At 68.9% G+C, this 50,857-nt stretch carries 45 protein-coding genes; 26 read left to right on the top strand and 19 right to left on the bottom strand.

Annotated elements, in window-relative coordinates:
• Nucleotides 1–320 precede the first annotated feature (320 nt).
• From sufB to CSC71_RS12930, 3 genes are all read right to left on the bottom strand, one after another.
• Nucleotides 321–1,793, bottom strand: a complete 1,473-nt coding sequence (sufB, locus tag CSC71_RS12940) for a Fe-S cluster assembly protein SufB (RefSeq protein ID WP_162374791.1) — start codon at nt 1,791–1,793, stop codon at nt 321–323.
• 36 nt (nt 1,794–1,829) lie between these two features.
• The gene (locus CSC71_RS12935; protein ID WP_162374790.1) at nt 1,830–2,279 is read right to left on the bottom strand and encodes an SUF system Fe-S cluster assembly regulator; all 450 of its coding nucleotides are present in this window, start codon (nt 2,277–2,279) and stop codon (nt 1,830–1,832) included.
• An 80-nt stretch (nt 2,280–2,359) separates the two neighbouring features.
• Nucleotides 2,360–2,911 (bottom strand): cytochrome C, encoded by a 552-nt coding sequence (locus CSC71_RS12930; RefSeq protein WP_211368027.1) that lies wholly within the window; start codon nt 2,909–2,911, stop codon nt 2,360–2,362.
• A gap of 158 nt (nt 2,912–3,069) precedes the next feature.
• Here CSC71_RS12930 and CSC71_RS12925 point away from each other — a divergent pair, with 158 nt between their 5' ends.
• The 4 genes from CSC71_RS12925 (at nt 3,070) to CSC71_RS12910 (ending at nt 8,480) form a co-directional block, all read left to right on the top strand.
• Nucleotides 3,070–3,540: an SET domain-containing protein gene (locus CSC71_RS12925; protein ID WP_162374789.1), complete on the top strand. Its 471-nt coding sequence runs from the start codon at nt 3,070–3,072 to the stop codon at nt 3,538–3,540.
• A 367-nt stretch (nt 3,541–3,907) separates the two neighbouring features.
• Entirely contained in the window at nt 3,908–4,696 is a 789-nt protein-coding gene (locus CSC71_RS12920; protein WP_162374788.1) for a 3-hydroxybutyrate dehydrogenase, read from the top strand.
• A gap of 214 nt (nt 4,697–4,910) precedes the next feature.
• The gene (locus CSC71_RS12915; RefSeq protein ID WP_162374787.1) at nt 4,911–6,089 is read left to right on the top strand and encodes a DUF3734 domain-containing protein; all 1,179 of its coding nucleotides are present in this window, start codon (nt 4,911–4,913) and stop codon (nt 6,087–6,089) included.
• 141 nt (nt 6,090–6,230) lie between these two features.
• On the top strand, nt 6,231–8,480 hold the full coding sequence (locus tag CSC71_RS12910; RefSeq protein WP_211368025.1) for a DUF5916 domain-containing protein: 2,250 nt from the start codon (nt 6,231–6,233) through the stop codon (nt 8,478–8,480).
• A gap of 34 nt (nt 8,481–8,514) precedes the next feature.
• Here CSC71_RS12910 and CSC71_RS12905 read toward each other — a convergent pair whose 3' ends face one another.
• The 6 genes from CSC71_RS12905 to fusA form a co-directional block, all read right to left on the bottom strand.
• A complete protein-coding gene (locus CSC71_RS12905) occupies nt 8,515–9,057 on the bottom strand; it encodes a hypothetical protein (RefSeq protein WP_162374786.1) in 543 nt (180 codons plus the stop codon).
• The gene (locus CSC71_RS12900) at nt 9,047–9,619 is read right to left on the bottom strand and encodes a YceB family lipoprotein (RefSeq protein WP_162374785.1); all 573 of its coding nucleotides are present in this window, start codon (nt 9,617–9,619) and stop codon (nt 9,047–9,049) included. The genes CSC71_RS12905 and CSC71_RS12900 overlap by 11 nt, the downstream gene beginning before the upstream one ends.
• Nucleotides 9,620–9,676: 57 nt before the next feature.
• Nucleotides 9,677–9,961, bottom strand: coding sequence for a helix-hairpin-helix domain-containing protein (locus CSC71_RS12895; protein ID WP_162374784.1), 285 nt, complete (start codon nt 9,959–9,961; stop codon nt 9,677–9,679).
• A gap of 34 nt (nt 9,962–9,995) precedes the next feature.
• Nucleotides 9,996–10,286: a DUF3861 domain-containing protein gene (locus CSC71_RS12890; protein ID WP_162374783.1), complete on the bottom strand. Its 291-nt coding sequence runs from the start codon at nt 10,284–10,286 to the stop codon at nt 9,996–9,998.
• 207 nt (nt 10,287–10,493) lie between these two features.
• On the bottom strand, nt 10,494–10,871 hold the full coding sequence (locus tag CSC71_RS12885; protein ID WP_162374782.1) for an HU family DNA-binding protein: 378 nt from the start codon (nt 10,869–10,871) through the stop codon (nt 10,494–10,496).
• A 232-nt stretch (nt 10,872–11,103) separates the two neighbouring features.
• Nucleotides 11,104–13,167: an elongation factor G gene (gene fusA / locus CSC71_RS12880; RefSeq protein WP_162374781.1), complete on the bottom strand. Its 2,064-nt coding sequence runs from the start codon at nt 13,165–13,167 to the stop codon at nt 11,104–11,106.
• Nucleotides 13,168–13,548: 381 nt separating this feature from the next.
• Between fusA and CSC71_RS12875 the strand changes: the two genes are divergently transcribed.
• On the top strand, nt 13,549–13,986 hold the full coding sequence (locus CSC71_RS12875; RefSeq protein WP_162374780.1) for an OsmC family protein: 438 nt from the start codon (nt 13,549–13,551) through the stop codon (nt 13,984–13,986).
• A 22-nt stretch (nt 13,987–14,008) separates the two neighbouring features.
• On the opposite strand, the gene CSC71_RS12870 is transcribed toward CSC71_RS12875, so the two are convergent.
• Nucleotides 14,009–15,334 carry an aminotransferase class V-fold PLP-dependent enzyme gene (locus CSC71_RS12870; RefSeq protein WP_162374779.1) on the bottom strand — a complete coding sequence of 442 codons (1,326 nt, stop codon included), beginning with the start codon at nt 15,332–15,334 and terminating at the stop codon, nt 14,009–14,011.
• Nucleotides 15,335–15,532: 198 nt separating this feature from the next.
• On the opposite strand from CSC71_RS12870, the gene CSC71_RS12865 reads away from it, so the two are divergent.
• The 7 genes from CSC71_RS12865 (at nt 15,533) to CSC71_RS12835 (ending at nt 26,288) form a co-directional block, all read left to right on the top strand.
• A complete protein-coding gene (locus CSC71_RS12865) occupies nt 15,533–16,195 on the top strand; it encodes a glycine zipper 2TM domain-containing protein (RefSeq protein WP_162374778.1) in 663 nt (220 codons plus the stop codon).
• Nucleotides 16,196–16,309: 114 nt separating this feature from the next.
• Nucleotides 16,310–17,983, top strand: coding sequence for an amidohydrolase (locus tag CSC71_RS12860; RefSeq protein WP_162374777.1), 1,674 nt, complete (start codon nt 16,310–16,312; stop codon nt 17,981–17,983).
• Between the two features lie 265 nt (nt 17,984–18,248).
• On the top strand, nt 18,249–20,567 hold the full coding sequence (locus CSC71_RS12855) for an ATP-binding protein (RefSeq protein WP_162374776.1): 2,319 nt from the start codon (nt 18,249–18,251) through the stop codon (nt 20,565–20,567).
• A 229-nt stretch (nt 20,568–20,796) separates the two neighbouring features.
• Nucleotides 20,797–21,204 (top strand): DUF2946 family protein, encoded by a 408-nt coding sequence (locus CSC71_RS12850; protein ID WP_162374775.1) that lies wholly within the window; start codon nt 20,797–20,799, stop codon nt 21,202–21,204.
• 54 nt (nt 21,205–21,258) lie between these two features.
• Nucleotides 21,259–23,343, top strand: coding sequence for a TonB-dependent copper receptor (locus CSC71_RS12845; protein WP_162374774.1), 2,085 nt, complete (start codon nt 21,259–21,261; stop codon nt 23,341–23,343).
• A 251-nt stretch (nt 23,344–23,594) separates the two neighbouring features.
• The gene (locus CSC71_RS12840; RefSeq protein WP_162374773.1) at nt 23,595–23,906 is read left to right on the top strand and encodes a hypothetical protein; all 312 of its coding nucleotides are present in this window, start codon (nt 23,595–23,597) and stop codon (nt 23,904–23,906) included.
• Between the two features lie 147 nt (nt 23,907–24,053).
• Complete coding sequence (locus tag CSC71_RS12835; protein ID WP_211368024.1) at nt 24,054–26,288, top strand: beta-glucosidase; 2,235 nt, start codon at nt 24,054–24,056, stop codon at nt 26,286–26,288.
• Between the two features lie 39 nt (nt 26,289–26,327).
• On the opposite strand, the gene CSC71_RS12830 is transcribed toward CSC71_RS12835, so the two are convergent.
• From CSC71_RS12830 to CSC71_RS12820, 3 genes are all read right to left on the bottom strand, one after another.
• Nucleotides 26,328–27,221: a PhzF family phenazine biosynthesis protein gene (locus CSC71_RS12830; RefSeq protein ID WP_162374772.1), complete on the bottom strand. Its 894-nt coding sequence runs from the start codon at nt 27,219–27,221 to the stop codon at nt 26,328–26,330.
• Nucleotides 27,222–27,308: 87 nt separating this feature from the next.
• Nucleotides 27,309–27,578, bottom strand: coding sequence for a hypothetical protein (locus tag CSC71_RS12825; protein ID WP_162374771.1), 270 nt, complete (start codon nt 27,576–27,578; stop codon nt 27,309–27,311).
• A 23-nt stretch (nt 27,579–27,601) separates the two neighbouring features.
• On the bottom strand, nt 27,602–28,471 hold the full coding sequence (locus CSC71_RS12820) for a PhzF family phenazine biosynthesis protein (RefSeq protein ID WP_162374770.1): 870 nt from the start codon (nt 28,469–28,471) through the stop codon (nt 27,602–27,604).
• A gap of 77 nt (nt 28,472–28,548) precedes the next feature.
• On the opposite strand from CSC71_RS12820, the gene CSC71_RS12815 reads away from it, so the two are divergent.
• The 3 genes from CSC71_RS12815 to murD are packed head-to-tail and all read left to right on the top strand — an operon-like array spanning nt 28,549 to nt 33,896.
• Nucleotides 28,549–31,155: a bifunctional aspartate kinase/diaminopimelate decarboxylase gene (locus CSC71_RS12815; RefSeq protein WP_162374769.1), complete on the top strand. Its 2,607-nt coding sequence runs from the start codon at nt 28,549–28,551 to the stop codon at nt 31,153–31,155.
• The gene (murL, locus tag CSC71_RS12810; protein ID WP_162374768.1) at nt 31,148–32,512 is read left to right on the top strand and encodes a UDP-N-acetyl-alpha-D-muramoyl-L-alanyl-L-glutamate epimerase; all 1,365 of its coding nucleotides are present in this window, start codon (nt 31,148–31,150) and stop codon (nt 32,510–32,512) included. Before CSC71_RS12815 ends, murL begins: the two co-directional genes overlap by 8 nt.
• Nucleotides 32,493–33,896, top strand: a complete 1,404-nt coding sequence (gene murD / locus CSC71_RS12805) for a UDP-N-acetylmuramoyl-L-alanine--D-glutamate ligase (RefSeq protein ID WP_162374767.1) — start codon at nt 32,493–32,495, stop codon at nt 33,894–33,896. The genes murL and murD overlap by 20 nt, the downstream gene beginning before the upstream one ends.
• A 22-nt stretch (nt 33,897–33,918) precedes the next feature.
• Here the strand turns inward: murD and CSC71_RS12800 are convergent, their stop codons facing one another.
• From CSC71_RS12800 to CSC71_RS12785, 4 genes are read right to left on the bottom strand one after another with little or no spacing between them, the layout of a single operon-like run.
• Entirely contained in the window at nt 33,919–37,164 is a 3,246-nt protein-coding gene (locus CSC71_RS12800) for an efflux RND transporter permease subunit (RefSeq protein ID WP_162374766.1), read from the bottom strand.
• Between the two features lies 1 nt (nt 37,165).
• Nucleotides 37,166–38,251, bottom strand: coding sequence for an efflux RND transporter periplasmic adaptor subunit (locus tag CSC71_RS12795; protein WP_246192211.1), 1,086 nt, complete (start codon nt 38,249–38,251; stop codon nt 37,166–37,168).
• 21 nt (nt 38,252–38,272) lie between these two features.
• On the bottom strand, nt 38,273–38,476 hold the full coding sequence (locus CSC71_RS12790) for a YgaP family membrane protein (RefSeq protein WP_162374765.1): 204 nt from the start codon (nt 38,474–38,476) through the stop codon (nt 38,273–38,275).
• Nucleotides 38,477–38,501: 25 nt separating this feature from the next.
• Complete coding sequence (locus CSC71_RS12785) at nt 38,502–39,773, bottom strand: NAD(P)/FAD-dependent oxidoreductase (protein ID WP_162374764.1); 1,272 nt, start codon at nt 39,771–39,773, stop codon at nt 38,502–38,504.
• A 161-nt stretch (nt 39,774–39,934) separates the two neighbouring features.
• Here CSC71_RS12785 and CSC71_RS12780 point away from each other — a divergent pair, with 161 nt between their 5' ends.
• The 7 genes from CSC71_RS12780 (at nt 39,935) to CSC71_RS12750 (ending at nt 46,492) form a co-directional block, all read left to right on the top strand.
• The gene (locus tag CSC71_RS12780; RefSeq protein WP_162374763.1) at nt 39,935–40,330 is read left to right on the top strand and encodes a rhodanese-like domain-containing protein; all 396 of its coding nucleotides are present in this window, start codon (nt 39,935–39,937) and stop codon (nt 40,328–40,330) included.
• Nucleotides 40,331–40,334: 4 nt separating this feature from the next.
• A complete protein-coding gene (locus tag CSC71_RS12775) occupies nt 40,335–40,682 on the top strand; it encodes an ArsR/SmtB family transcription factor (protein WP_211368022.1) in 348 nt (115 codons plus the stop codon).
• Between the two features lie 113 nt (nt 40,683–40,795).
• Complete coding sequence (locus tag CSC71_RS12770; protein ID WP_162374762.1) at nt 40,796–41,497, top strand: response regulator transcription factor; 702 nt, start codon at nt 40,796–40,798, stop codon at nt 41,495–41,497.
• A gap of 65 nt (nt 41,498–41,562) precedes the next feature.
• On the top strand, nt 41,563–42,834 hold the full coding sequence (locus tag CSC71_RS12765) for a sensor histidine kinase (RefSeq protein ID WP_162374761.1): 1,272 nt from the start codon (nt 41,563–41,565) through the stop codon (nt 42,832–42,834).
• Nucleotides 42,835–43,005: 171 nt separating this feature from the next.
• Entirely contained in the window at nt 43,006–44,541 is a 1,536-nt protein-coding gene (locus CSC71_RS12760) for an efflux RND transporter periplasmic adaptor subunit (protein WP_162374760.1), read from the top strand.
• Nucleotides 44,538–45,260 carry an ABC transporter ATP-binding protein gene (locus CSC71_RS12755; RefSeq protein ID WP_162374759.1) on the top strand — a complete coding sequence of 241 codons (723 nt, stop codon included), beginning with the start codon at nt 44,538–44,540 and terminating at the stop codon, nt 45,258–45,260. The genes CSC71_RS12760 and CSC71_RS12755 overlap by 4 nt, the downstream gene beginning before the upstream one ends.
• Nucleotides 45,257–46,492: an ABC transporter permease gene (locus CSC71_RS12750; protein WP_162374758.1), complete on the top strand. Its 1,236-nt coding sequence runs from the start codon at nt 45,257–45,259 to the stop codon at nt 46,490–46,492. Before CSC71_RS12755 ends, CSC71_RS12750 begins: the two co-directional genes overlap by 4 nt.
• 88 nt (nt 46,493–46,580) lie before the next feature.
• Here CSC71_RS12750 and CSC71_RS12745 read toward each other — a convergent pair whose 3' ends face one another.
• Nucleotides 46,581–47,066: a VOC family protein gene (locus CSC71_RS12745; RefSeq protein WP_162374757.1), complete on the bottom strand. Its 486-nt coding sequence runs from the start codon at nt 47,064–47,066 to the stop codon at nt 46,581–46,583.
• Nucleotides 47,067–47,148: 82 nt separating this feature from the next.
• The gene (locus CSC71_RS12740; protein ID WP_162374756.1) at nt 47,149–47,856 is read right to left on the bottom strand and encodes an SGNH/GDSL hydrolase family protein; all 708 of its coding nucleotides are present in this window, start codon (nt 47,854–47,856) and stop codon (nt 47,149–47,151) included.
• A gap of 283 nt (nt 47,857–48,139) precedes the next feature.
• Between CSC71_RS12740 and CSC71_RS12735 the strand changes: the two genes are divergently transcribed.
• From CSC71_RS12735 to CSC71_RS12720, 4 genes are all read left to right on the top strand, one after another.
• Complete coding sequence (locus tag CSC71_RS12735) at nt 48,140–48,520, top strand: diacylglycerol kinase (protein WP_162374755.1); 381 nt, start codon at nt 48,140–48,142, stop codon at nt 48,518–48,520.
• 41 nt (nt 48,521–48,561) lie between these two features.
• Complete coding sequence (locus CSC71_RS12730) at nt 48,562–49,305, top strand: TerC family protein (protein WP_162374754.1); 744 nt, start codon at nt 48,562–48,564, stop codon at nt 49,303–49,305.
• A gap of 87 nt (nt 49,306–49,392) precedes the next feature.
• On the top strand, nt 49,393–50,022 hold the full coding sequence (locus tag CSC71_RS12725; RefSeq protein WP_162374753.1) for a LemA family protein: 630 nt from the start codon (nt 49,393–49,395) through the stop codon (nt 50,020–50,022).
• Between the two features lie 13 nt (nt 50,023–50,035).
• A partial coding sequence (locus CSC71_RS12720; RefSeq protein ID WP_162374752.1) for a TPM domain-containing protein occupies nt 50,036–50,857 on the top strand: 822 nt, incomplete at its 3' end.

Genomic DNA, 50,857 nt, shown 5'->3' with positions numbered 1-50,857 from the left:
CAGCAACGGGACGATTTCGCCGAGCCAGCTCGCCGCATCGGCGCGCCGCGTCGGCACGCGCGTGCCGCGCCGCCACGACACGCCCAGCGCCAGCAGCGGCTGGGCGACGAAGGCGCACGCCGCCGCGACGCTGCCGCCGAAGCCGGCCAGCGCGGCCAGCAGCACGCCCAGCGCCAGGGCCGCCGCGGCCCGGCGTTTTTCGCGCAGGCCGGGCCGCGGGCTCGGCGCGCCCCCCCGGCGGCGCCCGCGGGCCTGGCCCTCCCCCCGCGCGTGCCTGGCCGGCCCCCCCCCGCGCGGCCGGGCCCGCCCCCCCCGCCGCCTCAGCCGACGCTGCCTTCCAGCGACACTTCCAGCAGTTTCTTCGCTTCCACCGCGAACTCCATCGGCAGTTCCTTGAACACCTGCTTGCAGAAGCCGTCGACGATCAGGCTTACCGCGTCTTCCTCGGAAATGCCGCGCGAGCGGCAGTAGAACAGCTGGTCGTCGGAGATCTTCGACGTGGTCGCCTCGTGCTCGACCGTCGCGCCGGGGTTCTTGACCTCGATGTACGGGAAGGTATGCGCGCCGCACTTCTTGCCGATCAGCAGGCTGTCGCACTGGGTGTAGTTGCGCGCGCCGTCCGCGCCGGCACCGACCCGGACCAGGCCGCGGTAGGTGTTCTGGCCACGGCCCGCGCTGATGCCCTTGCTGACGATCTTCGACTTGGTGCGCTTGCCGACGTGGACCATCTTGGTACCGGTGTCGGCCTGCTGGCGGTGGTGGGTCAGCGCGACCGAGTGGAACTCGCCGACCGAGTCGTCGCCCAGCAGCACGCAGCTCGGGTACTTCCAGGTGACCGCCGAGCCGGTCTCGACCTGCGTCCACGTCACCTTGCTGCGCGCGCCGCGGCATTCGGCGCGCTTGGTCACGAAGTTGTAGATGCCGCCGCGGCCTTCCTCGTCGCCCGGGTACCAGTTCTGCACGGTCGAATACTTGATCTCGGCGTCTTCCAGCGCGACCAGCTCCACCACCGCCGCGTGCAGCTGGTTCTCGTCGCGCATCGGCGCGGTGCAGCCTTCCAGGTAGCTGACGTAGGCCTTGTCCTCGCAAATGATCAGGGTGCGTTCGAACTGGCCGGTATGGCCGGCGTTGATGCGGAAGTAGGTGCTCAGCTCCATCGGGCAACGCACGCCTTTGGGAATGAACACGAAGCTGCCGTCGGAGAACACCGCCGAGTTCAGCGCGGCGAAGTAGTTGTCGCCGGTCGGCACCACCGAGCCCAGGTACTGCTTCACCAGTTCGGGGTGCTCGCGGATCGCCTCGGACATCGAGCAGAAGATGATGCCCTTCTCGGCCAGTTCCTTGCGGAAGGTGGTGCCGACGCTGACCGAGTCGAACACCGCATCCACCGCGACGCCGGCCAGCTTGGCGCGCTCGTGCAGCGGCACGCCGAGCCGGTCGTAGGTGTCGATCAGTTCCTGGGGTACTTCGTCCAGCGACTTGTACTTGGCCTTCGGCGCCGAGTAGTAGCTGATCGCCTGGAAGTCGATCGGCGCGATCTTCAGCTTGGCCCAGTGCGGCACCGGCATGGTCAGCCAGTGTTTGTACGCGGCCACGCGCCATTCGGTCATCCATTCGGGCTCGCCCTTCTTCGCCGAGAGCGCGCGCACGGTGGCCTCGTCCAGGCCCGGCGGCAGCGAGTCGGATTCGATGTCGGTGACGAAACCGGCGGCGTAGCGCCGACCCAGCTGTTCGAGGATCTCGGCGTTGGGCGGGGTTTCGATGGTGTCGGTGGAAGTGATTTCGGTGGCCATCCGGCTGCCTACGTGTTTCGATTCAGATCGGTTCGTTCAAGCGGTGGCGACGCGCACCGCGATCGGGCGCCGCCGGGGGTCGTGGGGCGGGTGCAGCATCTGCTGCAGGGTCACGCCGCGCAGTGCGTCGGCGACCACGTCGTTGATCAGCCGCCAGTTCGCGCGCGCGCCGCACTGGTGGGCGATGCCGCAATGGCTGTCGGTCTGGCTGCATTCGGTCATCGCCAGCGGGCCTTCCATCGCCTCCACGATTTCGATCAGGCTGACCTGTTCGGCGGGGCGGCTGAGCCGGTAGCCGCCGTGCACGCCGCGCCGGCCTTCGACCAGGCCGGCCTGGGCCAGCGGCTTCAGCACCTTGGCCACGGTGGGCGCTTCCAGGCCGGAGTGTTCGGCCAGGTCGGTGGCGCTGAGCACCTCGCCCGGCCGCGCGGCGAGCACGGTCAGGACGACGGTGGCGTAGTCGGTGAGCTTGGTGACGCGGAGCATGGCAAAGGGCGGGATTCAAAACGTACCGAAATTGTACGCTTTTGGTCCCGTCCCTGCCAGTCCGGAGGGTCGGCCGCGGCTTACGGTGCCTGGGCGGCTGCGCCTGCCGGCGGTTCGGGCAGGACCAGGGCCAGGTAGGGCGGCGGCGGTTGCTGGCCGGGCGGCAGGGCTTGCGGCGCGGGCACGCCGGCCGGGCCGAGCGAGCGGACGAACCGGTAGATGGCGCGGCGGTCCGCCTCCGACATGTTGCGGAGGGTGAAATCGGGCATCAGCGGGCGCGTGCGCAGGGTGGCGCTGTAGGTCAGCCAGTCCTGCTCGCTGAGCTTGTCGATGGACAGGCGCAGGTTGGTCGGATAGGCCGTTCCCCACGGGCCGTAATGGCCCAGCGGCGACCCCTGCAGCCATTCCGACGTGGGGGTCCGGCCGCCGCTCTCGGCGTAGCCGGGCGTGTGGCAGTCGTTGCAGCCGCCGACGCGCACCAGGTATTCGCCGCGCGCGACGAGGTCGGCTTCGGCGTCCGGCGTGGCGGCGACGGCGGACGGGACCGCCGACGATTGCGGCTGGCAGGCGGCGAGGACGAGCAGCAGCGGCGCCAGTGGCAGGCCGATCGGGGCGATGTTCGGACGGGACATGGTCGTGTTCCAGAATGGGTTGTCGATGAAACGCGGGCCGGCATCGCATCAGGACAGTTTTCCCGCCCCGCCTGCCATCGGTCATGGGTACCTTCGTCATGCCCAGTGCCCGGGCATGCGACAATCGACGCCGTCCTTCCCTTTCCGTCACGTTACGAATGGCCAACAAGAAGATCGAAGCCCGCAAGTCCGACATCCACGGCAATGGCGTGTTCGCCATCGCCCCGATCAAGAAGGGCGAATTCATCATCGAATACAAGGGCAAGCGCCGCACCCACGCCGAAGTCGACGAGGACGACGCCGGCGACGTCGAGTCGGGCCACACCTTCCTGTTCACCCTCAACGACGAATACGTCATCGACGCCAACTACAAGGGCAACCGCGCGCGCTGGATCAACCACAGCTGCGCCCCGAACTGCGAAGCGGTGATCGACGAGCACGAAGGCAAGAACCGCAAGAAGGACCGCGTCTACATCGAGGCGATCCGCAACATCAAGCCGGGCGAGGAGCTGACCTACAACTACGGCATCACCCTGGACGAGCCGCACACCGCGCGGCTGAAGAAGATCTGGGCGTGCAAGTGCGGCTCGAAGAAGTGCACCGGCACGATGCTGCAGCCGAAGAAATGACGAACACCCTGCGGCCATCTCCACCGTAGGAGCGGTGTAAGCCGCGAACCCTTCTCGCCGCGCGCTTCTCGCGGGGAGAAGGGGCCCGAAGGGCGGATGAGGGGCGCTCTTCGACCTTGATTTTGCCGTTGCTTCATGAGGGGCAACCGCAAAAGCAGCCGTTCGCTGCGTTCGCGGCCCCCATCCGCCCTTCGGGCACTCCCGACCAAAGCTTTCGAGGGCAGGCTCTTTCCCCGCATGCGGGGAAGGGGTCGCGGCTTACGCCGCTCCTGCAAGGGAAGGAGCAACCGCATTGGACTTTGGAACGATGCGGTAACATCCCGGCTGCGACACTATGTCGGCTTCCCACCCCACAGGAGTCGAGTCCATGGCCTCATCACTGACTGGCAAGGTCGCGGTCGTCACCGGCGCGGCCAGCGGCATCGGCAAGGAGATCGCGCTGAACCTGGCCAAGGCCGGTGCGCACATCGCCATCGCCGACCTCAACGCCGCCGGCGCGCAGGCCGTCGCCGAGGAAATCAATTCGGCCGGCGGCAAGGCCATCGGCATCGCGATGGACGTGACCAGCGAGGACGCGGTCAAGGCCGGCATCGCCGAGGTCAAGGAAAAGCTCGGCCCGGTCTACATCCTCGTTTCCAACGCCGGCATCCAGATCGTCAACCCGATCGAGAATTTCGCCTATTCCGATTGGAAGAAGATGCTGGCGATCCACCTGGACGGCGCGTTCCTGACCACCAAGGCGGTGTTGCCGCACATGTACGAGGACGACCGCGGTGGCGTCGTCATCTACATGGGCTCGGTGCACTCGCACCTGGCCTCGCCGCTGAAGTCGGCCTACGTGACCGCCAAGCACGGCCTGCTGGGCCTGGCGCGCACGCTGGCGAAGGAAGGGGCGAAGCACGGCGTCCGCAGCAACGTGGTGTGCCCGGGCTTCGTGCGCACGCCGCTGGTGGAGAAGCAGATTCCCGAACAGGCCAAGGAATTCGGCATCAGCGAGGAAGAGGTGGTGAAGAAGATCATGCTCGGCGGCACCGTCGACGGCATCTTCACCACGCTGGACGACGTGGCCGAGACGGTCAGGTTCCTGTGCGAATTCCCGAGTGCCGCGCTGACGGGGCAGAGCATCACCGTCAGCCATGGTTGGCATATGCAGTAGCCGGCCAATTGATGATGGCAAGGCGCTTCGTCAGCTGGAAAACCTGCGGTCGGGATTACGAAATCATCGAGTACGACGCGAGTACCGCTCCGTGGCGTGAGGTCCGCAGGTTCAAGGGGCTGGAAGTAAGTGCCAGTGGATTGGTTTGGGGCGCTGAGGCGCCGAAGGGTTTGTATCCCGGTTCGATTCAGTCCTAGAAAAGGAACCAACTGCGATGGCTACTCGCAAGAATGCGGTTGTTGCCAAGCGCAAGTCGAGCACGCCTAAAACCAAGCCCGAAACCATCGCCCTCGTCCTCCAGGGCGGCGGCGCGCTCGGCGCCTATCAGGCCGGCGTCTACCAGGGCCTGCACGAAGCCGGCATCGTGCCGAACTGGCTGGCCGGCATCTCCATCGGCGCATTCAATACCGCGCTGATCGCCGGCAACGCGCCGGAGAAGCGCCTCGATGCGCTGCGCGAATTCTGGGGCACCGTATCGCAGCCGTACTGGCTGCCGGCGACCACGCTGGGGCAGGAGGCGCACCTGGAAGGACTCGACGGCGATGCGCGCAACTGGCTCGATGCCTGGGAAGCGTGGCGCGCGCTGGTCGAAGGCCAGCGCGGCTTCTACCTGCCGCGCATGTGGTTCGATCCGTTCTTCTCGCACGGTCCCGGTGCGGCCAGCTGGTACGACACCCGGCCGATGCTGCAGACGCTGGAAAGGCTGGTCGACTTCGACCGCCTCAACGACGGCGGCATCCGCGTCAGCGTCGGCGCGGTCGACGTGGCCAGCGGCAACTTCGAATACTTCGACAACGCGCACATGCGCCTGGACGCGCGCCACGTCATGGCCTCGGGCGCGCTGCCGCCGGCGTTCCCCGCGGTCGAGATCGACGGCCGCTGGTACTGGGACGGCGGGCTGGTGTCGAACACGCCGCTGTCGCAGATCTTCGCCGCGCAGCCGCGCCGCGATTCGCTGGTGTTCCAGGTCGACCTGTGGAGCGCGCGCGGCGACGTGCCGGACAACCTGCTCGACGTGGCCGAGCGCGAAAAGGAAATCCAGTACTCCAGCCGTACCCGCACCATCACCGACGCGCAGCGCATCGTCCAGCACTACCGTCGCCTGTTGCGCGAACTGCTCGAGGAACTCCCCGCCGGGGTGCGCGAGACCAACCCCTGGGCGCAGCGCGCCGCCGAGCTGGCCTGCGACCGGCGCTACAGCGTGATCCACCTGATCTACCGCGACCGCGCGCGGCTGGGCCACTTCAAGGACTACCAGTTCGGCCGCGTGGCGATGCGCGAACACTGGCAGTCGGGCCTGGCCGACGTGAGCCGCGCGCTGGCGCACCCGGAATGGCTGGAACTGCCGCAGGGCGAGAACAGTTTCGTCACCCACGACGCGACGGCGCCCTGAGTCCGCTTCCGCGTATTCCGTGAAGGCGGCTTTCACACGCAGGGATGCGCGACTCGCGTAAAAGGTTGCAATGACTCTCGACAGGCGCGCGGGTCGGCGCTGGTCCCTATTCTGCGCGCATCTTGGGAGCGGGGTGCACGGATGAAAGCGAAGATCGTGGGCGGCAGCCTGGCCTGCCTGGGCATGGCGATGCCGGCGATGGCGGCGGAAAGCGGCCCGTCGGTCGCCATCGACGGCCGCATCGACCCGGCCGAATGGGCCGGCGCGCAGCACATCACCGACTTCCGCCAGGTGATGCCGTTCTCCGGCGCGCCGGGCTCGCTGCAGACCGAGGCGTGGATCCTGGCCACGCCGGACGGTCTCGCCGTGGCGTTCCGCAACGTGCAGCCGGCGTCGGTGCCGCGCACCCGGCAGAAGGTGCGGCGCGATTTCGAGGAGCAGGTCGACCGGGTCAACGTGAACATCGATTTCGATGGCGACGCGCGTACCGGCTACAACTTCTGCGTGTCGTCGACCAACGGCATCGGCGACGGCCTGTTCACCAACGAGAACGCCTTCAGCGCCGACTGGGACGGCAACTGGCAGCACGCGGTCGGCGAGGACGGCGACGCGTGGACGGTGGAGATGCTGATCCCGTGGCACATCGCGACGATGCAGAAGGCGAACGGCGACGTGCGCACGATCAAGGTCTACGTGGACCGGGTGATCGGCTCCACCGGCGAACGCGCGGCGTGGCCGGCGGCCAGCTTCGAGCGGCCGAAGTTCCTGTCCGAGTTCGCGCCGATCCAGGTGCGCAAGTACAGCCAGTCGCTGCTGGCGGTGACGCCGTACGCGTCGGGCCTGTACGACAACGTGCGCGGCGGCAGCGACTTCGACGGCGGCGTCGACGTGTTCTGGAAGCCGAACGGCCAGTTCCAGCTGTCGGCGACGGTCAACCCGGACTTCGGCCAGGTCGAGAGCGACGACCTGGTGGTCAACTTCAGCGCCACCGAGACCTTCGTCGGCGAGAAGCGCCCGTTCTTCACCGAGAACCAGGGCCTGTTCGAATACACCACGCCGTCGGACTTCAGCCAACTGCTGTACACGCGGCGCGTCGGCGCGCCGGCCGACGACGGCAGCGGCGCCGGCGACATCGCCGCGGCGCTCAAGCTCAACGGCAGTTTCGGCGCGACCAAGTACGGCGTGTTCTCGGCCGAGGAGGACGGCGACGCCGGGCGCTCGTTCAACGCGCTGCGCGTGGTCCGCGACTTCGAGAACCAGAACCTCGGCGCGATGTGGGTGCGCACCGAGCGGCCGTTCCTCGAGCGCACGGCCGATGTCGCCGGCATCGACCACAACTGGCGGCCGAACGCGCGCTGGAACGTGCGCACGCGGGTGTTCGGCAGCAGGATCGAGGACGACGGCCGGATCGTGCGCGACAGCGGCGCGACGGTGTGGGCCGACTACCAGATGGACCACGGCTGGCGCCAGCAGTGGATCGCGATGCATTTCGGCGACGAGCTGCAGCTCAACGACGCCGGCTACCTGTCGCGCGCGGACCTGAACTACCTGCACTGGGAATTCCGCAGGCGCTTCGACGAGCTCCCGCCGGAATCGCGCTATGCGTCGAAGGAGTGGCGCTGGCGCGCCAGCTACGTCGGCAACGACCACGGCCAGAAGCTCAACGACCAGTTCCGCATCAGCCGCCAGTCGCGGCTGCGGAACGGCAGCGAGGAATACCTGCAGGCCAACATCAACAGCGCCGGCCTGACCGACGACCTGACCCGCGGCAACGGCGTGCTGCGCCAGCCGGCCAACTTCAACGCGGTTTACGAATACACCCGCCCGCGCAAGGGGCGCTGGGCGCAAGAGCTCGAGGCGCAATTGATGTCCGGCGGACTGGCCGGCAATGCGAAGATCGGCTACGCCGTGCAGTACAAGCCGATCTTCTTCGTCAACGACGCCTTCAGCATCACCCTGGGCGCGTACACCGACCACACGCCGGACTGGCTGGTGTGGCAGCACGACAACCTGATCGGCAGCTTCGATGGCCGCGAGACGCATCTGGAAGCCGGGGTGGACTGGTCGATCGGCGACCGCCAGGAACTGCGGGTGAAGCTGCAGGCGGTCGCGGTCGACGCGCGGCTCAACCAGGCCTACACGGTCGAGCCGGGCGGCCGTGCCGTGGCCAGCGACGAACCGGTCGACGACTTCAGCGTGCGCAACCTCGGCTTCCAGGTGCGCTACCGCTACGAGCTGGCGCCGCTGTCGTACCTGTACGTGGTCTACGGCCGCGGCGGCTACCGGCAGGAAGCGTATTCCGACGGCACGGGCCAGCTGTTGCAGGACAGCTTCGACCTGCGCGACGACGAGCAGTTGCTGGTGAAGCTGAGCTACCGCTTCGAACTGTGAATGTCCCGGCCTGTCGCGGGAGCTGTTTCCGCGCTCAATCCGGCAGGCGCTGGATCACCGCCGAATACAGGTGCCAGCGGCGCTGTTCGTCGCTGGCGCCGTCGGCGACCGCCGCGCGCAGGTCGAACTCGCCGCGGTAGCGGCGCACGCTGCCGTCGCGTTGCCGCGCGCGCAGTTCGACCGGCACCTTGACGTAGCGCGAACCGGCCGCGCCTTCCAGGCCGTGTGCGGCGCCGATGGTGGCCTGCACCGATTCGGTATCGGCGTAACCGTCGCGGAAACGGGCGAAGTCCTGGCGGCTGGCCGCGCCGCCGTCGTCCCACTTGGCGTAGGCGGTCTCGAAATCGCCGGCGTTGATCGCCGCGTAATAGTCGCGGACCACCACTTCGGCGTCTCCCGCCGTTGGTCCGGGCAGCGGGGCTTGCGCCGGTGCGGCGGCATCCGGCGTCGCCGCTGCGGCCGCGGCATCGGTGGCGGCCGCAGCGGCAGCTGTGTCGGCGGTGGTGGGTGCCGGCGCTTCCGCGCTGCAGGCCGCCAGCGCGGCGATCAGGGCGACGGCGGCGAATTCATTCTTCATCGGGCAGTTCCAGGGCGATGGGTTGGTCGAAGGCCACGACCACGCGGCCGTCCTCGATGCGCGCCGACTCTACCTGCAGGTTGCCGAAGGTGGCCAGCAGTTTCGGATCGAGCCGGTAGACCGGTTCGCTGGCGGCGAAATCCTGCAGCAGCAGCGTCAGCAGTTCGCGGCCGTTCGCATCGATCTCCAGGCCCGGCTGCTCGGGAACCACCCGCTCGATCACCGGCGCGTCGAGGTAGAAGGCGCGGCCCGGTTCGTCGTAGCGCAAGCGGCTGCTGAGGTAAACGCGGCCCAGCGGAATGCTGCCGGCGCCCGGCGATCCGGCGCTGGCGCGGAACTGCATGCGCAGGCGGTCGCCGCGGGCCGGGATCTCCAGCGCCGGATCGCGCGCGGTCACCGTGAACAGGCCGCCGAGCGCCTGCACGCTGTACGGGAACTGCGTACGCAGCGACTGGTCGATGCGCGCGGCGTCGATCGCGATCTCGTTGGCGGCGACCGCGGCGCGCAGCGCAAGCGGCACGGCGAGCAGCAGGCAGGTGGCGATCAGTCGGCGCAGCGGCATGCGGGTCCACGGGGAGCGGTGCTGCCGCCAACATAAGCGCCGCGCGTGAATGCGGGCTCAACCCGCGGACAGGCGGCGCTTGCGCTCTTCGGTGTAGTGCCACCACGGCCGCGGCGGCGCGCCTTCCATGAAGCGCACCGCGCTGATGAACGCGTCGATGACGCACGGATCGTGGCGCGCGCCGGTGGCGCGGCACAGTTCGTCGTACAGCCGGTACGGGTCGCGCCCGACCAGTTGCCGCGGGTGCTCGATGCCGAGCAGGCGGAAGTCGCCGGCCATCGCCTTGCCGATGCTGGGCAGGTCGGTGAGGGCCTTCGCTTCGGCGGCGCTGCGCGCTTTCATGCCGCCCAGCATAGCGCGCCGCGCCGGGCGCGGCTCAGGCGCGCTTGAGCTCGCGGGCGAAGCTCTCCAGCTGCGGGCGCAGCGCGGCGAACGCCGCATTGTCGCCGTGGCGGCTGCTGAGGCCGTCGAGCAGGCGCAGGCCGATGGTCAGCGCGGCGCGCTCGTCGCCGTCGAGACCGCGCTGGCGCTGCACCGATTCGAGCAGGCGCATCCAGTCGTCGGCGTCGCGGTGCTCGAACTCGATCGTGCAGCGCCCGCTGCAGGGCAGGCCGTCGCTTTCGATCGGGGTGACGGTGATGCGGTAGCGGTGGGATGGGGAAGTCATGGTCGTGCCGGGGAACTGCTTGCGTTATCGCACGGCCACGATAGGCCGCCGCCGGCGCGGCGGCGAGGCCGCGGCCGTGATTGAGCGTTCCACCGGCCGTCCCGTCCGTCGCTCCCCGCGGCAGGGGGCGAATTTTCGCGGGGCGGAAACGACTCGGGACGGCCAAGGCCGTCCCGAGGTTGCGAAGCCGGAGGCGTCGCGCCGCGATCAGGCGGCGGCGTCCTTCAGCTTCTTCAGCGCGCGCACCTTGACCTTCACCGAGGCGGGCTTGGCGGCGAACCAGACCTCTTCCTTGGTGAACGGGTTGATGCCCTTGCGCTTCGGCTTGGCCGGCACGCTGACCGCGGTGATCTTCAGCAGGCCCGGCAGGGTGAAGGCACCGGCGCCCTTCTTGTTGATCGAGGCGTGCACGGCGGCTTCGAGGCCGGCCAGAACGGCGCGGACGTCCTTCGCGGCGACGGCGGTGGATTCGGCGATGTAGGCGACCAGGCCCGACTTGCTCAGGGCTTCCTTGATCGGCTTGCTGGCGGCCGGCTTGGCGGCTTTGGCGGCCTTCTTCGGGGCGGCCTTTTTCTTCGTTGCCATATATGTCCTGTGTACCGTAGTAGGTGGGTTGTATTGAATTCGAAAAGCCTGCGTGGCCCTTCGGAAGCGAAATGTAGGGCATTCGCGCGCGGTTGCAAAGCCCGAAACGGCTGTTTCCAAGCGTTTTTCGCCAGATGCGACGATCGGCGCGGGCGGGCACCGGGAAAACGCCCGCGCGCCGCCGCGTCGCGCCGCGGCTTTTGCGGCGTTGCGGCATCGCGATCGGCCGCGCTCATTCCTCCTCGTGGTGCGGTTTGTACGCCGCCACCAGCTTCTGCTGCACGTTCGCAGGAACCGGCTCGTAGTGGCTGAAATCAAGGGAATACCGGCCCTGTCCGGCGGTCGCCGACTTCAGTTCGGCGGCATAGCCCTCCAGTTCCGACAGCGGCGCCTGCGCGCGCACCACGATCTCGCCGCGCACCGTATCGGTGCCGTTGATGCGCGCGCGCTTCGACGACAGCCCGCCGGTGATGTCGCCGACCTGCGCTTCCGGCGCGCTGACCTCCAGGTCGACCACCGGTTCCAGCACCTGCGGCCTGGCCTTGAGGATCGCGTCGAGGAAGGCCTTCTTGCCGGCGGCGACGAACGCGACCTCCTTGCTGTCCACCGGGTGGTGCTTGCCGTCGTGCACGACCACGCGGATGTCCTGCAGCGGGTAGCCGGCGATCGCGCCGCTTTCCAGCACCTGGCGCACGCCTTTCTCCACCGCCGGCAGGAATTGCCCCGGGATGGTGCCGCCCTTGACCGCGTCGACGAACTCGAAGCCGGCGCCGCGCGGCAGCGGCTCCACGCGCAGGAACACCTCGCCGAACTGGCCGGCGCCGCCGGTCTGCTTCTTGTGCCGGTGGTGGCCCTCGGCGGGCGCGGCGATGGTCTCGCGGTAGGCGATGCGCGGCGGCCGCGACGTCACTTCGACGCCGTAGCGCTCCTTCAGCCGGTCCAGCATCACCCGCAGGTGCAGGTCGGACAGGCCGCGGATCACCGTCTCGTTCAACTCGGCGTGGTACTCGACCGCGAACGCCGGATCCTCCTCGGCCAGCCGCTGCAGCGCGCCGGACAGCTTCTGCTCCTGGCCCTTGCTGGCCGCCTCGATCGCCAAGCCGAACATCGGCTTCGGGAATTCGACCGGCGCCAGGTGGATGCGGTCCTCGTCGTGGCTGTCGTGCAGCACCGCGTCGAAGTGCAGCTCGTCGACCTTGGCCACCGCGGCGATGTCGCCGGGCACGGCCCGGTCGATCTCGACGTGGTCCTTGCCCTTGAGCTTGAACAGGTGGCCGACCTTGAACGCCTTGCGCCCGTCGTCGACGAACAGCTGCGAGTCGCGCTTCACCGTGCCCTGGTAGACGCGGAAGATGCCGAGCTTGCCGACGAAGGGGTCGTTGACGATCTTGAACACGTCGGCGATGGCATGCGCGTCCGGATCGGGCCGGGCGACGATGGGGCGGTCGTCGGCGTGGCCGCCGCCGTTGGCGCCGGCGCCCTTGAAGAACGGCGGCGGGTTGGCCTCGGCCGGGTTCGGGAACAGGCGCTCGGCGATGTCGAGCAGTTCCTTGACGCCGACGCCGCTGCGCGCGGAGACGAAGCACACCGGCACCAGGTGGCCCTCGCGCAGGCACTGCTCGAAGGCGTCGTGCAGCTCGGCGCCGGACAGGCCGCCTTCGCCCAGCTCGAGGAAATGCTCCATCACCGTCTCGTTGATCTCGACCACCTGGTCGATGATCTTCTGGTGCCAGTCGGCGACCGGGCCGAGGTCGCTGTCGCCGGCGGTCTGCCGGAAGCAGTCGACCACGCGCGCGCCGCCGTCGGCGGGCAGGTTCAGCGGCAGCAGTTCCGGGCCGAACTCCTCGCGCAGTTCGGCCAGCACCGCGGCGCAGTCGGCGCCTTCGTGGTCGATCTTGTTGATCGCGACGACGCGGCACAGGCCGCGTTCCTTCGCGCGCTGCATCAGCCGGCGGGTGCCGTGGGCGACGCCGTTGTCGGCGTCGACCACGATCAGCGCGGTCTCCACCGCCGACAGCGCGGACAGCGCGGGGCCGCGGAATTCGGGGTAGCCGGGGGTGTCGATCAGGTTGACGTGGATGCCGGCATGGTCGGTGCTGGCGATCGCGGTGTCGATGGAATGGCCGCGGGCCTTTTCCATCGGGTCGAAGTCGGACACGGTGGTGCCGCGTTCGATCGTGCCTGCCGTCTGCAGGGCGCCGCCGGCATGCAGCAGGGCTTCGAAGAGCGTGGTTTTGCCGGCGCCGGGGTGGCCTGCCAGGGCCACGTTGCGGATCTGTTGCGTGCTGTAGGACATGAGGCCGTTCCTCCCGTGCGGTTGGGTCGAAGGCCGTCATGGCTGTCCGCGTGGAAGAGAGCGCAGCCGTGCGAGCGTTGCGCTCGACGGGCGGTCATGGCGGGGGGGGGAGCATCCGCAGCGGGGGCGAGCGGGGCAAGTGGCGGTGCGGAATCGGCCTGCACTACCGGCGCTTTGCGACAACCCTTCTCGCGCTTGCGGGAGAAGGGGTCCCGAAGGGGTGGATGAGGGCTCCGCTCTCCGCGCGAAAAGCCGGGCCCTCACCCTCGCCCGCTTCGCGGGCTTTCCCTCTCCCGCAGGCGGGAGAGGGGTTTTTCGTGCCAACGCCGTCTTAATCCGGCGGGTGTAACCTGCGCTTCCCCTCGCAAAAGGAGTCCGGCCATGGCTTTCAAGCGTTACGCCGACGCGCAGTGGAGCGGCGACCTGCAATCGGGCACGGGCAGCATGAGCACGCCGCAGAGCGGGCTGTTCGAGGCGCAGAACTACTCGTTCAAGACCCGCTTCGGCGACGAGAAGGGCACCAATCCCGAGGAACTGCTGGCCGCCGCGCACGCCGGCTGCTTCAGCATGGCGCTGTCGGCGGTGCTGGGGAAGGAAGGCTTCACCCCGGACAGCATCCAGACCCGCGCCGAGGCGACGATGGAGCCGGGCATGGACCCGGGGCCGACCATCACCGGGGTCAAGCTGATCGTCTCGGCGAAGGTGCCGGGCATCGACGCGGCGCAGTTCGAGCAGCTCGCGCAGGCCGCCAAGGCCGGCTGCGTGGTCTCGCGCGCGCTGGCGGTGCCGGTCGGCCTGGAAGCGACGCTGCTCGCCTGATCGCGCCCATGCCGTCGCGGGCTCAGGCGCCCGCGATGGCCCGCACCGCGCGCACGGCGCGCTCCACTTCCTCCGGCGTGTTGACCAGGCTCGGCGCCAGCCGCGCGTAGCTGACCGCGTACGGGCTGCTGCTGGCGACGATCCGCGCTTGCAGCAGCCGCTTGACCACGTCCTCCGGTTTCAGGCCATCGACTTCGAAGGCCACCAGCCCCGCCGACAATTCGCCGGACATCGGCGTGTGCAGGCGGACCTTGCGGATGCCGGCCAGGTCGGCCTTCAGCTGGTCGTTGAGTTCGCGGATGCGCGCGCCGACGCGGGCGCGCCCCATCGCCTCGTGCATGCGGAACGCGGCCAGCGCGCCCCATTGGTGCTCGAAGGCCTGGAAGCCGCCCGGGGTCATCCGTTCGGCGGTGGTCGGGCCCTTGCGCTCGCGACCCTCGATCCACGCATTCCAGCCTTCGATCTCGGAGAAGTCGGGGACGATCGGCGTCAGCCGCGCCCAGTTCTCCGCGCTGGCCCAGACCATGCCGGTGCCGCGCGGGGCGAACATCCACTTGTGGCAGCCGGCGCAGAAATAGTCGGCGCCCAGCGTGGCGGCGGCCACGTCGGTCGAACCGAAGCCGTGCACGCCATCGACCACCAGCAGCACGTCCGGGTGGCGTTCCTTCAACGCGTCGACCATCTCGCGGACCGGCAGGCGCATGCCGGTGCTGGAATGCACCCAGGTCAGGCCCACGACCCGCGTGCGCGGCGAAACCGCCTGCAGCAGCCGGCCGACCATCGCGTCGGGGGTGGCGGTCGCCGCGTCCTCGTAAAGGGCGATCCGCCGCATCGAGGCGCCCGCACGGCGCGTGGCGTAAGCGATCGAGGTGATGTGCGAGTAGTGGTCGTGCGCGGTGGCCAGCACCTCGTCGCCGGGCTTCAGCGGCAGGCCGTGGTAGACCAGCGCCAGGCCCTCGGTGGTGTTGTGGGTCAGGGCGATGTCCCCGGCCCTGCCGCCGACGTAGCCGGCGATCGCGGCCAGCACGTGGCCGGGCACCCATTCGGCGGGGTCTTCGCTGTAGCCGTTGTGTTCGACCGTCTGGTACGGGTCGCGGTCGATCGCCCGGCGCCAGGCCTCGACCGCGTCGCGCACCGGCTTCGGGTGGCTGGCCAGGTAGAAACTGGCGAAATGCAGCCACGCCGGGTCCAGGTCGAACTGCGCGCGCACCTTGCCCCAGTCGGAAAGGTCCGGCATCGGCGGCGCTTCTTCGGCCAGGGCGGCGGCGAAGCCGCCCGGCAGCAGGCTGGCGGCGCCGAACGCGGCGGGCATGGCGAGGAAGCGGCGGCGGCTGAGGGCGGTGGACATGGGCGAAACCTCGGTTGGCCAGTGCAGGTGACAACGCGCCGCCGCAACCCCGTCGGCCAGCCGGCGACGGCGGCGCAAGCTGTCGCCGGGTTGAACGGGCGCGGCGCGGCGGGCGGCCGCGGGGCCGGGTTCAGACCGATTTCACCCGCGCGCCCCGACGATGCACGGGCGCGATCCCGCGCCCTGGGGGCCCACGCCATGAAATTCCCGTCCCTCCGCCTTCTGGCCAGCGCGCTGCTCGTCGGCGCCGCGATCGCGGGCCCGGCCGCCGCGCAGTCCTACGGCGCCTACCCCGGACCGGACGAGGTCGGCCCCGCCGACGAATACGACTACGCCCGGGTGATCCGGGTCGATCCGATCATCGACCGCGGCAGCGGCGTGGCGCGCGACTGCTACTACCGCGAATCCGACGGTTACTACGCCGGCGACGACCGCGGCTATCGCGACGATGGCTATTACGGCGACGGCCGCGGCTACCGCCGCGACGACGGTTATGCGCGCGGCGGCAGCGACGCGGGCCGCACCGCGTCGACGGTGCTCGGCAGCGTGATCGGCGCGGTGCTCGGCAGCAAGGTCGGCGGCGGCAGCGGCCGGATGGTCGGCACCGTGGTCGGCAGCACGGCCGGCGCCGTGGTCGGGCGCTCGGTCTACGAGAACTCGCGGCGCCAGCGCGACGTGCAGCGCGGCACCGTACGCGTCTGCGACCCGGAACCGGCCGGCGACGGCTATGGCGGCTATGGCCGCGAGGACGCGCGCGTGGTCGGCTACGACGTCACCTACGAATACGCCGGCCGCATCCGCCACACCCGCACCGACCACCATCCCGGCGACCGCATCCGCGTGCGGGTGCTGGCGGAGTGAGGTTCCGGTTCCCTCTCCCGGCGGGAGAGGGGCGCTCCAGCGACAAGCGGCTTCCTTGCCACCCCGATTCACATTCCGCATAGTGGCCCCGTCGAAAAACGGGGCCTCTTGCTTATGCGTCTCTGGATCTGCGTACTCGCGCTGCTTTCGTTCGCCGGCTGCCAGGCCGCGCAGGAACCCGCACAGCCGGTCACCGTGCTCAGTGCGCAGCGCATCTACACCTCGAACCCGCAGCAGCCGCAGGCGCAGGCCATCGCCTGGGGCGAGGACGGCCGCATCGTCGCGGTCGGCGAAACCGATGCGCTGCTGAAGCAGTACCCGAAGGCCAGGCGCATCGAGTTGCCGCAGGCCACGCTGGTCCCCGGCCTGATCGACGCGCACGGCCACGTGATGGGGCTGGGCCTGGCGCTGCTGCAGGCGGACCTGGTCGGCACCGGGAGCAAGGACGAAGTGCTGGCGCGGCTGCGCGAGTTCGAGAAGACCCTGCCGGCCGGCGCGTGGCTGACCGGCCGCGGCTGGGACCAGAACGACTGGCCGGAGAAATCCTTCCCGACCGCGGCCGACCTGGACGCGGCCTTCCCCGATCGCCCGGTGTGGCTGGAGCGCATCGACGGCCACGCCAGCTGGGCCAATTCGGCGGCGCTGAAGCGGGCGGCGGAAAAGGAACCGCGCCTGCTGTCGGCGGACTGGCAGCCGGAAGGCGGCCGCATCCTGCGCGACGGCGGCAAGCCGACCGGCGTGTTCATCGACCGCGCCGGCGCACTGGTCGACGCGGTGGTGCCGCCGGCCGACGACGCCACCTACGCGCGCGCGCTGCAGGCGGCGCTGCAGGCGGCGGTGGCCAACGGCCTGACCGGCGTGCACGACATGGGCGTCTCGCGCGAGGCGCTGGCGCTGATGCGCAAGTTCGCCGACGCGGGCAAGCTGCCGCTGCGGATCGACGCCTATGCGGACGGCGACGACGATGCGCTGGCCGACCTGTGCGCGAACGGCCTGTACACGCATCCGGGCGGGCGGCTGCAAATGCACGGGGTGAAGCTGTACATGGACGGCGCGCTGGGCAGCCGCGGCGCGGCGTTGCTCGAGGACTACAGCGACGACCATGGCAACCGCGGCCTGCTGGTCACCGACCCGGCGGCGTTCGAGGCGGCGGTGCGCAAGGCCAAGGGTTGCGGCGTGCAGGTGGCGACGCACGCGATCGGCGACCGCGGCAACCGCATCGTGCTGGATACGTACGAGAAGGTGCTGGGCGCCGATGCGAAAACCGACCACCGCTGGCGCATCGAGCATGCGCAGGTGGTGTCGCCGGACGACATCCCGCGTTTCGCGCAACTGGGCGTGATCGCGTCGATGCAGCCGACGCATGCGACGTCGGACATGCCGTGGGCGGAAGACCGGCTGGGGGCGCAGCGCGTGCTCGGCGCGTACGCGTGGCAGCGCTTCCTGAAAAGCGGCGCGCGGCTGGCGCTGGGTTCGGATTTCCCGGTGGAATCGGTCGATCCGCGCCTGGGCATCTATGCGGCGGTGACGCGGCAGGACCGCGAAGGCCAGCCGCCGGGCGGCTGGCAGCCGGACCAGAAGCTGAGCCTGGCCGAAGCGCTGCGCGGCTTCACCGCGGATGCGGCGTGGGCCGGCGGCGACGAGAAGGAAGTCGGCCAACTGGCGCCGGGCCTGCACGCGGATTTCGTGGTGCTGAAGGACGATCCGTTCGCGCTGCCGGAATCGGAACTGGACGACATGCAGATCGAATCGACCTGGGTGGACGGCAAGGCGGTGTTCGGGAAATAAAGCGCGCATCCGCTGCGCGTGCTGGCGAAATGGATTAACCGGACCGATTCGTGGCGATCATCTGATCGATGCCTTTCATTAGATGGATCGGGGATGGCTTATCGCGGCCAGCACGCTAAAATTCTGATGAGTCCCAATTAACTTTTGGGTGATGGGGGATATGGAGCGATACTTCACCAGCTTGCTAAGTGACTTAGAAACGTGCTCAAACGACGTTGAGTGCAGGGCGCGTTTTGTATCTACTTCCAGAATGCTTATCCAGCAAGTGGACTACGCACTTATTGAATGGGTCTCCAAGAAGAATGTTCCGGTGGAGTTGCAGCCTCCTCAGAAATATGTGCTGCCTTTGCTGCAGCCAGCAGATGGATCGCTAGTCGATGCCCTTGAAGCTCTACTCATATCAGTAGAACAGGCGGGGTGGTCTGGAGCTTCACGCACTCTTATCTTGCCAGTCGGCGAGCGCGCCGCGTCGAGAATCTCTGGTGAGGATGGCGGAAATCTCATTTCTCTACTTCGCAATACGATCGCTCGTCGCAATGATGGAGCTGAGGGGCATGGCTTGCCAGGAGGATACGATCGTGAAGCAGACATTGATGCATTACGCTTTCTAATCGATGGCTTCCGGAATTTCTTGCCACAAACAGGCAAGAATGACTCTCTTCAGTTTGGCCCCACGGGCAGTAGAACTGAGCTTCAATTCCTACGAACCTTCGAAGGGAGCCCTTGCCTGATCAGAAGAGTAAAGACGCTGGCAAGAGACAGGTGCAGAGTCTATTGCCAAAGAGTTTCCGGGAATCTGCAGCGGGAAGAGTTCAACTATGACTCGACCAATCCATTCTTCACCTTAGGTGGTCAAGGAGCTCCACAACTCACGACTTGGGACAACTCTTGGAACCCTCTGTGCTTTGTGCCTGATCGGACGACAGATACATTTACCGGGCGACAGAGTCAAATTGAGGAGTTGGTTGAGTGGGCGAACGACGAAGGCTCTAGAGCTAGCTTGATTTTCGGGGACGGTGGCTATGGGAAGACGACGCTTGCCATTGAATTCGCCCATCAACTTCTCGATGAGCAAATACAGGTTGAATGGAGACCTTCGGTAATTGTCTTCTATACGGCGAAACGAACTCAGTGGGGTCTTGATGGACTTCGCCCAGTTGGCGTTGGGCAGCCGCACTTGGTCGAAATGCTCGCGCAAGTTCACCAACTTCTTTTTTCCGCGTATCCAGACCAAAACTTCTATCGTTCAACGGCTGTGGAGGCTACGAGCAAGCTCCAGACTAGGATCAAGAATGATCTGGGCTACACCCCGAAAGATGTGTTGTTGATAGTTGACAACACGGAAACCCTTATTTCCAGTGAAGAAGAGAGAACTGAACTCGGAAAAGAACTACGCGAGGTTGGGCGCAGAGTTGGGCGAACGCTGCTGACATCGCGAAGGCGGGAATTGACGGAGGCGGTTCCAATTGCCATTGACGTATTGGATGAATCGGAAGCGCTAGATCTCATAAAGCGTCGGGGGAGAAAGCTCAATTCTAAGTTACTCAACAAGGCTTCAGATTCTGAGTTGCTCAAGGAAATTAGCGCATTAGAGCGCCGTCCAATCGTATTGGAAGCTTTGGCAAACGCCGCATCCGACCCAAGTGTGCGCAAGCTCCAAGATGCTACTACTCGCGTCGCGAGCATGCTGCAGAGAGAGTTGGGGGAGTTTCTTTTTGCGGATGCCTGGGGAAGATTCGCTCTGGATGTGCGCAGAGTTCTCCTCTTGATGGCTAGGGTTGGTGATGCGCATGATGCGCAATCTCTCAAGATTTGCTCTGATGTAATTAGCATCTCTCCATCCGCCACTGAACAAGCGCTTGAAGAGTCTGGTGGGATTGCGTCGACAGTTGTCATTCAGGGGCAGCCACAGATTACGTTTTCTCGGAATTTTCTCGAATTCGCCAAGAATAAGTCGGTCAAATTGGCCTCGGGAATGGATAGTCCTTCAGATGCTGAGGTATCGAAGGCGCGAGAGGCTTACTCCGCATTCGTCCGAGATGCCCAAAAGTTCACCGGCGATCGAGTAGGCGAGGCATATCGCATTCCTCAAGCCAGAGCGGCACACCAAGCACGGCAGCAAGGTAAATTTGAAGAAGCTCGTCGACTATATGAAGCAGCCGTTCTGAATGACTCCACAAATGGCTGGCTTAGAGATCGATTCGCGTATTTTCTCTTTCATGACCTGCGCGACAATGAAGCTGCTCTGCACCAGGCAAAGAAGGCCGTAGAGTTGCTTCCCGATGAAGGTGAGGTATGGTTCACCCGCGGGTTGATCGAGGCGCGTCTAGGAAACCCTAGGGCATCAGAGATCTCCTTGAGGAAGGCACATCAACTGGGAATTCCTGAAATTCGTTGTGACGTGCAACGTGCATGGGCGTACTTGAAAAGCAGGCCTGTTCAGCTCCCAATCGCGAAAGCCCTCATCGCAAAACTCGAGCGCGGTTTGAGCTCGCACCGTTCAGATCCAAGATTGAAGAATGAACTGCAACTTCTTAAGGGTCGCTACGACCATTTATATGGAAAGTACGGCATCGGCGGATAACTGGCTCGGATGTTCGCGTCGGGTCGTAGGCGGTCTCTAGCCCTCATTCCCTGAGTCTGATCACACTGTCGCTGGTCTGATCATCAACCTTGGGGTTGCCGATGCGTTCGCGTTAGCGCACGCTCGGCCCCGCAATGCGGGCATCTGGGAGCCCGCGACATCCACCGCCGATGCATTCCAGTTGACTTAAGTCATAGGCAGGCCGGGATTCCGGCCGATAATGGGCGCCATGTCGCGCCAGTGGAACCAGGTTTTCTCACGTCTCGCCCTCGCGGCGACGCTGGCGCTTGTGTTCATGCCGTCGCTGGGCAGGGTGGTGCGGGTCGTCGCGGCACAGCCGCAGCAACAGGCGCAGCACCACGACCACGCCGGCATGGCTGGCATGCACGACATGGCGGGCATGCACGGCATGCACCAGTCGCCTGCGCAGGAAGGCCACGGCGGGCCTGCGGTTCCCGCCGACGGCGACTGCGAGTACTGCCCGATCCTCGCTTCGCTGTCGCTGCCGGGCGCCTACGTCTTCGCGGTTCCCGCGCTGGCGTGGCCATTGCGCTGGGGTGCCAGCGGATCGCTCGGCCAACCGGGCCGGGCCGTCGTCACGGGACTGGGAGCGCGCGGCCCGCCGAGCGTGGGCTGACCGCAAACCCCCACCGGGCGCACGCCCGCCAACTCCCGATATGCGAGAACACCCATGCTACGTTCGCTTCCGCGGACGCCGGCCTCGGCACGCCTGTGCGCTGCCGTCGCCATCGCGCTGTCCGCCACCACGCTCCAGGCCGCCACCACTGCGTCGGACGACGCCCCGGCCGATCCGGTCAACCTCGACTCGGTCGTCGTCATCGGCGTCCGCCCGGTTTCGCCGCTGACCTTCGAAACCGACCCGCGCCAGCCGCGCCAGCCGATGCCGGCCAGCGACGGCGCCGACTACCTCAAGACCATCCCCGGCTTCACCGCGATCCGCAACGGCGGCACCAACGGCGATCCCGTGCTGCGCGGCATGTTCGGTTCGCGCCTGAACCTGCTGACCAACGAGGGCGCGATGCCGGGCGCCTGCCCCGCGCGCATGGACAACCCGCTGTCCTACGTCTCGCCCGACACCTTCGACCGGCTGGTCGTCGTCAAGGGGCCGCAGACCGTGCTGTGGGGACCGGGCGCCTCCGCGGGCACCGTGCGCTTCTCGCGCGACCGCGAGGTCTTCGACGCGCCGACGCTGAAGGGCAGCGGCAGCCTGCTGGCCGGCAGCGACGGCCGCAACGACCAGGTCGCCGATGCGACGTGGGGTGCGCCGCGCGGCTATGCGCGCGTCTCCGCCAACCGCTCCGATTCGGACGACTACCACGACGGCCACGGCGACGTGGTGCCGTCGCGCTGGACCAAGTGGAACGCCGATGCGGCGGCGGCGTGGACGCCCGATGCCGATACGCTGCTGGAAGGCTCCGTCGGCCGCGGCGACGGCGAGGCCCGCTACGCGGGGCGCGGCATGGACGGCGTGCAGTTCCTGCGCGAAAGCCAGGCGCTGCGCTTCGAGCGCCGCAACCTGCCCGGCGTGTTCGACGGCATCGAGGCGAACGTGTACCGCAACCGCGCCGACCACGTGATGGACAACTACACGATGCGCGAGCCGAACCCGACGGGGCCGATGCCGATGCCGATGGCGTCGAACGTGGAGCGCCTGACCACCGGCGGCCGCGCGGCGCTGTCGCTGTCGGGCGAGCGGTTCGACGCCACGCTCGGTTTCGATGCGCAGGACAGCCGCCACCGCAGCCGCAACGGCATGGGGCGCAACACCTATGCCGCGCAGCCGTGGCAGCGCGACGCCACGCTGCGCGATACCGGCGTGTTCGGCGAGGCGACCTGGCGCATCGACGACCAGGCCCGCATCGTGGCCGGCGCGCGCGCGGACCGGGCGACCACCCGCGACGAGCGCCTGGTTGCCGGCGCGATGGGCATGCCGAACCCGACGGCCGGGCAGACGCGGCGCGAAACGCTCGCCGCCGGCTTCGTCCGCTACGAGCACGGCGCCGCCGGGCAGGGCCTGTCGTGGTACGCCGGCGTCGGCCAGACCGAGCGCATGCCGGACTACTGGGAACTGTTCAGCGCCAACCGCGGGCCGGACGGCGCCGTGAACGCCTTCGCCGGCGTCGGCACCGAACGGACCACGCAGCTCGACGTCGGCCTGCAGTACCGCACCGCGCGCATCGACGCGTGGGTCTCGGGCTACGCGGGGCGGATCGACGGCTTCGTGCTGTTCGACTACCTGCCGGGCGGGATGATGGGCACCACCACCGTCGCCCGCAACGTCGATGCGAACATCCACGGCGCGGAAGCCGGCATGGCGTGGAAGCCGAGCATGCACTGGCGCTTCGAGGGAACGCTGGCCTGGGCATGGGGCGAGAACGCGACGGAGCAGCGGCCGCTGCCGCAGATGTCGCCGCTGGAGGCGCGGCTGGGCGCCGAATGGGACGGGCACGGGCGCTGGTCCGCCGGGGCGCTGCTGCGCGGCGTCGCGCGCCAGTCGCGGGTGGCGCCGGGGCAGGGCAACGTCGTCGCCCGCGACCTCGGCCCGACGGCCGGCTTCGGCACGCTGGCGGTGCACGCCGCGTACCGCATCGACGACGTGTTCCAGCTGACGGCGGGCGTGGACAACCTGTTCGACCGCTACTACGCCGAGCACCTGACCCTGGCCGGCAGCGCGGCCTTCGGCTACCCCGCCGATCCGGTGCGCATCGCCGAGCCGGGCCGGACGCTGTGGCTGCGCCTCGGCGCGAAGTACTGAGGCCGGGCAGGGGACGCGGCAGGTCGTGCGCGCCCCCGCTTGCCGGGCGCCCGGAAAGACCGGGGCCGCGGCGGGCTTCGATGCGCCGCCGACTTCATTCCCGCTTCACGCCGGGCCCTTGGTACGTTCACCCGCGCGGCGGAAGCTTGGACTGCCTCGCGAACGGGTGCGGCAGACTTGCCGTGTGCCGTGTGCCGTGTGCCGGTTGCCGGGGCCAGGTCGAAGCCTCACTCATGCACGGAGACAGGACAATGGCGGGAAACATCGAAGGCGCCGGCGCACGGCGCGGGAACCGGTGGCGGTTGGCGGTATGGGGCGGCGCGGCGGCGCTGCTGTCGTTGCCGTTCGTGGCGATGCAGTTCACCGGCGAGGTGCAATGGACCTTGTCCGACTTCGTCGTCTTCGGCCTGCTGCTGCTCATCGTCTGCAGCCTGTTCGAACTGGCGATGCGGCTGCTGGCCACGCGCGGGGCGCGGATCGTCGCCGCCATCGCGATCGTGCTGGGCTTCCTGTGGGTGTGGGCCGAACTGGCCGTGGGCGTCTTCACCGACTGGGGCAGCTGAGCCGCCGCGAGGGAAGCCGCGTCCTCGATGCGTCGGCCGTTGCCGATACGGTTTGTACGCTCGGGCCGGGGGTGGGCCCGCGTTACCGAAGAAGCGGCGAAGCATGCGCCGCCGCCCATGCGAACCGTAGTCTCGGAGGGAGAAAAAATGGCCAAGGCATTCGACAGGATCCCGCGGCGCGCGCTTGCGCGCGCGCGGCTCGGCGCGCTGGTCGCGGCGGCGCTGGCGCCCGCCGTGGCGATGGCGCAGCTCGCGCCCGACGCCGCGCAGGCGAAGGCGGCCGAGACCGAGCGGCAGATGACCGACGACGAGCGCTTCTCGATGCTCGTCAGCCTGATCGGCGAGGTGCCTTCCATCGGCGTGCCGCGCGATCCGCGCATCCCGGCAGAAGTGGACAACATGAGTGCCGGCTACACGCCCGGCATCCCGCGCCTGGGCATTCCCGCGTTCCAGAGCAGCGACGCCAGCATGGGCGTCACCAACCCCGGCTACCGGCCGGACGACAAGGGCGCCACGGCATTCCCCGCGCTGATCCTCGCCGGATCGACCTTCAACCCCGAACTCTCGCGGCTGGGCGGCGCGGCGATCGGCCGCGAAGCGCGCTCGCGCGGCTTCAACATCCAGTTGGCCGGCGGCATCAACCTGCAGCGCGAGGTGCGCAACGGCCGCAACTACGAGTACTACTCCGAAGATCCATGGGTCAGCGCCGTCATGGCCTCGGCCGCCGTCGGCGGCATCCAGGGCGAGGGCGTCATCTCCACGCTGAAGCACTACACCCTCAACGCCAACGAGACCAACCGCCACTGGCTCGACGCCATCGTCGATCCGGCGGGGCACCGCGAATCCGACCTGCTGGCGTTCCAGATCGCGATCGAGAAGTCGCAGCCCGGTTCGATCATGTGCGGCTACAACAAGATCAACGGCGATTACGCCTGCGGCAACGACCTGCTGCTCAACAAGTTGCTGAAGGACACGTGGGGCTACAAGGGCTACGTGATGTCCGACTGGGGCGCGACGCCCGCGTGGGACTACGCGCTGAAGGGGCTGGACCAGGAGTCGGGCATCCAGCTGGACGTGCAGCAATGGGGCGCGGAGGCGTTCACCGACAAGCTGCGCAAGGCGTATGCCGACGGCGGGTTCCCGAAGGAAAGGCTTTCGGACATGGTGCGGCGCATGCTCTACGCGGCCTATTCGGTCGGCATCGACAAATGGGGCGCCGCGCCGGAGGTCGACCTGGCGAAGCACAACGCGATCGCGCTCGACATGGCGCGGCAGGGCATCGTGCTGCTCAAGAACGATGGCGTGCTGCCGTTGGCGGCGGGCAGGAAGCTGAAGATCGCGGTGATCGGCGGCCATGCGCAGGAAGGAATCATCGCCGGCACCGGATCGGGCGCGGTGAAACCGGTGGGCGGCTACGCCGGCGTGGTCAAGATCGGCGGGGCGGGCATCATGGGCGCTGGTCGCAACATGCACCTGTTCGCGCCGTCGCCGCTGGCGGAACTGGAGAAGGCGTTCCCGGATGCGACGATCGATTTCGATCCCGGCTACACGCCGGCCGAGGCCGCGTTGACGGCCAGGCGCGCGGACATCGTCGTCGCGTTCGGCATCCGCGTCGAAGGCGAGGGCTTCGACAACGTCGACCTGTCGCTGCCGTGGGGCCAGGACGCGGTGATCGACGCGGTGGCCGGCGCCAATCCCAACACGATCGTCGTGCTCGAAACCGGCAACCCGGCGTCGATGCCGTGGCGGAACAAGGTCAAGGCGATCCTGCAGGCCTGGTATCCCGGCCAGGCCGGCGCCCGGGCGATCGCCGAGATCCTCGCCGGCAAGGTGAATCCGTCGGGTCGCCTGCCGATCACCTTCCCGGAAAGCCTCGAACAGACGCCGCGCCCGGAACTGGCGGGACTCGGCACGCCATGGGGTACGCCGACGACGATCCGCTACGACGAAGGCGCCGAGGTCGGCTATCGCTGGTACGCGCAGAAGGACCTGAAGCCGATGTACCCGTTCGGCCATGGTCTCGGTTACACCAGCTTCGCCTACAGGGGCCTGAAGGTCGAAGGCGGCAACACGGTCACCGCGACGTTCACGGTCACCAACACCGGCAAGCGCGCCGGCGCCGACGTGCCGCAGCAGTACCTGGTCGGCGCGCCGGACGGCAAGCGTATGCGCCTGCTCGGATTCGAGCGCGTCGAGCTGAAGCCGGGCGAATCGCGCAAGGTCACGCTCACGGCCGACCCGCGGTTGCTGGCAAAATTCGACGCCGAGGCGAACCAATGGCGCATCGCCGGCGGAAGCTACCGGCTGGCGCTGGGCAAATCCGCCGGCGACCTGCAGTTGAGCGATGCCGCAACGCTGACCGGGCGGCTGTTCGGCAAGTAAAGCGGGAAGCGGACGCAGGGCGGGCCGGACCCGCCCGCGTCACCAGTCGAGTTCGCCGCGGATCAGCGTGCGCACCTGGCCGCCGGACCAGACTTCACCGGCCGCGTCGACCAGCAGGGTCAGTTGCGCGTCGAAGCCGACCTCGCGGCCCTGGCTGACGGTGCAGCGCCGGCTTCCATCGGGTTCGCCGGCGCGCGGCAACGCGCCACGCTCGTCCAGCCATGCGGCCAGCACCGCATTCGCCGCGCCGGAAGCCGCGTCCTCGAAGCGCCGGCCGTTGCCGACGAAGGCGCGCACCGCCAGGTCGAAGCCTTGCCCGGTGTCGGCGCGCGCGTACGCGAACACGCCCATGCTGCCGCTCGCTTCGGCCAGCTTCGCGATCGCGCCCCAGTCCGGCCGGATGCCGCGCAAGGCGGTTTCGCCTTCGACTTCGACCAGCCACCAGCGGCGACCGCCGTCCATCAGCACCGGCGGCAATGCGCCGGGGTTCCAGCCGCGGACCGCTTCGGCCAACCGTGCGTCGTCGCGGGCGACGACTTCCGCGACCTTCGCGCGCGGGCTGCGGATCGCGATGCTGCGCACGCCATCGGCAACGTCGATGCGCAACGGCAGCAGGCCGGCGATGCCTTCCTGCACCAGCGCGCCGTCGTGCGGCGCGGCGATGCCGGCTTCGAGGATCGCATGCGCGGTGCCGACGCTCGGATGCCCGGCGAACGGCACTTCGGCCTGCGGGCTGAACATGCGCAGGCGGTAGTCGGCGTCCTCCGTGGCGGCGGGGAACACGAAAGTCGTCTCCGGCAGGCCGGTCCAGCGCGCGATGGCCTGCATGTCCTTGTCGTCGAGCCCGTCGGAATCCAGCACCACCGCCAACGGATTGCCGGCGCCGGGGTAGGGGGAGAACACGTCGAGTTGCAGGAAGCGGCGGCTGGGCATGGTGGTTTGAGGTTGTTATAGGTCAAGGTCAAGCCGCCGGCAGCTTTTGCTGTCGCCTACGGCGAAATGACGAACGATTGAGTGGTGTTACATGTCATGGCTGACTGCCTCGGCCAGCCTGGCTTGAAAGTTGGTTGCTAGCAATCGATCTACCCCAACTAGAGCCGCAACACCCTGTCGTGGGTCAAAAGAGTGGCCCTGAAGAATGGCGTGAGCCTGGTTGTGCAGGGCATACGCTAGGTGTGCGGCGGCTCGAACGGTTGGATCAGGCGCGCTGTCGCTGCCCAGATGATTAGCCAGCAAGAGGCGAATCTCGTAGAGGGCAAACGCGAGTACCTGTTCTTGAGTCACGGTCATTCGGGGTCCTTCTTTGAGTCGGATTACCAGTCGATCCTGCCTTCGATCACCGGTTGCACGCGGCCGCCGATCCACACTTCACCCTCATCGTCGACGCGCACCTCGACCCGGCCGTCGCGGCCCAGCTCGCGGCCCTGGCTGGCGACGTAGCGGCCGTCGCGGCCGGGCAGGCGGCCCTGCCGGTGCAGGTGCGCGGCGATCAGCGCGTTGGCGCTGCCGGTGACCGGGTCTTCGACGATGCCGACGCCGGGCGCGAACGCGCGCACCGCCAGCTGGCAATCGCCGCCGCCGGCGGGCGCGAAAACCGCCAGCTTGCCGCCGGGCAGCTGCGCGGCCAGCGCGGCGAAGTCGGATCGCAGCGCGCGCAGCGTGGCCTCGTCGGCGACTTCCAGCAGCCACCAGTCGGGGCCGTTGTTCCACAACGCGGGCGCGCGGCCGGGCGCGGCGATCTTCGCCAGGCCGTCCGGCAGCGGCGGCGTTTCGATTTCGCGCAGCTGCGCGCGCGGGCTGCGCACCGCGAGCGTGCGCGCGGCGCCGCTTCCGTCCACCGCCACCGGCAGCAGCCCGGCGGCGCATTGCTGCACCAGCTTCCCGTCGCGCGGGCGGGCCAGGCCGGTTTCGACCGCCGCCCACGCTGCGCCGACGCTGGGGTGGCCTGCGAACGGCAGCTCCATGCGCGGAGTGAAGATGCGCACGCGGTACGCGTTGCCGGCAGCGCCGGCGCCCTGGTCCGGCGGCAGGAAGAAAATGGTCTCGGAAAGGTTCAGCCACGCGGCCAGCGCCTGCATCGACGCGGCGTCCATGCCGGCGGCATCCAGGATCGCGCCGAGCGGATTGCCGGCGCCGGGACGGTCGGCGAAAACGTCGAGTTGCAGGTAGCGGCGGGCGGTCATCGGGGCCGGGGTTCCTTTAGAATCGCAGGTTCCGCCCGCTGGCCGGGCGCGTTCCTCCACATCATAACCGCCAAAAAATGCCTTCTTCCGCGCAAGTCGATCGCTGGATCGTCCTCAAGTTCGGCGGCACTTCGGTGTCGCGTCGCCACCGTTGGGACACGATAGGCCGGCTCGCGAAAAAACGCGCGGAGGACAACGATGCGCGCGTACTGGTGGTGGTGTCGGCGCTGTCCGGGGTGACCAACGAGCTGACCGCGATCGCCGACGGCGCCGCCGACAGCGCGCAGCGGGTCGAGGCGCTGGTGCAGCGGCACCGCGATTTCGCCGCCGGACTCGACCTCGACCCGGATGCGGTGCTCGGCGAACGCCTGGCCGTGTTGCGCGGCCTGCTCGCCGATCCGCGCGCGGCGTCGCGTTCGCTCGACTGGCAGGCCGAGGTGCTGGCGCAGGGCGAACTGCTTTCGTCGACGCTGGGCGCGGCGTACCTCAAGTCGCAGGGCCTGGACTTCGGCTGGACCGACGCGCGCGACTGGCTGCACGCGGTGCCGCCGCTGCCCAACCAGAGCGAATGGTCCAAGCGCCTGTCGGTCAACTGCGACACCACCCCGAACGCCGAATGGCGCGCGAAATTCGCCGCGCAGCCGGCGCGCATGCTGATCTCGCAGGGCTTCATCGCGCGGCACCAGGACGGCGGCACCGCGATCCTTGGCCGCGGCGGTTCGGATACCTCGGCGGCGTACTTCGGCGCGCTGCTCGGCGCGCAGCGCGTGGAGATCTGGACCGACGTGCCCGGCATGTTCAGCGCCAACCCGAGGGAAGTGCCGGACGCGCGCCTGCTCACCCGCCTCGACTATTACGAGGCGCAGGAAATCGCCACCACCGGCGCCAAGGTGCTGCACCCGCGCTCGATCAAGCCGTGCCGCGACGCCGGCGTGCCGATGGCGATCCTCGACACCGAGCGCCCGGAGCTGCCGGGCACCAGCATCGACGGCAGCGCCGCGCCGGTGCCGGGGGTCAAGGCGATCAGCCGCCGCAACGGCATCGTGCTGGTGTCGATGGAAGGCATCGCGATGTGGCAGCAGGTCGGCTTCGTCGCCGACGTGTTCGCGGTGTTCAAGCGGCACGGCCTGTCGGTCGACCTGATCGGCACCGCCGAGACCAACGTGACCGTGTCGCTGGACCCGTCGGAGAACCTGATCAACACCGACGCGCTGGCGCGGCTGTCGGAAGACCTGTCGAAGCTGTGCCGGGTGAAGGTGATCGTGCCGTGCACCGCGATCACCCTGGTCGGCCGCGGCATGCGCTCGCTGCTGCACAAGCTGTCCGACGTGTGGGCCACGTTCGGGCAGGAACGCGTGCACATGATCTCGCAGTCGTCGAACGACCTGAACCTGACCTTCGTCATCGACGAGGCCGACGCCGACGGCCTGCTGCCGGTGCTGCACGAGGCGCTGATCGACAGCGGCGCGATGCCGGTGTACGAGGAAGGCGTGTTCGGCGTGCGCTGGCGCGAGCTCAACGGCCAGTTCCGGCCGCGGCCGACGCCGTGGTGGCACGATGCCGGCAAGCGCGCGCGGCTGCTCGGGCTGGCGGCGGCGTCGACCCCGGCCTACGCCTACGACCTGGCGACCGTGCGCGCACGCGCGCGGCAGCTGAAGGCGATCGCCGCCATCGACCATCGCTACTACGCGATCAAGGCCAACTCGCACCCGGCGATCCTGCGCGCGCTGGCCGAAGAGGGCTTCGGCCTGGAATGCGTGTCGCTGGGCGAGATCCGCCACGTGCTGGCCAGCGTGCCGGGGCTCGACCCGAAGCGCGTGCTGTTCACGCCCAGTTTCGCGCCGGCGGACGAGTACGTGCAGGCGTTCGAACTGGGCGTCAACGTCACCATCGACAGCGTCGAGATCCTGCAGCGCTGGCCGGAGACGTTCCGCGGGCGCAAGGCCTGGCTGCGCATCGACCTGGGCCACGGCGGCGGCCACCACGCCAAGGTCAACACCGGCGGCAAGCACTCCAAGTTCGGCCTGTCGGTGCAGCGCGTGGACGAGTTCATCGACGCCGCGCGCGCGCTGGGGCTGACCGTGACCGGGCTGCACGCGCACATGGGCAGCGGCATCGACAACCGCGAACACTGGCGGATGATGTTCGACGAACTGGCCGGCTTCGCACGCCGCATCGGCAGCGTCGAAACCATCGACATCGGCGGCGGCCTGCCGATTCCGTACAGCGAGGACGACGAACCGTTCGACCTGGACGGCTATGCCGCGGGCCTGGCCGAGATGAAGCGGATGCATCCCGCGTTCCGCATCGCCATCGAACCGGGCCGTTTCCTCGTCGCCGAGTCGGGCGTGCTGCTGGCGCACGCGACCCAGGTGATCGAGAAGGACGGCATCCGCCGGGTCGGCCTGGACGCGGGCATGAACGCGCTGATCCGGCCGGCGCTGTACGACGCCTGGCACGACATCGCCAACCTGTCGCGGCTGGACGAACCGCGCGACCTCGATTTCGGCGTGGTCGGGCCGATCTGCGAATCCAGCGACGTGTTCGCGCAGCGGGTGAAGCTGCCGGCCACGACCGCGCCCGGCGACGTGATGCTGATCGCCGACGCCGGCGCCTACGGTTACACCATGGCCAGCCGCTACAACCTGCGCGAGCTGCCGGTCGAGGAGATTCTGGATGTCTGAGGTTCCGTTCAAACGCGACGAGGTGAAGTCGTTCCGCTTCGTGCGTTGCTCCTTCGACGCGCAAACCGGCGCGGCGAAGCTGGTCTACGCCTTCGACGACGGCCCGGAGATGACCGAGACGGTCACCTATCCGGGCGCGCCGTTCGCGCTGGACGACACGAAGTCGAAGGCGGTCGAGGCGGCGTTGCGCCTGCTGCACCTGGTCGCCGGCGTCAGCTACTACAAGGCGGCGGTGCCGGCGGAGATCCGCGTCGAGTCGTACGGCATCGACGCGGAGACCGCGGCGTTCCTCGAAACCGTCTACGTCAACGGCCTCGGCGAGTTCGCGTACCGCAACGGGCTGAACCTGCACGGCAGGATCAGGTTCCCGCACGCGGATTCGCCCGCCGCCGCGCCGGCGCCGCCGCTCGGCCTGCGCGAACACGCCCTCGTCGCCATCGGCGGCGGCAAGGATTCGCTGGTCAGCATCGAGGCGCTGCGTTCGGCCGGCGTCGCGCAGACGGTGACGTGGATCGGCGGCTCGCAGCTGATCGCCGCCTGCGCCGCGCGCACCGGCCTGCCGACGCTGAACATCGGCCGCGCGCTGGCGCCGGAGCTGTTCGAGCTGAACCGGCAGGGCGCGTACAACGGCCACATCCCGGTCACCGCGGTGAACTCCGCGATCATGGTCCTCGCCGCGTTGCTGGCCGGCGCCGACCAAGTCGTGTTCTCGAACGAGCGCTCGGCCAGCTACGGCTCGCTGATCCCCGGCACCGGCGAGGTCAACCACCAGTGGTCGAAGGGCTGGGCGTTCGAATCGGCGCTCGGCGACTACGTGCAGAAGCACATCGCCGGCGACCTGCATTACTACTCGCTGCTGCGCCCGTTCTCGGAACTGGCGGTGGCGCGGCAGTTCGCCAGGAACGCGCACTACGACCGGCATTTTTCCAGCTGCAACCGCAACTTCCACATCCTCGGCGAGCGCCCGGTCAACCGCTGGTGCGGGATGTGCCCGAAGTGCCATTTCGTGTTCCTGGCGCTGGCGCCGTTCATGCCGAAGACCCGGCTGGTCGGCATCTTCGGCCGCAACCTGCTCGACGACCCGGCGCAGACCGCCGGCTACGACGCGCTGCTGGAATACCAGGACCACAAGCCGTTCGAGTGCGTCGGCGAGGGCAAGGAGTCGCGCGCGGCCATGGCCGCGCTGGGCGAACGCCCGGAGTGGAAGGAGGACGCGCTGGTGGCGCGCTTCAACCGCGAGATCCGCCCGCAACTGGTCGCCGGCGAACTGAGGATCGAGCCGCTGCTGAGCATCGACGACGAGCACCGCATTCCCGCCGCGCTGTGGGAGAAGCTGCGTGAAGCTTTCGCAGCTTGATCCGCTGCAGGTCGCCCTGTGGGGCTGGGGTCGCGAGGGCAGGGCGGCGTATCGCGCGCTGCGCGCGCGCGACGCGGCGAAGAAGCTGACGCTGTTCTGCGCGGCGGACGAGGCCGGCGACGCCGGCTCGCTCGGCGACGCCAACCTCCGCATCGAGACCGAAGCGACCGGCCCGCGGCTTTCCGCGTTCGACGTGGTGGTCAAGTCGCCCGGCATCAGCCCGTACAGGCCGGAAGCGATGGTCGCCGCGGCCAACGGCACGCGCTTCATCGGCGGCACCGCGCTGTGGTTCGCCGAACGCGCCGGCGCCGACGGCTGCGTCGCCAACGCGGCCTGCGTCACCGGCACCAAGGGCAAGAGCACCACGACCGCGTTGCTCGCACACCTGTTGCGCGCCGGCGGGCGGCGCACCGGCCTCGCCGGCAACATCGGCCTGCCCTTGCTCGAAGTGCTCGATCCGCGGCCGGCGCCGGAATTCTGGGCGATCGAGCTGTCGAGCTACCAGACCCGCGACGTGGCCCACAGCGGCGCGCGGCCGGAAGTCGCGGTGGTGCTGAACATCTTCCCCGAGCACCTCGACTGGCATGGCGGCCACCAGCGCTACGTCGAGGACAAGCTCGCCCTCGTGGTCGAGGGCAAGCCGCGCATCGCCGTGCTCAATGCGCAGGATCCGTTCCTGTCCGCGCTCGAACTCCCGCACAGCGAAGTGCGCTGGTTCAACCGCGAGGATGGCTGGCACCTGCGCGGGGACGCCCTGTATCGCGGCGACGCCTTCGTCCTCGACACCGCGTCCGTGCCGCTGCCGGGCCGGCACAACCGCGGCAACCTGTGCGCCGCGCTGGCGGCGATCGAGGCGCTGGGCATCGATGCCATGCCGCTGGCGAAGGCCGCGCCCGGCTTCAGGCCGTTGCCGCATCGCCTGCAGTCGCTCGGCGAGCGCGACGGCTTCGTCTTCGTCAACGATTCGATCAGCACCACGCCGCACGCGACGCTGGCCGCGCTCGAGGTGTTCCGCGGCCGGCCGGTCGCGGTGCTGGTCGGCGGCCACGACCGCGGCCTGCCGTGGGAGGACTTCGCCGAAGCGGTCGCGAAGAACCCGCCGCGGGCCATCGTCACGATGGGCGCGAACGGGCCGCGCATCCACGAACTGCTCGCGCCGCCGGCCGCGCAGGGCGGATTCCGGCTCGCCGCCGCCCGCGACCTTGCCGATGCGGTGGCGCAGGCGAAGGCGCTGCTGCCCGGCGGCGGCGTGGTCCTGCTCTCGCCCGGCGCGCCCAGTTTCGGCGCCTACAAGGATTACGTCGCGCGCGGCCGCCACTTCGCCGAACTCGGCGGCTTCGACCCGGACGCGATCAGCAGCATCCCCGGGCTCGGCGTGGCCTGAGCCGCGGTAGCCGGCCGGCGGGTCAGGCCGCCGCGCGCGCCCGCTTCCTTTCGAGCAACGCGTAGTACAGCAGCGGGATCACGACCAGGGTCAGCGCGGTGCTGACCAGGATGCCGAACACCAGCGAGATCGCCAGGCCGTTGAAGATCGGGTCGTCGAGGATGAAGAACGCGCCGCCCATCGCCGCCAGCGCGGTCAGCGCGATCGGCTGCGCACGCACCGCGCAGGCGTCGATCACCGCCCGTTCCGGCGAGTGCCCGCGCTCGAGCAGGTGGTTGATGAAGTCGACCAGCAGGATCGAGTTGCGCACGATGATGCCGGCCAGCGCGATCATGCCGATCATCGAGGTCGCGGTGAACTGCGCGCCGAGCAGCGCGTGGCCGGGCATCACCCCGATCACGGTCAGCGGGATCGGCGCCATGATCACCAGCGGCACCACGTAGTTGCGGAAGTAGGCGACCACCAGCAGGTAGATCAGCACCATGCCCGCGGCGTAGGCGATGCCCATGTCGCGGAAGGTCTCGTAGGTGATCTGCCACTCGCCGTCCCACTTGATCGCGAAGCCGGCGGTGTCCGGCGGCTGGCGGACGAAGAACTGCGCGAGCCGCTGGCCGCCGACCAGGTTGTCCGCAACCTGGCCGACGATGTCGAACATGCCGTACAGCGGACTGTCGGCGCTGCCGCTCTCGTCGCCCATCACGTACACCACCGGCAGCAGGTCCTTGTGCTGGATCGCGCCGTCCCAGCCGGTTTCGCGTACCTGCACCAGTTCCGACAGCGGCACCAGCTGGCCGTTGCCGCCGCGCACGCGCAGCGACAACAGGCGTTCCAGCGCCGCCTGGTCGGCGGGCGGCAGGCGCAGGCGGATCGGGCGCGGGTACTTCGAACCGCCGTCGACCAGGTAGGTCGCATCCATGCCCTGCAGGCCGGCGGCGATGGTTTCCGCTATCGCCGCCTGCGGCACGCCCAGCCGCGCCGCGCGCACGCGGTCGATCGCCAGCACCTCGCGCGCCGCGTCGGCCTCGACGCTGCTGTCCACGTCGACGATGCCCTCGGTGGCGAGGAAACGCCGTTCCAGTGCGCGGCCGACCTCGCGGCTGCGCGCGTAGTCGGGGCCGTAGACCTCGGCGACGATCGGCGACAGCACCGGCGGCCCCGGCGGCACTTCGACCACCTTCACCGAGGCGCCATGCCAGCGACCGACCGCGGCGAGCTTCGGACGCAACGCGACCGCGATCTCGTGGCTCTTGCGGTCGCGTTCGTGCCGATCGACCAGGTTGACCTGCAGGTCGCCGACGTTGGCGCCTTCGCGCAGGTAGTACTGCCGCACCAGGCCGTTGAAATTGATCGGCGCGGCAGTGCCGGCGTAGCCTTGGTAGTCGCGCACTTCCGGCACGCTGTCGAGCACCGCGGCCAGCTCCATCAGCAGCGCGTTGGTGTCTTCCAGCGTGCGGCCTTCGGGCAGGTCGACGACCACCTGCAGTTCCGACTTGTTGTCGAACGGCAGCATCTTCAGCACCACCAGCCGGAACACCGCCAGGCTCGCGGCCAGCACGACCAGCGCGGCCATGCCGGCGAACAGCGCGCGCCGCCGCTTCGGCCCGGATTTCCCGGACAGGAACGGCCGCATCAGTCGCTCGAACAGGCGGTGCAGGCGCGCCGCCATCGTGCCCGGCGCGTGTCCTTCGTGCGCCGCGTGCGCGGGCGCGTGCCGCGACAGCAGCTTCAGCGACAGCCACGGGGTGACGACCAGCGCGACCATCAGCGACAGCAGCATGCCGACCGAGGCGTTGATCGGGATCGGCCGCATGTACGGGCCCATCAGGCCGCTGACGAAGGCCATCGGCATCAGCGCCGCGATCACGGTGAAGGTGGCGAGGATGGTCGGGCCGCCGACTTCGTCGACCGCCGGCGGGATCGCCTCGCGCAGCGGCTTGCCGCCCTGCGCCATGTGCCGGTGGATGTTCTCGACCACCACGATCGCGTCGTCGACCAGGATGCCGATCGAGAAGATCAGCGCGAACAGCGAGACGCGGTTGAGGGTGAAGCCCATCGCCATCGACGCGAACAGGGTGATCGCCAGGGTCAGCACCACCGCCGAACCGATCACGACGGCCTCGCGCCGGCCCAGCGCGAACAGCACCAGCAGCACCACCGAACCGGTGGCGAACACCAGCTTCTTGATCAGCGTCTGCGCCTTGTCGCCGGCGGTCCGGCCGTAGTCGCGGGTGACTTCGATTTCGACGCCTTCGGGAACGACCTGTCCGCGCAGCGCTTCGATCCGCTGCAGCACCGCCTGGGCGATGTCCGAGGCATTGCTGCCGGGCTTCTTGGCGATGGCCAGGGTCACCGCCGGGGCGACGCCGCCGGCCGGGCCGCCGGCGCGCGCGGGCGGCGTGCCGTGCCAGACGTAGGAAACCGGCGCGTCCGCCGCGTCGCCGACCGCGGCGACGTCCGACAATCGCACCGGCCGGCCGCCGTCCAGGCCGAGCACGAGGTTGGCGACGTCGTCGCGGTCGGCGAGGAATTGCCCCGATGCGACCTGCGATACGCCGTCGGCGCCGACGCGCTGGCCGGCCTGCCGCGCCAGGTTCGCCGACTGCAATGCAGCGGCGAGATCGCTTGCCGCCAGCCCGTGGCTGGCGAGGCGCGCCGGATCCAGCGCGACCATCAGCGCGCGTTCCGGCGCGCCGATGGTGTACACGTCGCGGGTGCCGGGGATGCGCTTGAGTTCGTTCTCCAGCGTGTGCGCGACTTCGGCCAGTTCGACCGCGCCGCGTTGCGGGTCGTCGGTCCACAGGGTCAGCGCCATCACCGGCACGTCGTCGATGCCCTTCGGCTTGACGATCGGCTGGCCGACGCCGAGGTTCCGCGGCATCCAGTCCTGGTTCGAGAACACCTTGTCGTACAGCCGCACCAGCGCCGGCTGGCGCTCGACGCCGACCTCGAATTCGACCGTCAGCACCGCCATGCCGGGGCGGCTGGCCGAATAGGTGTGCTTGACCTGCTCGATCTCGGACAGCTTCTGTTCCAGCGGGAAGCTGACCAGCTGCTCGACCTGGCGCGCATCCGCGCCGGGGAACGGCACGATCACGTTGGCCATGGTCACGTCGATCTGCGGTTCTTCCTCGCGCGGCGTGACCAGCACCGCGACCAGGCCCAGCAGCAGGCCCAGCAGCGCCAGGATCGGCGTCAGCGGGTTGTCCTGGAAGGTGCGTGCGATGCGCCCGGAAATGCCGAGGCGCGGCGCCGGCTCGGGTCGCGCCATGTCAGTCCCCGGTCTTGCGCGCCGCGACCAGCGCCTGCAGCGCGGCGACCGGATCGGCGGCGATGGTTTCCCCGGCTTGGAGCCCGGCGATCACTTCGACCGTGTCGCCGGACTGCCCGCCCAGGCGCAGCTGGCGCAGGCTCGGCCGGCCGGCGGCGATGACGTACACGGCGCTGACTTCACCGCGGCGGACCACGGCCGATGCGGGTATCCGCGGATACGCGGCGCCGCGCACCGCCGGGAACGAAACCCGGGCGGTGCTGCCGGGCAGCGGCACCGGGTCCAGCGCGGGCAGGGCGACGCGGACCTTCACGCTGTGCGTCGCCGCGTCGGCGCTGGGGAACACCGTCACCTGCGCGGCGTCGATGCGGCGCCCGTCGTCGAACGCGATCTTCGCCCCGGGCAGCGCGCGGATCCTTTCCGCGTCCGCCTGCGGCACGCTGACCTCGATCCGCAGCGCGTCGGGGGAGAACACCGTCATCAGCGTCTGTCCGGCGATCAGGTTGCCGCCGAACACGACGCTCTCGCCGGGTTCCACGTCGCGCGACGCGACCACGCCGGCGAAGGGCGCGCGCACGACCGTGTAGCCCGCGCCCTGGCGGGCCTGGGCGACCCCCGCGCGCGCCGCATCGCGCGCGGCCGCGGCGGCATCGCGCGTGGCCCTGGCCTGGTCGAGTTGCAGCTTCGACACGTACTGGTTCCGGGCCAGCGCGGCGTAACGCCGCCAGGTCGCTTCCGCTTCGGCCGCCGCCGCCTCGGCGGAACGCAGTTGCGCCAGCGCGCTGTCGACGCCGGCCTGCTGTTCGACCGCGCTGATCCGCAACAGCACCGCGCCGGCGGCGACGCGGTCGCCGACGTCGTGGTTCACCTCGACCACCCGGCCGCTGGTCTGCGCCGACAGCGTGGCCTGGCGCACCGCTTCGACCACGCCGTCCCAGGCGCGGCCGTCGGCGGCATCCGCCGCCTGCACGGTCAGCGTCTCCAACCCCCGCGCGGCGGCCGGCGCCTGCACGGTGTCGTCGCTGCTGCAGGCGGCAAGCGCCAGGCCCAGCAGCAGCGGCAGCGCCCGGCCTCGGTTGATCGCCACTTCAAGCCTCACTTCCGCGCCTCACTTGAAGGCGCAGCCGCCGGGCAGGCCCAGCTTGCGGAACACGATGGCCGCCGGGCAGAAGCCGGTGAAGCTGGCCTGCAGCAGGTTCAGGCCGACGAAAACGGTCAGCAGCAGCCACCACGGCGAGACGAAGCGGGCCAGCGCGACGCTGGCCAGGACCATCACGCCGGCGAAGGCCATCACGGCACGGTCGATGTTCATTGCGGTTCTCCTTTGTCCGGTTCGTTCAACGGGTGCGCAGCACGCCCAGCAGCTTGAGCACGTATTTCTCGTAAACCGGCTCGGTGTTGCCGGAGCGGATCTTCATCAGGAAATACTTTTCGAACGCGATCTTGGCCAGGTGCACCCACTTGCCGGCCTTGGCCCAGGTGACGTTGCGCGGCGGGATCTGCGGCAGCGCGACGAACGCGATGCCCGTATCGCCCATGTCGGCCAGGCAGATCGCGTTCCAGGTCGGCACCGCCCCGGCGGGCTTGCCCTCGATGTCGGCGCGGATGTTCCCGGCCACCGCGGACACCATCGACTCGATCATGAAGCCGGTCTTCGGCGCGCCGGTCGGCACCGGCGTCGGCTCCACCGGCGGGATCGCCACGCACACGCCGATCGAGAAGATGTTGCGGAAGGACGGGTGGCGCTGGTGCTTGTCGATCAGGACGAAGCCGCGCGGATTGCCCAGGCCTTCGGCCTGGCGCACCGCGTCGACGCCGGTGAAGGCCGGCAGCACCATCGAATACTTGAACGGCAGCAGGTGGGTCTTCTTCGGCTGGCCGTCCTCGTCCATCTCGACGGCTTCGATCTCGCCGTCGCGGACCGCGGCGATCTTCGCGTTGGTCACCCACTTGATGTGGCGCTGGCGGAACTCGGCTTCCATCAGCCCCTTCGAATCGCCGACCCCGCCCAGGCCCATGTGGCCGATGTACGGCTCGGGGGTGACGTAGGTCATCGGCACGCGGTCGCGCAGCTTGCGCTTGCGCAGGTCGCTGTCGAGGATCATCGCGAATTCGTAGGCGGGGCCGAAGCAACTGGCGCCGGCCGCCGCGCCGACGACGACCGGGCCGGGATCCCCGAGGAACGCCTGGTACGCATCCCACGCCTTCGCCGCATGCGGCGTGGTGCAGACCGACTGGGTGAAACCGGCTTCCGGGCCCAGTCCCGGCACTTCGTCGAAGGCCAGGCGCGGCCCGGTGGCGATCACCAGGTAGTCGTAGGCGAGGCTGCGGCCGTCGCGCAGCAGCAGGCGGTTTTCCGCGGGCAGCACGCGCTCGGCCCCGGTCGGATCGAATCCGATGTCCTTGCGCTGCAGATGGGACGCGACGTCCAGTTGCACGTCCGCCGGCTTGCGCCAGCCGACCGCCACCCACGGATTGGACGGGGTGAAGGAGAACAGCGGGCCGTCGCCGACGACGGTGATCGCGTGGTCCTTCCCCAGCAGTTCGCGCAGTTCGTAGGCCGCACTCATGCCGCCGATGCCGGCGCCGAGTACCAGGATGCTTGCCATGGTGGTTCTCCTCCCTCGTCGATGCGTTGCCAGCCTTGCAGCGGCGGCGGCGGCCGTCGTTGATCCCGGTCAATCCGCCCGCCGATTCCGGCGCCGTTGCCGGGATTGCCCGAATATTAGAGATCAATTATATTAGTGTCAACTAATTTAAAGGAGCTGCCATGGACCTCGCCGTGAACGCGCTGGTGGCCGCCGCGCGCCGCCGCATCCACGAGGTTTCCCCGGTCGAACTGCACGGCTGGCGCGGCCGCGGCCACCTGCTGATCGACGTCCGCGAGCCGGACGAATTCGCCGCCGGGCACCTGCCGGGGGCGATCAACCTGCCGCGCGGCGTGCTCGAATTCAGCATCGCCGCGCATCCGGCGCTGGCCTGCCAGGCCAGCGACGCGCTGGCGCGGAAATCGCGCACGCTGGTCCTGTACTGCCTGAGCGGCGCGCGCGCGGCGCTGGCCGCCGACAGCCTGCAGCAGCTAGGCTTCGAGCACGTCCATTCGCTGGCCGGCGGCATCGCCGCATGGCGCGAAGCCGCGTTGCCGGTCGCAACCGAAACCGCCTGAACCCATGACCCGTACCCCCGCACAACCCACGATCGACCCCGAGGCCATGCGCAGCCATGCCGGCGACGCGGCGCAACTGCTGAAGGCGCTGGCCAACGACAAGCGCCTGCTGATCCTGTGCCTGCTGGCCGAGGGCGAGCATTCGGTCGGCGAGCTCAACGCACTGCTCGACCTGAGCCAGTCGGCGCTGTCGCAGCACCTGGCGGTGCTGCGCGAGGAGGGCCTGGTCGGCACCCGCCGCGAGGCCCAGACCATCTACTACTCGCTGGCGCCGGGCCCGGCGTTCCGGGTGATCCAGACCCTGCACGACATCTATTGCGCACCGCCGAGGGTCCGCAGGGGCAGGGGCTGAGCGCCGGGCGTCCGGGCAACCTGCGCCGCGGTGCCGTCCCACCCTTCACGTTCCATCCACCCGGGGGCGGTTAGCTTCACAAACCTGAAGCTGGTTCTGGATCTGGAGGCGTCATGCGACATGCACAGGAATCGTCCGGCCTGGTGCTGGTGGTCGAGGACAACCGCAACATCTCCGAGATGATCGGCGAATACCTGGAAGGCAAGGGTTTCGAGGTCGACTACGCCACCGACGGCATCGACGGCTACCGGCTGGCCACCGAGAACAGCTACGACGTGCTGGTGCTGGACCTGATGCTGCCGCGGCTGGACGGGCTGGAGGTGTGCAAGCGGCTGCGCAACGAGGCGCGCAAGTCGACGCCGGTGCTGATGCTGACCGCGCGCGACACCCTGGACGACAAGCTCACCGGGCTCGGTTCCGGTGCCGACGACTACCTGACCAAGCCGTTCGCGATCCAGGAACTCGAAGCGCGGCTGCGCGCGCTGATCCGCCGCGAACGCCGCCAGGTCGGCGCCGAAGTGCTGAAGGTCGCCGACCTGGCGCTGGATCCGGTCAGCATGCGCGCCACCCGCGGCGGCCAGGAACTGCTGCTGTCGCCGATCGGCCTGCGCCTGCTGACCATCCTGATGCGCGAATCGCCGCGGGTGGTGTCGCGGCAGGAGATCGAGCGCGAGATCTGGGGCAACGGCCTGCCCGATTCCGACACGTTGCGCAGCCACCTGTACAACCTGCGCAAGATCATCGACAAGCCGTTCGACAAGCAGCTGCTGCACACGGTGCAGAGCGCCGGCTACCGGATCGCGGACATCGCCTGAACGGCGCGCGGCCATAAGCTGCTGATTTTCTGCATAATCGCAGCCGGGGAAAGACAGGAAGGACCATGTCGCCACAGGGGCTGTCGCGCAAGATACGCATCGCCTTCATCCTGCAGGTGGTGATGGTCAGCCTGGCGATCGTGCTGGGTGCCTACCTGGTGTCGGCGGTGATCAAGCAAAGCCTGGTCAGCGCGGTGCTGCACCAGGAAGCCGACCACTTCTGGAACCTGTACGGCGCCTCCGAAGCGCAACCGCCGCCGAACACCTATACCCTGCGCGGCTACCTGGTGCTGACCGGCCGTTCCAACCTGCTGCTGCCGGAAAACCTGCGCGGGCTGAAGCCCGGCTTCCACGAACTGAAGCAGGACAACATGCTGGTACTGGTCGACGAGAAACCGCCGGGCCGGCTGTACCTGGTGTTCCTGCGCTCGCAGGCCGAGCGGCTGGCGTTCTGGTTCGGCACCCTGCCGATCATGCTGACCCTGGTGGCGATCTACTTCGTCTCGTGGCTGACCTACCGCGCGTCCAAGCGGCTGATTTCGCCGGTCAGCTGGCTGGCCAGGCAGGTCACGCTGTGGGATCCGCAACGGCCCGACGTCAGCGCGCTGGCGCCGGAACGGCTGCCGGCCGACGTGCAGGGCGAGGCCCGGCAGCTGGCCTCGGCGCTGCACGGGCTGGAGCAGCGCGTGGCCGCGCACGTGGCGCGCGAGCGCAACTTCACCCGCGACGCCAGCCACGAGCTGCGCACGCCGCTGACCGTGATCCGCGTGGCCAGCGACATGGCGATGGCCGAGGAGGTTTCGCCGCGGGTGTCGCGCTCGCTGCAACGCATCCAGCGCGCCGGGCGCGACATGGAAGCGGTGATCGACGCCTTCCTGATCCTGGCGCGCGAGGCGCGCGTGGCGCCGCAGAGCGAGGATTTCGAGGTGGCCAACGTGGTCCTGGACGAGGCCGAGAACGCGCGCGCGCTGCTGATCGGCAAGCCGGTCGACCTGGAAGTGGTGCTGCACGCGCGGCCGCGCCTGCACGCGCCGCCGCGGGTCATGCACGTGGTGGTGAGCAACCTGTTGCGCAACGCCTGCAGCTACACCGACCGCGGCCGCATCGACGTGATCGTCGAAACCGACCGCGTGCTGGTCCGCGACACCGGCATCGGCATGGGCGAGGAGTCGCTGCGGCGCGCGTTCGAGCCGTTCTACCGCGCCGACGAGTCGCGCCCGCACGGCACCGGGCTGGGCCTGTCGATCGTCAGCCGCCTGTGCGAGCGCTTCGGCTGGAAGGTGGAACTGGACAGCGTGCCGGACGCGGGCACCACCGCGACGATCCGCTTCGCCTGACGGATCGCCGTCCTCCGCCCCGGGACATCCCCCGCGGCCACCCACGGTGGGGCCTGTCCCGCCGGCAACGGAACCGGACCCGGGAACCCTTGCCCACGGAATGCTGTCAACGCATGCCGTCGACGTGCGTTAGCGTCGGCGACAACCCGATTCCCGACCATCGCCCTCCCCATGAGCCGAAGCCCCCGCAGTCCGTCGCGCGCCCGCAGCCTGCTGTTTTCCCGTTACGCCATCGCCGCCGTGGTCGCCGCCGCGCTGCTCGCCGGCCTGTGGTACTGGCGTGTCCACAAGGCCGATGCCGCGGAGGGCGCGTACCGCACCGCCGCGGTCGAGCAGGGCGACATCCGCGTGGCGATTTCGTCCACCGGCACGCTCAGCGCCATCTCCACGGTCACCGTCGGCAGCCAGATCTCCGGCCAGGTCACCGAGGTGCTGGTCGACTACAACAGCCCGGTGAAGAAGGGCGACGTGCTGGCACGGATCGACCCGAGCACCTACCGGGCGCAGTACGAGCAGGGCAGCGCGCAGATCGCCAGCGCGCGGGCTTCGCTGCGCAACGCCCGGGCCACGCTGAAGAACGCCGAACTCGACTACCAGCGCAAGGCCGAGCTCGGCAGGCAGAAGCTGGTGGCGCAGAGCGACGTCGACCTGGCCCGCGCCACGCTGGACGCCGCGCGCGCCCAGGTCAATTCGGCGCAGGCATCGATCAGCCAGCAGACCGCTTCGCTGAAGAACACCCAGGTCAACATCGACCGCACCGTGATCCGTTCGCCGGTCGACGGCGTGGTGCTGACCCGCAGCATCGAGCGCGGCCAGACCGTCGCCGCCAGCCTGCAGGCGCCGGAACTGTTCACCATCGCCGAGGACCTGGCGAAGATGAAGATCGAGCTGGCCGTCGACGAGGCCGACATCGGCCAGGTCAAGGTCGGGCAGACCGTCAGCTTCACCGCCGACGCCTTCCCCGACCGCAAGTTCAAGGGCACGGTCGAGCAGGTGCGGCTCGCGGCGACGACGACGAACAATGTCGTCACCTATCCGGTGGTGGTCACCGTCGACAACGGCGACGGCACGCTGCTGCCGGGCCTGACCGTCAACGCCGAGATCGAGGTCAGCAAGCGCGAGGGCGTGCTGAAGCTGTCGAACGCCGCGTTGCGCTACAAGCCGACCGACAATTCGCTGCCGGCCGCGCCGCTGGGCGGCGGGCAGCAGCGCCCGGCGCAAGGCGGCCCGCGCGGCGGCGGCATCACCGACGACCTGGCGCGCGCCGTGGCCGAAATGAAGGTCGATGCGAACCAGCAGGCCGCGTTCGACGCCGCGGTCGCGGCGGTGAAGCAGCGCCAGCAGGCGCGCCAGCGGCAGACCCAGGGCGGCGGCTTCGGCCCGCCCGGCATGGTCATGGTGATGGGCGGCGGCAACGCCGGCAACCTCGAGGCGCAACTGCGCCAGCGCATGGCCGAGCGCTTCAAGCAGGACTTCGCCGCGTTCCGCGACACCCTGGACGACGGGCAGAAGAAGCAGTGGGACGCCGCGCTGTCGGCGCTGGTCAACGCCAAGCGCGCCACGCTGTACAAGCTGGTCGACGGCAAGCCGCAGCCGGTGATGGTGCGGCTGGGCGCCAGCGACGGCACCGACACCGAGGTTTCCGGCGGCGGCCTCAAGGCCGGCGACCTGGTCGTCACCGGCGAGCGCGCCAAGGGCAAGGAATGAACGCGCAGGTTGCGCCGGCGGCGGACGCGGTGCCGGTCATCGACATACGCGGCCTCGGCAAGGTCTATTCGCCGGGCACGGAAGCGGAGGTGGTCGCGCTGAAGGGCGTGGACATGCGCGTGCAGCGCGGCGACTTCGTCGCGATCATGGGCCCGTCCGGTTCCGGCAAGTCGACGCTGATGAACCTGATCGGCTGCCTCGACACGCCGACTTCCGGCAGCTACTTTTGCGACGGCGCCGACGTGTCGAAGCTCGACGCCGAGGAACTGGCGGAGCTGCGCCTGGACAAGATCGGCTTCGTGTTCCAGGGCTTCAACCTGCTGCCGCGGATGAGCGCGCTGGAGAACGTGGCGATGCCGCTGGGCTACGCCAACGTGCCGGTGCGCGAACGCAACGAGCGCGCGCAGAAGGCGCTGGCGGCGGTCGGCCTGGCCGAACGCGCCGGGCACCGTCCCAGCGAGCTGTCCGGCGGCCAGCAGCAGCGCGTGGCGATCGCGCGCGCGCTGATCAACGAGCCGCCGATCGTACTCGCCGACGAACCGACCGGCGCGCTCGACAGCAAGACCGGCGAGGAGATCCTCGCGCTGTTCAAGCGCCTGCGCGACCAGGGCCACACCGTCATCCTGATCACCCACGACCCCGACGTGGCCGCGCACGCCGACTACACGCTGGTGATGCGGGACGGCGAGCTGCATGCGGGCGAAGGAGTCGCGGCATGAACTTCCTCGACATCCTCCGCACCGCCGTGTTCGCCCTGCGCGGCAACTGGATGCGCAGCGCGCTGACTTCGCTGGGCGTGATCATCGGCATCGCCGCGGTGATCGTGATGGTCTCGGTGGGCCAGGGCACGCAGCGTGAGATCGACAAGATGGTGTCCGGGCTGGGTTCGCAGCGCCTCGACATCGGCCCGTCCGGCGGCCGCGGCGCCGGCGGCGTGCGGATGAGCGCCAGCAGCTTCTTCACCCTCAACGCGGGCGACGTCGAGGCGATCCGCAACGAGATCCCCGAAGTGCAGTACGTCGCCGGCGCGCTGCGCGGCAGCACCCAGGTGGTGTACGCGGAGAACAACGCCTCGACCAGCTGGCAGGGCGTGCAGCCGGAATTCTTCGACATCAACGGCTGGACCCTTGCCAACGGCGAGGGCTTCAACGCGCAGGACTACTCCGGCGCCGGCAAGGTGGTGATCCTCGGCGACACGGTGCGGCGCACGCTGTTCGGCGAGGACAGCGGCATCGGCCAGACCATCCGCCTGGGCCGGGTGCCGTTCACCGTGGTCGGTACGCTGGCGCCGAAGGGGCAGGGCGGGTTCGGCCAGGACCAGGACGACGTGGTGATGGTGCCGCTGGAAACCGCGCGCCGCCGCCTGATGGGCGCGATGGGCCTGCCGGCCGGCGCGGTGATGCAGGTCGCGCTGACCGTGACCGACGCCGACGACCTGGAATACGTGCAGGGCGAGGTCGAGTCGCTGCTGCGCCAGCGCCACCGGATCGCGCCCGGCGCCGAGGACGACTTCCGGGTGCGCAACATCAGCGAAATCGTCGCGACCCGCACCGCGACCACCAGCCTGATGTCGAAGCTGCTCGGCGCGGTGGCGACGATCTGCCTGGTGATCGGCGGCATCGGCATCATGAACATCATGCTGGTCTCGGTGACCGAACGCATCCGCGAGATCGGATTGCGCATGGCGGTCGGCGCGGGACCGTCGGACGTGCGCCGGCAGTTCCTCGCCGAGGCGATGCTGATCTCGCTGATCGGCGGCGCCATCGGCATCGTCATCGGCATCGCCGGCGCGCTGATCGTCGGCAAGGTCAGCGAACTGCCGGTGGCGCTGAACGGGCAGGTGGTGGCGCTGGCGGCGGCGTTCTCGATCGCCACCGGCCTGTTCTTCGGCTACTACCCGGCGCGCAAGGCCTCGCTGCTCGATCCGATCGAGGCGTTGCGGCAGCAGTAATGGATGGCCCTTCTCCCGCACGCGGGAGAAGGGCCTGCCCTCGAATCGTTTGCAAGCCTTCCTTCTCCCGCGGACGGGAAGAGACGGTTCAGGCCGACGCCTGCGCCTGCGACCACGCCGCCATGCGCCGCTGCATTTCCTCCGGCGCCACTTCCTCGATGTGCGTGGCCAGCGACCACTTGTGGCCGAACGGGTCGACCACGGTGCCGATGCGGTCGCCCCAGAATTCGTCGGTGACCGGCCGATCGGCCTTCGCGCCGGCCTTGATCGCCTTCGCCCAGGCGGCGTCGGCGTCTTCGACGTAGATCATGAAGCTGGCGGTGGCGCCGCCGCGGTGGGTCGGCGACAGCGCGTTCATCTGCGGGAATTCGTCGGCCAGCATGACCCGGGTGTCGCCGATCTGGATCTCGGCGTGGCCGATCTTGTCGCCCATCGGCAGGCGGAACAGTTCGCTCGCGCCGAAGGCGTCGCGGTAGAAGTCGAGCGCCTTCGCGGCGTCGTCGACGATCAGGTAGGCGGTGACGCTGTGGTAACCGTCGGGCATGAAGCCGACGGCGGGGTGTTGCGCGTTCATGGCCGTGCTCCGTTGCGGGGGAAGGCCAACCTACTCCCGCCGGGGTTACGCCGGCGTTACCGGCGCATGCCGCTCGTCGCAATCATCGCGGCTGCAGCAGCGGCGCGATCAGCCCGCGCCAGATGTCGTAACCGGCATGGTTCATGTGCAGGCGGTCCTCGATGAACAGTTCCGCGCGCGGCTGGCCGTCGGCGCCGAGCATCGGCGTGGCCACGTCGACGAACGCGGCGTTCCGCGTCCGCGCGATTTCCTCGCGCAGCAGCGCGTTGGCCTCGCGCTGCGCCGGCAGTTGCGCCGCGCGCAGCGGACTCGGCTTGATCGACACCAGCACGATGCGCACGCGCGGCAGGTCGCGGCGCACGCGTTCGACGAAGGCGCGGAAGTCGCCCAGCACCTGTTGCGGGCTGCGGCCGCTGTTGATGTCGTTCTCGCCGGCATAGAACACGATCGTGCGCGGTGCGTAGGGCACGACGATGCGGTCGGCGTACCAGGTGCTGTCGCGGATCTCGGAACCGCCGAAGCCGCGGTTGACGACCGCGATGCCGGGGAAGTCCTGCGCCAGGGTCGCCCACATCCGGATCGACGAGCTGCCGACGAACAGTACCGCGCCCTTCGGCGGCGGGTTCGCCGCGTCCTCGGCGGCGAAGCGCTGCATGTCGCGTTCCCAGTCGGTGCTGGAAACCGTGGCCGGTACCTGCAGCGGCGGCTTCGGCGGCGGCGCGGCGGTGCAGCCGGCCAGCAGGACCAGGGCAAGCAGGGCGGCGAGGCCGTGGCGCAGTGTCGCGGACATGTGCGGGTTTCCCGGTGGAAAACCGGATTATGGCAATGCCGGGGGAATCCTTCCAAACGCTCCCGGCTCGCGCCGGATCAAGCACTTGCGCACTCGATCCGCGGGTGCGTCTTCCATGGCCCGCGGGCCCGCTGGACTGATCCGGCGGCGACGTGCGTGGCAATCCGGCCGGCCCGTGCGCCGTGTTGTGGCAAAATCGCGCTTCCCATGACCGATTCCGGCCTGCCGATGCCCGCCCGTCCAACGACTCCCCGCCCACGCCGGCGTCGCGGGGGCTGAGCCCATGGCCGACGAATTCGGACACCTGCCGCGCGGGCCGTCGCGCATGCTCAAGGCCGCTAAGTGGTCGCTGCAGGGCCTGCGCGCGGCGTGGCTGCACGAATCGTCGTTCCGCCTCGAGGCCTACCTGTTCGTGGTGCTCGCGCCGCTGGCCTGGTGGCTGGGCGGCAACGCGGTCGAGCGCGTGCTGCTGATCGGCTCGATGTTGCTGGTGCTCAGCGTCGAGCTGCTGAACTCGGCGGTGGAGGCGGTGATCGAACGCTACGGCTCCGAGTACCACGAGTTGGCCGGGCGCGCCAAGGACATGGGTTCGGCGGCGGTGTTCGTGCTGATGCTGAACGTGCTGCTGTGCTGGGGCGCCATCGTGGGCCCGAAATTCTTCTGATCCGCAATCCCGATACCGACTTCGCAAGGGTTACCAAACGCATGAACCTCGACTTCCTCGCCGACCCCAACGTGTGGCTGACCCTGGTCACGTTGAGCACACTGGAGATCGTGCTGGGCATCGACAACCTGGTGTTCATCTCGATCGCCGTCGGCCGCCTGCCCGAGCAGCGCCGCCCGTACGCGCGCAAACTCGGCATCGCCGTGGCCTGCATCACCCGCATCGCCCTGCTGGTGTCGCTGGCGTTCCTGGCGCGGATGCAGCACGACCTGTTCAGCGTCGCCGGCATGGGCATCTCGATCCGCGACCTGGTGCTGATCCTCGGCGGCATCTTCCTGCTGGTGAAGGGGATCATGGAAATCCGCGAGCTGATCACCGGCGGCGAGGACAAGGACCCGGCCACCACCAAGGCCTCGGCGGTGTTCGGCATGGTGATCCTGCAGATCGCGATCATCGACATCGTGTTCTCGCTGGACTCGGTGATCACCGCGGTCGGCATCGCCGAGCACATCCCGGTGATGGTGGTGGCGATCCTGCTGGCGGTGGCGATCATGCTGCTGGCGGCCAACCCGCTGGGCAGCTTCATCGACGCCAACCCGACGATCAAGATGCTGGCGCTGGCCTTCATCGTGCTGATCGGCGTGGTGCTGATCCTCGACGGCGTGGAAATCCACGTGCCGAAGCCGTACATCTACTTCGCGATGGGCTTCTCGGTGATGGTCGAGTGGTTGAACCTGATGATGCGCCGCCGCGCGATGACGCACCGGCACCCGATCGTGCCGTAACGCATTCTTTACGCGCCCGCCCGGGCCGTTGCGCGGCGCGGGCGGGAATGCTGCAATGCGCGGACTCAACCCGGAGGAGTTTCGGTCATGCGTCTGTTCATGCGTTCGCTGGTGGTGCTGGGGCTGGTCGCGCTGCTGTCGGGCTGCGGCTACAACGCCATCCAGCAGAAGGACGAGGCGGTCGCCGCGGCCTGGTCGCAGGTGCTCAACGTGTACAAGCGCCGCGCCGACCTGGTGCCGAACCTGGTGGCGACGGTGAAGGGCTACGCCAGCCACGAGGAGCGGGTACTGACCGAGGTGACCAACGCGCGCGCCAAGGTCGGCAACATCAACGTCAATGCCGACGATCCGGCGTCGCTGAAGGCGTTCCAGGACGCGCAGGGCGAGCTGCAGGGCGCGCTCAACCGCCTGCTGGTGGTCAGCGAGAACTATCCGCAGTTGAAGGCCGACCAGAACTTCCTGCAATTGCAGGCGCAGCTGGAAGGCACCGAGAACCGCATCAGCGTCGAGCGCCAGCGCTACATCCAGACGGTGCAGGACTACAACACCTACATCCGTTCGTTCCCGCAGCTGATCACCGCGAAGGTCTTCGGCTACAAGACCAAGCCGAACTTCACGGTCGAGAACGAAGCGCAGATCTCCGAGGCGCCGCAGGTCGACTTCGGCACGCCAGCGCCGCAGCAGGCGCCGCAGCCGCAGCCCGCGCCGTCGAACTGATCCGGGGCCGCGGATGCCGCCGATCATCCGGTACGTCCGGCACGGGCTGCTGCTCGCCTGCCTGCTGCTGCCCTGCGCCGCGGCGTGGGCGCAGCGGCCGGCGACGGCCGGATTGGCGGATATCCCGCCGCTGACGTCGCCGGTGGTCGATACCACCGGCACGCTCGACGCGGCGCAGAAGCAGCAGTTGGAACGGCAGGCGCTGGACCTGCAACGGCGCAAGGGCAGCCAGTTGCAGGTGCTGATCGTGCCGACCACGCAGCCGGAGGACATCTTCGACTACGCCCAGCGCGTGTTCGACCAGTGGAAGCTCGGCCGCAAGAAGGTCGACGACGCGGTGCTGGTCGTGGTCGCGAAGGACGACCGCCGCGTGCGCATCCACACCGGTTACGGGCTGGAGGGCGCGATTCCCGACGCGATCGCCAGCCGGGTGATCCAGGAATACATGGCGCCGAAGTTCCGCGCGGGCGACTACGGCGGCGGCCTGATCGACGCGACCGCGGTGCTGGTGAAGATCATCGATGGCGAGCCGCTGCCGGAGCCGGTCAGCAGCCACCGCCAGGGCGGCAATGGCGGTGGCGGCTTCGTCTTCGCCCTGTTCGCCGCGTTCATCGTCGCCCAGATCGTGCGCGGCATCTTCAGCCGCGCGCCGAAGGGCCTGCGCGGCCTGCTGACCGGCGGCGCGTCGGGCGGCGTGGCCTGGTTGCTCTCCTCGTTGTGGCCCGTCGCCGTGATCGCCGGCGTGTTCGGTTTGCTGTTCGGCCTGGTCACGGTGTCGACCGGCCGCTACGCCCGCCACCGCGACTGGGGTGGTTGGGGCGGCGGTGGAGGCGGC

It is taken from the genome of Pseudoxanthomonas sangjuensis (assembly GCF_010211755.1).
GTDB lineage: Bacteria > Pseudomonadota > Gammaproteobacteria > Xanthomonadales > Xanthomonadaceae > Pseudoxanthomonas_A > Pseudoxanthomonas_A sangjuensis.
Note: the sequence above shows the minus strand (reverse complement) of the source record. Positions and strands in the feature narration are given on the sequence as shown.

Coding starts and splice junctions, on each gene's coding strand:
- sufB (WP_162374791.1), bottom strand. CDS start 1,793: ATGGCCACCGAAATCACTTCCACCGACACCATCGAAACCCCGCCCAAC.
- CSC71_RS12935 (WP_162374790.1), bottom strand. CDS start 2,279: ATGCTCCGCGTCACCAAGCTCACCGACTACGCCACCGTCGTCCTGACC.
- CSC71_RS12930 (WP_211368027.1), bottom strand. CDS start 2,911: ATGTCCCGTCCGAACATCGCCCCGATCGGCCTGCCACTGGCGCCGCTG.
- CSC71_RS12925 (WP_162374789.1), top strand. CDS start 3,070: ATGGCCAACAAGAAGATCGAAGCCCGCAAGTCCGACATCCACGGCAAT.
- CSC71_RS12920 (WP_162374788.1), top strand. CDS start 3,908: ATGGCCTCATCACTGACTGGCAAGGTCGCGGTCGTCACCGGCGCGGCC.
- CSC71_RS12915 (WP_162374787.1), top strand. CDS start 4,911: ATGGCTACTCGCAAGAATGCGGTTGTTGCCAAGCGCAAGTCGAGCACG.
- CSC71_RS12910 (WP_211368025.1), top strand. CDS start 6,231: ATGAAAGCGAAGATCGTGGGCGGCAGCCTGGCCTGCCTGGGCATGGCG.
- CSC71_RS12905 (WP_162374786.1), bottom strand. CDS start 9,057: ATGAAGAATGAATTCGCCGCCGTCGCCCTGATCGCCGCGCTGGCGGCC.
- CSC71_RS12900 (WP_162374785.1), bottom strand. CDS start 9,619: ATGCCGCTGCGCCGACTGATCGCCACCTGCCTGCTGCTCGCCGTGCCG.
- CSC71_RS12895 (WP_162374784.1), bottom strand. CDS start 9,961: ATGAAAGCGCGCAGCGCCGCCGAAGCGAAGGCCCTCACCGACCTGCCC.
- CSC71_RS12890 (WP_162374783.1), bottom strand. CDS start 10,286: ATGACTTCCCCATCCCACCGCTACCGCATCACCGTCACCCCGATCGAA.
- CSC71_RS12885 (WP_162374782.1), bottom strand. CDS start 10,871: ATGGCAACGAAGAAAAAGGCCGCCCCGAAGAAGGCCGCCAAAGCCGCC.
- fusA (WP_162374781.1), bottom strand. CDS start 13,167: ATGTCCTACAGCACGCAACAGATCCGCAACGTGGCCCTGGCAGGCCAC.
- CSC71_RS12875 (WP_162374780.1), top strand. CDS start 13,549: ATGGCTTTCAAGCGTTACGCCGACGCGCAGTGGAGCGGCGACCTGCAA.
- CSC71_RS12870 (WP_162374779.1), bottom strand. CDS start 15,334: ATGTCCACCGCCCTCAGCCGCCGCCGCTTCCTCGCCATGCCCGCCGCG.
- CSC71_RS12865 (WP_162374778.1), top strand. CDS start 15,533: ATGAAATTCCCGTCCCTCCGCCTTCTGGCCAGCGCGCTGCTCGTCGGC.
- CSC71_RS12860 (WP_162374777.1), top strand. CDS start 16,310: ATGCGTCTCTGGATCTGCGTACTCGCGCTGCTTTCGTTCGCCGGCTGC.
- CSC71_RS12850 (WP_162374775.1), top strand. CDS start 20,797: ATGTCGCGCCAGTGGAACCAGGTTTTCTCACGTCTCGCCCTCGCGGCG.
- CSC71_RS12845 (WP_162374774.1), top strand. CDS start 21,259: ATGCTACGTTCGCTTCCGCGGACGCCGGCCTCGGCACGCCTGTGCGCT.
- CSC71_RS12840 (WP_162374773.1), top strand. CDS start 23,595: ATGGCGGGAAACATCGAAGGCGCCGGCGCACGGCGCGGGAACCGGTGG.
- CSC71_RS12835 (WP_211368024.1), top strand. CDS start 24,054: ATGGCCAAGGCATTCGACAGGATCCCGCGGCGCGCGCTTGCGCGCGCG.
- CSC71_RS12830 (WP_162374772.1), bottom strand. CDS start 27,221: ATGCCCAGCCGCCGCTTCCTGCAACTCGACGTGTTCTCCCCCTACCCC.
- CSC71_RS12825 (WP_162374771.1), bottom strand. CDS start 27,578: ATGACCGTGACTCAAGAACAGGTACTCGCGTTTGCCCTCTACGAGATT.
- CSC71_RS12820 (WP_162374770.1), bottom strand. CDS start 28,471: ATGACCGCCCGCCGCTACCTGCAACTCGACGTTTTCGCCGACCGTCCC.
- CSC71_RS12815 (WP_162374769.1), top strand. CDS start 28,549: ATGCCTTCTTCCGCGCAAGTCGATCGCTGGATCGTCCTCAAGTTCGGC.
- murL (WP_162374768.1), top strand. CDS start 31,148: ATGTCTGAGGTTCCGTTCAAACGCGACGAGGTGAAGTCGTTCCGCTTC.
- CSC71_RS12800 (WP_162374766.1), bottom strand. CDS start 37,164: ATGGCGCGACCCGAGCCGGCGCCGCGCCTCGGCATTTCCGGGCGCATC.
- CSC71_RS12790 (WP_162374765.1), bottom strand. CDS start 38,476: ATGAACATCGACCGTGCCGTGATGGCCTTCGCCGGCGTGATGGTCCTG.
- CSC71_RS12785 (WP_162374764.1), bottom strand. CDS start 39,773: ATGGCAAGCATCCTGGTACTCGGCGCCGGCATCGGCGGCATGAGTGCG.
- CSC71_RS12780 (WP_162374763.1), top strand. CDS start 39,935: ATGGACCTCGCCGTGAACGCGCTGGTGGCCGCCGCGCGCCGCCGCATC.
- CSC71_RS12775 (WP_211368022.1), top strand. CDS start 40,335: ATGACCCGTACCCCCGCACAACCCACGATCGACCCCGAGGCCATGCGC.
- CSC71_RS12770 (WP_162374762.1), top strand. CDS start 40,796: ATGCGACATGCACAGGAATCGTCCGGCCTGGTGCTGGTGGTCGAGGAC.
- CSC71_RS12765 (WP_162374761.1), top strand. CDS start 41,563: ATGTCGCCACAGGGGCTGTCGCGCAAGATACGCATCGCCTTCATCCTG.
- CSC71_RS12760 (WP_162374760.1), top strand. CDS start 43,006: ATGAGCCGAAGCCCCCGCAGTCCGTCGCGCGCCCGCAGCCTGCTGTTT.
- CSC71_RS12755 (WP_162374759.1), top strand. CDS start 44,538: ATGAACGCGCAGGTTGCGCCGGCGGCGGACGCGGTGCCGGTCATCGAC.
- CSC71_RS12750 (WP_162374758.1), top strand. CDS start 45,257: ATGAACTTCCTCGACATCCTCCGCACCGCCGTGTTCGCCCTGCGCGGC.
- CSC71_RS12745 (WP_162374757.1), bottom strand. CDS start 47,066: ATGAACGCGCAACACCCCGCCGTCGGCTTCATGCCCGACGGTTACCAC.
- CSC71_RS12740 (WP_162374756.1), bottom strand. CDS start 47,856: ATGTCCGCGACACTGCGCCACGGCCTCGCCGCCCTGCTTGCCCTGGTC.
- CSC71_RS12735 (WP_162374755.1), top strand. CDS start 48,140: ATGGCCGACGAATTCGGACACCTGCCGCGCGGGCCGTCGCGCATGCTC.
- CSC71_RS12730 (WP_162374754.1), top strand. CDS start 48,562: ATGAACCTCGACTTCCTCGCCGACCCCAACGTGTGGCTGACCCTGGTC.
- CSC71_RS12725 (WP_162374753.1), top strand. CDS start 49,393: ATGCGTCTGTTCATGCGTTCGCTGGTGGTGCTGGGGCTGGTCGCGCTG.